Below are 57671 nucleotides of genomic sequence, written 5' to 3'. Positions count from 1 at the left end.
CCTGCTGGGCGACAAGCGCTTCGGCCGTTCCCACCCCGAACCCGAACGGGCCTCGCGCATCACCACCGCCGCCGTGCAGGACGGCCCGACCGGCGAGTACGAGACGGAGGAGGCCGACCACGCCCGGATGCGCCGCCTGCTCACGCCCGCGTTCTCCGCCAAGCGGATGCGGATGCTGGCCGACCACATGGACGGGCTGGTGCAGGGCTACCTGGACCGGCTGGTCGCCGAGCACGACGCGTCGCCCGACGGTGTCGTCGACCTGCACTCCGGGCTCGCCTACCCGTTGCCGGTCGCGATGATCTGCCTGCTGCTCGGGGTGCCGGAGTCGGACCACGAGCTCTTCGGCAGGCTGTCCGAGCGGATGGCCAACACGACCATCGGCGAGGAGGCGCACCAGGCCCGCGAGGAGTTCTTCCGCTACATGATCGGTCTCGTCGAGACCAAGCGCCCTCAGCTCGGCGAGGACGTGATCTCCGACCTGATCCGCGCCCAGAGCGAGGACGCCTCCTACGACTACGCCGAGATGGTCCGGCTCTGCGTCGGCCTGCTGTTCGCGGGCCACGAGACCACCGTCAACCGCATCGGTCTCGGCCTGCTGTTCCTGCTCACCGAGCGGTCGCGCTGGGAGGCGCTGGTCGCCGATCCGGACGGCCGCGTCGACGCGGTGGTCGAGGAGATCATGCGGCTCGGCGCGCCCGGCGACCTCGGCCTGCTGCGCTACGCCCGCGAGGACGTGTCCATCGCGGGCGTGGACATCCGGCGCGGGGACGCGCTGGTCCTGTCGATCAACGCCGCCAACCGCGACGCGGAGGTGTACTCCGACCCCGAGGCGTTCAACCCGGACCGTCCGGAAAGGACACACCTCGGTTTCGGCCACGGCGCGCACTTCTGCATCGGCGCCTCCCTGGCCCGCACCGAGCTGCGGGTCGTCTTCGCGGCACTGGCCCACCGCCTGCCGGGACTGCGGCTGGCGAAGGACCTCGACCAGCTGCGGGTGCGCACCACGCTCACCGGCGGTGTCGCCGAGCTGCCCGTGACGTGGAGGTCGCGGTGAGGGTCGAGGTGGATCTGGAGAAGTGCGTCGGCGCCGGGCAGTGCGTGCTCGCCGCGGACGACGTGTTCGACCAGCGGGAGGAAGACGGCCTGGTGGACCTGCTCGACGCAAGCCCACCCGAGGCCCGCTCCGCTGACGTGAGGCACGCGGCGGCGGTGTGCCCGGCGGCCGCCATCCTCGTGCGGGACTGAAGGGCGAGGGCGCGCCGCGCGCGGTTCAGTCGACGAAGTACGAGTCGTGCTTCTCGCGGAACGCGGTGAGGTCGTCCTTCGAGACGCTGCTGAGCTTCTCGAAGTACTCCTCACGCGGCGCGCCCGGCGTGAACAGCAGCAACATCTCGGCCGGGGCGTCGGCGTCGTTGCGGAAGGCGTGCAGGCCGCCCTGCGGCACGTACACGAAGTCGCCCGGCTTCGTGTCGATCCACTGGTCGCCGTTGTAGATGCGCACGCTGCCGTCGAGGATGTAGAACGACTCCGAGATCGTGCGGTGGAAGTGCGTGGTCGGCCCACCCGCCTTCGGCTTCATGATGACCCGGTACAGCCCGAACTCGCCGCGCGTGGTCTCGGTGGTCGCGAGGTAGTGGATGCCGTTGTCGGGCTGACCGGTGTCGACGGGGGTGCTCGCCGGGCGGAACGTCGCGCTGACCTCGCCGGTCTCGCCGAAGTACACCTTCTCGGGGTAGGACACTGTTGATCCTTTCTCGGGTTCCTGTGCAGTAGACACAATCGCCCGCGCGGATGTGACAGCTTCGGTTCTTCCCGGGCGGTGACGTACACCGACGGCGTCATCTGACGGGCGCGACGACTCGGCGCCCGCACCTAGCGTCGCGCCACGTGAGACTGACAAAGCTGTTGGCGACAACCCTGCTCCTGACCGGCTTGGCACCACTCGCGCCGGCGTCGGCGAGCAGCCCCTCCTGCGCCGCGGTGCCGGTGACCGCCCCGGCCGGCGCGAAGATCGAGTCCGTGGACGCGGTGCGCCGTCCGGGCGGAACAGTCACGTTCCCGCAAACCCCTTTCTCGGCGCCACCACCGATCCACGACGTGCCCGCGTACTGCGAGCTCACCGTCACGCTCACCCACCAGGACGACCACGTGAAGGTCGTGGTCGCGCTCCCGGAGACCGGCTGGTCCGGCCGTCTGCAGGGCGTGGGCGGCAGCGCGTACGCCGCCGGTGACACCGGTGCCCCGTTCGTGCAGGCCGTGAAGGACGGCTACACCGCCGTCACCACCGATGCCGGTGTGCTGACGGGCCTCGACACCAGCTGGGCGTTGACGTCGGCCGGCCAGGTCAACAAGACGCTGCTCACCAACTTCGCGACGCGTTCGGTGCACGAGTCGTCGGTGATCGCCAAGGAGGTGGTGCGCGAGCACTACCGGCGTCCGGTGTCGTACGCGTACTGGAACGGCTGCTCGACGGGCGGCCGCCAGGGCTACTCCGAGGCGCAGAACTTCCCGGACGACTACGACGGCATCCTCGCCAACGCCCCGGCCGTGAACTGGACCCAGTTCGCCGTGGCGACCCTGTGGCCGCAGATCGTGCAGAACCAGGACGGCCACGTCGTCAGCAACTGCGTGCTGGCCGCGTTCCAGAAGGCCGCCGTGGAGGCCTGCGACGCGTCCGACGGCGTGCGGAACCAGATCGTCGACCGCCCCGACCGCTGTGGCTACGACCCGCGGCGCCTCGTCGGCAAGGTCGTCGTCTGCGACGGCGAGGAAGTCACCGTCACCACCGCCGATGCCGACATCATGCGCAAGATCTGGAACGGACCGACCGACGAGCGCGGCAAGCCGTTGTGGCCGGGTCTGCCGAAGGGTGCCGACCCGATCTGGCTCGCGGGCACGCTGCCCGGCTTCCCCGGCCCCGGTTTCCCGGTCGCCGCGGCGTGGGTGCAGAGCTTCCTGCTGAAGCAGCCCGGTTTCGACACCTCGAAGCTCACCTACCAGCAGTACCGCGACCTGTTCCGGCAGTCGGTCCGCGAGTACGACGACGTCATCGGCACCTCGAACCCCGACCTCTCGGCGTTCCGCCGCTCCGGTGGCAGGCTGATCACGTTCGTCGGCAGCAACGACCAGCTCATCCCGCCCGGCGGCACGCTGAAGTACCGCGAGGACGTGGAGCGGCGGATGGGCTACGTGAACAACTTCTACCGCCTGTTCCTCGCGCCCGGCGTCGACCACTGCTCCGGCGGCAACGGTGCCGCGCCCGTCAACCCGCTCGGCGCCCTCGTCGACTGGGTCGAGCGCGGCAAGGCTCCCGCCGTGCTGGCCGGCGCGTCGGCCGACGCCACCCGCGACCTGTGCCCGCTGCCGCAGTACTCGCGGTATCGGGGCGGCGACCCGAAACTGGCGTCGAGTTACCGCTGCGCCTGAGTGAGCTTCTCGTTCAGCCACTTGCGTGCCACCGACCACGCGTGTCCGTCCGGCTCGATCACGTGGAAGTGGTCGGCGCCGGGCGACGCGACGAACTCCGCGTTCGCGTGCTTTCGCGCGTAGGTCCGGCTGAACTCCACCGGGACCACCTCGTCCGCCGTGCCGTGGATCGCGAGCACCGGCACGGCGGCGTCGGCCATCTCCACCGGTGAGGTCATCGCGTACAGCTCGGGGTTCTCCGCCGCGGAGGCCCCGAGGAGCAGGCGGACCATGCCGTGGCCCACACCGGCCGCCACGACCGGCCACATCTCCGGCGCGGACGGCTCAGGAGCGCCCCGCGGCGGCTCGGCGCTCGTGTCGGCCAGCTCCGTGCCCATCTCCGCGGTGTCGGCCGCGACCAGGTCGAGTGCTCCGGCGAGCGACACCACGCCCGCGAGCCGCACGGCCGAGTGCTCCCGGTGCGCGGCCCACGTCGCCAGGTGACCGCCCGCCGAGTGGCCGACCACCGCCACGCGTGAGGTGTCCAGCTTGGGATGCAGGTCCGCGACGAGGTCGATGGCCGCGGCGATGTCCTCGAACGTGCCCGGCCAGCCCGCGCCGGGCTCACCGACCCGGCGATACTCGACGCACCACACCGCGAAGCCGTCGCCGACGAGGTCGTCGACGAGGGGCTGGACGGCGGTGGCGTCCCACATCGCGGCCCACCAGCCGCCGTGGATCACCACGACGACCGGGAAGGGCCCGTCGCCCTCGGGCAACGTCAGCTCGCCGAACTGGGAGGGTTCGGTGCCATAGGTGCGGATCACGGCTCGACCACGCCTTCCTCAGCGCTGACGAGCGAGTCGATCGCGTCGAAGAAGGCCTTGATGCCGGGCAGGTTCGCGCCCTTCACCCGCGAAGCCGCGTAGTCCTCCGACGAACGCCACTCGACGATGTCGAGCCACTCGTCGTTCGCCAGCCGCACGAGCCGGGCGCCGAGAAATCCCTCGCGGTCGGCCTCGAAGTCGGCGATCATGGCCGGCCGGGCGGCCAGCAGCTCGCCGGCCTTCTCCGGCAGCACGCGGAAGCGGGTCAGTTCCACTGAAGTAGTCACCAGTTCATGATAGTCAAAATTAGTGACTAAGTGGAGTGATCCAGGACTCAGGTCAGCTGCAACGACGTCGGGTAGAGCCAGCTGCCGGGCGTACCCTCGGCGGGGTTGGTGTAGAAGTCGCGCACGGCAGTGACGTACTCCTGCACGCTGATGGCCCCGTCGCCGTCCGTGTCGAGATGTGCGAACGCCAGCCCGCACTCCTCCTCACTGAGCCCGCGCGCCTTCAGCAACACCCCGAACTCGCCCGCGTCGACCCGCCCGTCACCGTTGGTGTCCGCGATGTCCAGCAACGACTGCACGACCTCGAGGAAGTCCGCGTCGAACGGCCCGTCCTCCACGAACGCCGAGAGCATCGCGTCCCGGTACTCCTCGGGCCCGATCCGCCCGTCGCGGTCGGCGTCGCAGTGCTCGACCAGCAACTCCCAGAACCGGTCGTACGCGTCGACGAGCTCCCGGCCGCGCTCGGACGACGCCGGCTCCCCGAACGCCCGCAGCAGCCGATCGGCCAGCGCGTAGATGTCGGCCAGCTCGATGACGCCGTTGCGGTTGACGTCGTAGTGGGCGAACGTCGAGTCGATCCTGTGCTGCAGCACCTGCTTCATGCCCGGCACTGTGGAGACGGGGTGCGGGTCGACGCAAACCAGGTCGCCCAGCCAGGTGACGTTGTTCAACCGCTTGCGCGGCCTCCAGGACCGTCCCGGTATAGTTATACCGGTACCAGCCTACGGAGGATCACGTTGATCGAACTCAAGTCGCCGGCCGAGATCGAGCGCATGCACGTCACCGGTCGCTTCGTCGGAAAGCTGCTCGACGAGCTGTCGACGGTGGCCGCGGTCGGCGTGAACCTGCTCGACCTCGAGCACCACGCGCGCCGGATGATCGAGGAGCGCGGCGCCGAGTCGTGTTACTGGGACTACTCGCCCTCGTTCGGGCGCGGGCCGTTCCGCAACGTCATCTGCCTGTCGGTCAACGACGCGGTGTTGCACGGGCTGCCGAAGAGCTACGTGTTGCAGGACGGGGATCTGCTGACGATGGACATCGCCGTCAGCATCGACGGGTGGGTGGCCGACTCCGCCGTGTCGATCATCGTCGGCACGCCGCGCGAGGAGGATCTCCACCTCATCCGCGCCACCGAGGTGGCGTTGGAGGCCGCGATCGAGGCCGCGCGGCCCGGCAACCGCATGGGCGACATCGAGGCGGCGATCGGAGAGGTCGCCGCGGAGTTCGGGTACACGCCCAACCTCGAGTTCGGCGGGCACGGGATCGGGCGGACCATGCACGAGGCGCCGCACGTGTCGAACAACGGGCGGCGCGGGCACGGCATGAAGTTGCGGCCAGGGCTGACGATCGCCATCGAGCCGTGGCTGGCCGCTACGACCGATCGGATCATCTTCGACGATGACGGGTGGACGCTCCGGTCCGCCGACGGGTCGCGCACGGCGCATTCCGAGCACACCGTGGCGATCACCGAGGACGGGCCGTTGGTGCTCACGCGCCGTCCGAACGAAGCGGCAAAAGGCAAAGTGGCGAATTCGATCGGGCTCGGGTAACCATGCAGTGGGCTGAGGAGAGGGACGGAGGAGCGACAACACAGGAGTCTGGATGACCACAGGGGGCAGGGCAGAGCTGGGCGTCGACCTGGACGAGCTGCGGCTGCTGGTCGGCTTGTCCTATCGCGAGCTGGCGCGGCGCACCGGGTGTGCCCGCAGCACGTTGCACGACGCGTTGACCGGCCGCCGCTTTCCCAAGCTCGACACCGTTCTGGCGATCGCGCAGGCGTGCGGTGGCGATCCGATGGGCTGGCGGCAACGGTGGGTGGCTGCCTGCAAACGCGCTCAGGCGCCACGCACGGTGCCGCGGAACCGATCTGATGGGCTGGCGGCAGCGGTGGTTGACTGCCTGCAAACGCGCTCAGGCGCCACGCACGGTGCCGCGGAACCGATCTGATGGGCTGGCGGCAGCGGCGGGTGGCTGCCTGCAAACGCGCTCAGGCGCCACGCACGGTGCCGCGGAACCGATCTGATGGGCTGGCGGCAGCGGTGGGTGGCCGCGTGCAAAGGTGCTCAGGCGCCGCGCACGGTGCCGACGATGTCGCGGCAGTCGATGAGTCCGAGCTGACGGGAGTCCTGCGACCGCGGGTTGTCGCCCTCCACGGCCACGAAACCGGGCGGCACGTGTGAGGTGCCGGGCAACGCGGGGGCGAGCCAGTCCGGCACGGCGTCGCCGGCGACGGCCGCCACGCGTTTGATCCGGTGCGGCAGCTCGGGGTCTGGCACCCGGAACACGATCACCTCGCGGCGGCGCGGGCCCCTGCGCAGGAGCCTGCGCGCCACGAGTTTCTGGCCGTCGTGCAGCGTCGGCGACATGCTGTTGCCGCGCACCGTCACCCTGACCCACATCAGCCGACCCTCGCATCCTGGTATCCGTCCGCCTGCAGGCGGAACAGCCGGGCGTATTCGCCGTCCGCGTCCATCAGCTCGTCGTGGCTGCCCTGCTCGGCGATCTGGCCGCCCACCAACGTGACGATGAGGTCGGCACCGCGCAGCGCCGACATCCGGTGCGAGATCAGCAACCTGGTGCGTCCCTCCGCGTGCCGCCGCAGGGTGTCGTGGACGCGGTGCTCGCCCTCGGCGTCCAGGCCGGACGTGGGCTCGTCGAGGATCATCAGCTCGGCGTCATCACGCATCAGGCAACGCGCCAGCGCGACCCGTTGCCACTGCCCGCCGGACAACGTGACGCCCGTGCGTTCCTCGTCCGCGTGCGTCCTGGACAGCACCGTGTCGTAGCCGTCCGGCAACGCTTCGAGCGTGTCCGCGATCTTCGCGATCTCGGCGGCCGCGACGATTCGCGCGCGGTCGCCGAGATCACGCACCTGCCCGATGCCGATGTTCTCCGCCGCGGTCAGGTCGTAGGCCATGAACTCCTGGAACACCACGCCGATCCGCTTGCGCAGCTCCTCGACGTCCAGCTCGCGGAGGTCGGTTCCGCCCCACGTGATCGTGCCCCGCTGCGGGTCGTAGAAGCGGCACAACAACTTCACGAGCGTGCTCTTGCCCGCGCCGTTCACGCCGGCCAGGCCGACGGCCGCACCCGCGGGGATCGTCAGGTTCACGCCGCGCAGCACCCACGGGCCGTCGTCGGAGTAGCGGAACCAGACGTCCCGCAGCTCGATGGTCGCCTCGGCGGGTGTCCTGGTTCCGGCAGGCAGGTCGTCACGGGTGCCGACGACGTCGAGGTAGTGCCCGAAGAGCCTGACCGCGCGCCCGGCCTCGCCGAGCTGCAGCACCACTCCGGACAGTCCGTTCTGCACGCCCCGACCGCGCCGAGGAACAGCACGAGATCACCGACGGACGAGCGGCCGGACACCACGTTCACCGCCACCACGACGGTTCCCGCCCCGGCGACGAGGGCTCCGAGCAGTGCCAGGGCGCTCTGCACCAGGGTTCCCCGCCGTGCCGCCGCCAGGCGCGCGCCCGACACCGTCGCCAGCGAGCCGACCATCCTGGTGTGCAACAACTCCCCGAGCCCGAACAGACGGATCTCCTTGGCCGCCCGCACGTCCGTGAGCAGCGCGCGGTAGAAGAGGCGCCTGCGGTCGGTCGCCACCCATGCTTCTTCCGTCGCCGCCTCACGCCGTGCGGTGGCGAGCCTCGCGAACACCGCCGTCACCACGGAGGCGAGCAGCAGCAACGTCATCGGCGGCCACACCACCAGCAACGCCCCGGTGAAGCTCACCAGCAGCACGACCGATCTGACGAGCTCCTGCGTGAACTGCGAGATCGTGCCCGGTGCCTCCTGCGCCGCCTGCTCGGCGAGCCGCAACCGGTCGTGGAACGCGGGATCCTCGATGTGCCGCAACCCCGGCAGCGTGGCGATCCGCTGGAACAGCCTGCTTTCCACGGTCAGCGTGACACGTTGATGCACGACCTCGCCGAGGTGCCCGCCGACGTACAGCACCGCGATCGCGAGCCCGCCGACGAGAGCCGACGCGACCGCGAGGAACGCCGCCCTGCCGGCGCTCGCCGTGCCCGAGGTGAGCTCGTCGACCAGCAGCATCGTCAGCCAGGCACCGGTCGCCGGTGCAGCGCCGGCGACAACCGTGAGCACCAGCGTGATCGTGGCGACGAGCGGGGTGGCCCGGAAGGGCAGGGCGAGCGCGGCCAGGGCGTTGCGGATCATGCCACCGGAGCCGGAACACCGGCGAAGTCGCTCAGCTTGATGCCGGATGCAGTCACCACCCCGCCGTGCGTGTGCAGCAGGGTCGGGTACGCCATGACGCCGAACGCCGACAGCACGGGGTCGTCCGCGCCGATCACCGCGACCCGTCCCAGCGCGCTGACCTTCTCCACGAGCCGGGCCGTGGCCTCCGGATCGGTCGGATCACCGTCCACAACGGACACGAACCGCGCGGCGGGCCGGTCGGCCAGCAGCGCGTCGGTGAGCGAACGGCACGGCCCGCAACCGACCGAGAAGAACCCGACCTGCACCGGCCCGTCGAGGTCGGCCTCGGTGAACGGCATCCCGTCGGTGTCGGTGACCGAGAACGACGGGATCACCGTGCCGGGCTGAGGCAGGTTCTGGTTGCGCGGCGGCCCCGACCGCTCCTGCAGTTCGCGAACCCTCGCCACCAGCCCGAACGTGAACAGCACGTGCACCGCGACCACGACGGCGAGCAGGACGACGGCGATCGTGAGCAGGGTCATCGGTTCCTCCCAGGATGCTGGTGGCGTCACGAACGCGCCCACGAGCGCAACAGCGATCAACGCCCCGTTGCGCGCGAGGTGCTTGGGTCCGAGCACGTCGCCACCCGCTCCAAAACACTTGCAGCGCACGGACTTGCTGCCGCGGATGGCGAGAACGATCCCGCCGCAGAACGCCGCCAGCAGCGCGACGGCGAGTGCGTAGCCGAGGCTCGTTCCGGGAATCGCCAGCAGCACAACGGAAAGCGCCTCACCGGCGAGGACGGCGAAAGCGAGCGGCCGTGCCGGCAGCCACGGCGCAAGGGCCGCGATCGAGTCGCGGAACTCGGCGAACCCCTGGCGGGTGCGGACTTTGCCGGCGACCGCCGCGAGGAAGACAGCGGCGAGCACCACACGAGCGAACAGGTCGAGCACTTCCGGCCTCCCCCAACAGGTACGGGGCACCGGCGGGAAGGTCCCGCCGGTGCCCTCGGCACGTCAGCGGCAGCTGCTGCTGACGGACGAGCAGATGCCGTTGCAGTTGAAGCGGTAGCCCCTCTTGCAACACTGCCCGTGCTCCGGCACGCAGGCACCGGCATCGACCTTCGGCAGCACCAGTCCGACGAGCTTCTCACCGGCCAGCTGTGCGAAACGCTTCATGGTCCGCTCCTCCCAGTTGATCAACGTGGACGCCGCACACGCTGGCTGGCCGCGGACAGGAACGGAAGCCGAGTCGGACGTTCTCGGACACCCTCGGACTCGCGCTGACCCGTTCGGCGGATCACCGTGCCGCCCTGTCGGATCAGCCAGGCACGGCAGAAGGCCCGGAAGCCGCGCGGCTTCCGGGCCTTCTCTTCCGCGTTCAGCGGCTGTACTCGGGTTCCTTGCGCGAGTGGAAACCCCTGCGGTACCAGACGAGCGGGTCCGGCGACCCGTCACCCAGCCGCACGTCCAGCAGCTTGCCGATGAGCAGGTCGTGGTCGCCGGCCAGGACGACGTCGGCCATCTCGCACCGCATCGCCACGACCGCGCTGGGCAGCAGCGGCAACGCGGTGCCGGGCCAGCTGACGAGACCGGTGTCCGCGAACCGGTCCACGCCGCTGGTGGCGAAGGTCCTCGCCACCTCACCGTCCTGCGCACCCAGCACGTTGATCACGAACTCCGGTGCCGAGGTGAGTGCCCGGTGGCAGCTCGAGGTGTGGCCGATGCCGACCAGCACCAGCGGCGGCTTCAGCGACACCGAGGTCAGCGAGCTCGCGGTGAACCCCCACCGGCGGCCGGTGCCGTCGGTCGTGGTCACCACCGCGATCGGTGCCGCCACCAGCGACATCGCCTCGCGGAACAGCTGTTCGTCGACTGGCATGACCCCTCCTGCGGTTACTTGGCGGGCGCGGCGGCCTGGGCGGCCTCGCGCGCCTGGGCCTGGAAGCCCGAGCGGTTCTCGGCGACCCAGCGCTGCGAGGCGCGGGGGCCGTCGAGGGCGCCGTTGAACTCCGGCACCACGTAGCGGGCCAGCAGCTCGAAGCTGCGCTTGATGTCCTCGCGGGAGGCCCAGTCGTGCGTGTTGACCAGCAACGTGCCGAAGCCGCCGCTCTCGTCGAGCTTGCGCTGGATGGCCTCGACGGCCTCCTCGGGCGAGCCGATGATCACCGAACCGGTCTCCAGCGCGGCGTCGGCCTCCTGACCCGCGGGCAGGGTGGCCGGGGCGCCGAACGTGTCGCGCACGTACTCCTGGTACCACCGGCTCATGCCCGGCCGCACCTGGTCGAGCGCCTCCTTGCGGCTCTCGGCGATGTGCACGCAGACCGTGACGCGCCAGTCCTTGCGGTCGACGGTCTGGCCGTGCTTGGCGGCCTCGTCCTCCGCCGCCTGCCACAGCGCGGCGAGCGGCGGGTCCTGCATGCCGGGGCGACCGGCGAACGTCAGCGCCTGCAGGCCGTACTTGCCGGCGAGGCGCATGCCGCGCTCGGAACCGGCGCTCGCCACGACCATGTCGAGCGGCTGGTTCGGGTACGGGCGCAGCTGCAGCGACGCGTCGCGCAGCTCGAACCAGTCGGTCTTGCGGGTGACCGGGTCGCTGCCCTGGATCAGGCCGACGAGCGCGTCGAGCGACTCGGCCATCATGCGGCGCTGGTCGCTCGGCGCGATGCCCATCATCGACGCGTCGGCGGGCGAGACACCCGCGCCCATGCCGAACATCGCGCGGCCGCGGCTCTGGTGGTGCAGCTGCACGATGCGGCCGGCGGCGGTCAGCGGGTGGTGGTAGGGCAGGCTGACGACGCCGGTGCCCAGCTTGATCTGGCGGGTGCGCTCGGCGGCCGCGGCGAGGAACAACTCTGGCGAGCTGATCAGCGACCAGCCGCCGGAGTGGTGCTCACCGACCCACGCCTCGTCGATGCCGAGCACGTCCAGCCACTCGATGAGCTCCATGTTGCGCCAGAAGGTGGCCGACGGGTTCTCCCCCAGGCCGTGGAACGGTGCCATGAACGCGCCGAACTTGAGTGTCATCGAACTCTTCCGTCCTTTGTAGAGTGATTCAGGCCCGGCCGATGGCGTCGGCCAGCGCGGTGACACCGGGTCGCTTCACCACGGAGTAGTGATCACCGGCGATGTCGATCTGCTCCACGCCACCGCACAGCGCGAGCCACTTCTGCGTTGTCTCCACGGTCGCGCCGTCCTCTGCCCGCACGAGCAGCACCGGGCTCTGCACCTGGCGCGGCGCGTGCGTTGCCAGGGCACGGCAGTTGCGGGTGAACCGCTCGACGATCGCTTCCAGCGTCGCCAGGTCGATGTCGGGCGAGAGCACACCGGCCGCGACCGCCCCGGCGTGCAGCACCGCGAGCGGCGACTCGACGCGGAAGACGTCGGCCGAGGGCTTCCAGTCCGAGCCGACGAGACCGGACAGGTCGCTCGCGAACCAGGCCAGCAGTGCCGCCTCGTCGAACTCGGCGGCCGCCGGGCCGGGCGGCTCCAGCAGGTCCACCGCGGCGACGAGTTCGACGGCGCGACCGGCCTCTTCCAGCTGGGCGGCCATTTCCAGCGCGATCACGCCGCCCATCGACCAGCCACCGATCCGGATCGGGCCGTCGGCGGGGAGCGCCTCGACGTAGCGGGCGGCCAGCGCCGGGATCGAGTCCGGTGCGTCGTCCGGGACCTGCAGGCCGTAGAACGGCTGGTCCTCACCCAGCTGTGCGGCGAGATCGGCGTAGCAGAGCACGTCACCGCCGACCGGGTGCACGAAGAACAACGGCGTGCGCGTGCCGTCCGTGCGGATCGGCACCAGCGCCGACCGGCCGACGTTGCCGTTCTGCCGCAGCACGTCGGCGAGCCGCTCGATCGTCGAATTGTCGAACAGCGTCGCGAGCGGCAGCGCGATCCCCGTCGTGGACCGGATTCGCGCCATCAGCCGCACCGCCAGCAGCGAGTCGCCGCCGAGGACGAAGAAGTCCGACGTGACCGTGATCTTGCTGTCGGCGAAGAAGTCCTCCCAGATGCCCGCGAGCAGCCGTTCGATCTCGTCGCGCGGTGCGGCACCCTCACCGGAGGCGCCCAGGCTCTCCGGTGCGGGCAGGGCCGTCCGGTCGACCTTGCCGTTGGCGGTCAACGGCAGCTCGTCGAGCACCAGGACGTGTTGCGGCACCAGGTACTCCGGCAGCTCCGCACGCAGGACCGACCGCAGCTCGTCACCGTTCAGCTCGTGACCCGGCTCGGCGACGGCATAGCCGACCAGCCGCTTCGGGCCCTGCCGGTCACCGATCGCGGCGACGACGGACGCGCGGACCCCGGTGCACCGCGCCAGTGCGACCTCGATCTCGCCGAGCTCGACGCGGTAGCCGTTGACCTTGACCTGGAAGTCCTCGCGGCCGAGGAACTCGATGGTGCCGTCGGGCAGGTACCGGCCGAGGTCACCGGTGCGGTACAGGCGTTCCCCGGTCTGCGGGTGCCGCACGAACGACGCCGCGGTCTTCTCCGGGTCGCCGAGGTACTCGCGGGCGAGCCCGGCACCGGCGATGTGCAGATGGCCGGGAACCCAGACGGGGCAGGGACGCATCGCGTCGTCGAGCACGTGGAACCGCTGGTTCCGCATCGGCTTGCCGTACGGGATGCTCGGCGCCGACAGGTCCACCTCGCCGATCGGGTGCAGGATCGACCAGATCGATGCTTCGGTGGCACCGCCGAGGCTGTAGAGGTCGGCGTCCGGCAGCAGCTTGCGGATGCGGTCCGGCAGCGGCACCGGGATCCAGTCGCCACTCATCATGACGACGCGGATCGGGAGCGTGGTGCCGGGTTCGGTCGCCTCGACGAACATCTCCATCAGCGCGGGCACGGTGTTCCACACGGTGACGTTGTGCTCTGCCACCAGCTCGGCCCAGTGCCGCGGTTCGCGGGCCAGGCCTGCGTCGGGCATGACGATCGCGCCGCCCGCCGTGAGCAGGCCGAAGACGTCGTAGACGGACAGGTCGAAGTTCAACGCGGACAACGCGAGCACGCGGTCGTCAGCGGTGATGCCGAACCTGTCGTTGACGTCGTGGATCGTGTTCAGCGCGCCGCGGTGCTCGATCGCCACGCCCTTCGGCACACCGGTCGATCCGGACGTGTAGATGACGTAGGCGAGGTCGTCGGGCGAACGATCCACGGGCACGACCGGTGCGGCGTCCTGGGCAGCGACCGCAGCACCGTCCACAGTGAACACGTCGACCGGCCACGTGACGCGGTCGAGGACGCGTTCCTGGGTCAGCGCCACGGTGATGCCCGCGTTGTCGCACAACAGCTTCAGGCGCTCCGCGGGAACGTGTGCGTCGATCGGGACGTACACGCAACCCGCCTTGAGCACACCGAGCACGCCCGCGACCTGCTCCCAGCCGGTCTCCATCACGACCGCGACGAGTGATCCCGGCGCGATCCCGGCCAGCTGACGCGCCACCTGGTTGGACACGCCGTCGAGCTCGGCGTAGGTGAGGGTGCGGCGCCCGGAGATCAGGGCGACGCGATCACCATCGGACGCGGCACGGGCCAGGAAACCCTCGTGCAGCAGGCCGTCCGGCAGGAAGCCGTCCGTCGCGTTGGCCTCCTCGCGGGCGGCGAGCTCGGACGCCGGCACCACCATCGGCGCCTGCCGCTCCCATGCCTGCTCGTCGTCGCACAGCTCGCGCAGCACGCCCTCGTAAGCGGCGAACATCGTGTCGATCATCCCCTCGGGGAAGATCTCGTCGACGACGTCCCAGTTGACGACCAGCGCGCCCTCGTCCTCGACGACCTGGTGGTCCAGCCACACCTGCGGGGTCCGGATGGAGCTGGAGACCTCGCGGCCGCCCTCGCCCATCGTGGTCAGGTGCTCGACGAACCCGGTCGCCGCGGCCGCTTCCTCCTGCGAGGCGAAGTTGACCGTGCTGGCGAAGACGATCGGCATCGTCGTCCGCGCCGCCGCGCCGCGCACCCGGCTGAACTCGCGCAGCACCTGCACGCCGCTGACGTGGCTGTGCTCGAGGTCGGTCCACAGCTGGTTCTGCAGCCGCACGGCCCGGTCGGCGAACGGCACCTCGACGGCGCTGTCGACCTCCAGCAGCGTGGTGGCGCTGAAGTTGCCGACGACCTCGGCGACCTTCTCGTGCAACGGCAGGCGGTTGAAGAACAGCACGTTGAGCGTGAACTTGCTCGACCGGCTCCACGCCGCGATGATCTGCGAGTACGCGGTGCCCAGGGCGGCGGACGGCGTGACACCGGCAGCCGCGGCCGAGCGCTTGAACCTCGTCCACGCGTCCGCGTCGATCGTCAGGGTGCGGTGCGAGAACACCGACCGCGCGATCGTCGCCGGGTTCACCGCGACCGGCAGGTCGGGTGCGGACGGCAGGGTCTTCACCCGCTCGCGCCAGAATTCCAGCGACTTCGTGTGCAGCTCGCCGCCCTCCATCGAGCGCATCGCCAGCACGTAGTCGCGGTAGCTCAGCTCGATCGCGGGCAGGTTGGCGCGCTCGCCGCGGTAGACCATCGCCCACTCCTGGAACACCGTCGAGGTGCTCCAGGCGTCCATGATCATCGCGTCGAGTCCGATGTGGAGCCTCGTGCGCTTGTCGTCGAGGATCGAGGCGCGGATGTCGAACAACGGCCAGACACCGGCGTCGAACACCTGGTCGCGCATCTCCACGTGCACTTCCTGGAGCACGCGTTCCTGGTCGTCGTGGCCGCGCAGGTCGAGCGAGCGGATCTCGTACGCCGGCACCTCGGGCAGCACGCGCTGGTAGCCGTCCGGGGTGACGATCGCGCGCAGCATGTCGTGCCGCGCGATGATCTCGTTCCACGCGCTGGTCAGCTTGCCGAGGTCGACGCCGTCCAGCTCCACCTCGATGAAGAAGTACGTCGACACCTGGCCGAGCGGGAACGCGTCCGAGCGGCCGACGAGGTAGGCCTGCTGCAGGTCGGTCAGCGGGAACGGCTCGTAGCGCCCGTCCGGGTCCGGCACGACCTCGGGCAGCTTGCCGCCACCGGTGCCTTCCTCCAGCGACGACATCACGAACTCGGTGAGCGCCAGCACACCGCCGGACTCCATGAACGCCACCAGCGGCAGCGTCACGCCGAGCCGGGCGGACAGCGCGTCCTTGACTTCGAGAGCCATCAGCGAGTCGAGGCCGAGGTTCTGCAACGGCTCGTGCACGTCGACGTCGGCGGACCGGGCACCGAGAGCCTTCGCCACGGCGCCGGTCACCAGTTCCAGCACCTTCTGCCGGCGCTCGGCCGGGTCGGTGGGCAGGTCGACGAGACCGCCCGACGGCTGCGACGGCGCCGACACGGTCCGGGTCGGCGCGGACGTGCGCAGCACCAGGTCGCGGTCGGCGCGCTTGAGGCACACGCCGGTCGAGTCGACGACCGGGTTGCCGTCGGAGTCCTCCAGCCGCACGTCGGCGAACAGCGTCGAGGACGAGCCGGGCACCGAGGAGACCTTGGCGTGGCAGAACAACGGCCCGTCGACCTGGACGTCGTGGAAGACCAGCTGGTCGATGCCGACGATCGCGAAGACGGCGTCCTCGGGGGTGTCGTCGGGCAGCGCCGAGAACACGACCTGGAACATCGCGTCCGTGAGGCCGGGGTGCAGCAGGTAGCCGGTCTCCCCGTCGACCGGCGGCCGCATGCGGGCGATCGCCTCGCTGTCGGCGCGCCAGACGTGCTCGACCCACCGCGCGGAGTCGCCGAGCGTGAGGTCGCGGCCCGCCATGTTCTGGTAGAACTCGGCACCGGTCAGCTCGCGGGGGAACCGCGCCACGTCGGTGCGCGCCGTGCCGATCCGGGGCGTGATCGTGGTGTCGCAGTGCACCTTGCCCTGCGTGTGGGCCCGCCAGTCGCCGTCGATCTGCTTGGCGTAGTAGCGGAAGAACTTCGTGTCACCGTCGTGGTCGGTGAAGTGCAGCTGCGCCGTCGTGCCGGTGGCCGGGTCGATGACGAGGCTCTGCAGCACCAGGCCGTCCTCGACGACGAACACGCCCTCGTGGCCGAGCTCGCGCATGCCGCGGAAGACCGACTCGAGGTAGACGCCGATGTTGATGATCGTCAGGTCGCCCATCACGCAGTCACCGAGACACGGGTGGCGCGTGACGCTCAGCTCGGACTCGAACTGGACGACGTCGAGCGGCGACTCGATCCGGTTGCCCAGCAACGTCTTCGCGCTGCGGGCCGGACGGGACACGGCGGCACTCGGCTCGAACCAGTGGTGCCGGCGCTGGAACGGGTACAGCGGCAGCTCGGCGCGGCCACCCGGCGCGACACCGGACCAGTCGAGCTCGTAGCCCCGCACGTACAGCGCGGCGGCCGAGTCGAGCAGGACCTTGCGGTCGTCGTGGTGCTGCCGCAACGACGGCAGGAAGACCAGTTCTTCGTCTGCGGGTGCGAACCTCTTGGCCATGCCGAGCAACGTCGGCGCGGGGCCGATCTCGACGAACCGGCGGTAGCCCTGGTCGAACAGCGTGGTCATGCCGTCCAGGAACCGCACGGGCTGCCGGACGTGCTCCCGCCAGTACGACGCGGAGAAGCTCTCCACCCGCTCGCCGGTCACGTTGGAGATCACCGGGATGCGCGGCTGCTGGAAGGAGATCGACGCGGCCTCCCGCTCGAACTCGTCGAGCATCGGCTCGACGAGCGGCGAGTGGAACGCCCGCGACACCGTCATCTTCTTGGACTTCACGCCCTGCGCGGTCAGCGCGGCGAGGAACCGGTCGAGCTCCGCCTCCGCGCCGGACACGACTATGCTCTGCGGCCCGTTGATCGCGGCGATCGCGAGGTCCGCGAACGGCTCCAGCGCGCGTTCGACGACCGAGACCTCCGCGAACACCGCCGCCATCGTTCCCGGCCCGCACAGCTCGTGCATCAACTGTCCACGACGGACGGTCAGGCGCAGCGCGTCCGCCAGACCCATCGCACCGGCGACGCAGGCGGCGACCAGCTCGCCGACGCTGTGCCCGACGACGGCGGCGGGCTTGACGCCCCAGGACTTCCACAGCTCGGCCAGCGCGTACTCGACGGCGAACATCACCGGCTGCGTGTACTGGGTCTCGTGGACCAGCCCGATGTCCTGCGGCTTAGGGTTGATCAGGCTGTGCAGTGTGCGGCCGAGCAGTGGTTCGGCGATCTCGTCGCACCGGTCGAACGCGGCGCGGAAGACCGGCTCGTCCGCGTACAGCGCACGGCCCATGCCGGGGTACTGCGCGCCCTGACCGGTGAACAGGAACACCACGTCCGGTGCCGCGCCGGGCAGCACGTGCCCCTGCCGCACCGATGCCGGGAGCTCGGCGGACTCGGCCGTCTCCACGAGCAGGTCGCGCATCTCGGCCGGCGTCGAGGCGACCGCGGTGAGGCGGTAGCCGAAGTGCGAGCGGCCAGCACCGGCGGTGGCGCAGATGTCCTGCAGCTCGTCCTCGGCGGCGGCTTCCAGGCGGTCCGCGTACCGGGCAGCGAGGTCGGCCAGAGCCGCGGGCGACTTGGCGGACAACGCGAGCAGCGACGCCTTGGTGGCCTCGGTCTTCGGCTCACGGGTCCTGCGCGGTGCCTCCTCCAGCACCACGTGCACGTTCGTGCCGCTGGCACCGAACGAGCTGATGCCCGCGAAACGGGGCTGCTCGCCGCGCGGCCACGGCGTGACCTCGGTGGGCACCCGCAGCGGCAGCTCCTCGATGCCGATCTCCGGGTTGATCTCCTTGAGGTGCAGGTGCGGCGGGATCTCCTCGTGCCGCAACGACTGCACGACCTTGATCAGGCCGGCGACACCCGCGGCGGGCTCCAGGTGGCCGATGTTGGTCTTGACCGAGCCGACCGGGACGAGGTCGTCCGCGGACCGCTTGCCCAGCACGGCGCCCAGGGCGCGCAGCTCGATCGGGTCGCCCAGCGGCGTGCCCGTGCCGTGCGCCTCGACGTAGCCGATCTGGTCGGCCTCGACCCCGGCGTTGCGCAGCGCCTCGCGGATGACGTTCTGCTGCGCCACCGGGTTCGGCACGGTGATGCCGCTGCTGCGGCCGTCCTGGTTGACCGCGGAGCCGCGGATGACGGCGAGCACGTTGTCCCCGGCGGCCAGCGCGTCGGACAGGCGCTTGAGCACCACGACACCGCAGCCCTCACCGCGCACGTAGCCGTTGGCGGAGGCGTCGAACGTCTTGCAGTAGCCGTCCGGCGCGAGCATCTTCGCCTTGGACAGCACGACGTACGACTCGGGCGACAGCAGGATGTTGACGCCACCGGCGAGCGCGGCGTCGCACTCGCCGGAGCGCAGGCTCTGGCTCGCGAGGTGCACGCCGACCAGCGACGACGAGCACGCGGTGTCGACGGAGATGCTCGGGCCGGTGAGGCCCAGCCAGTACGACAGCCTGCCCGCGGCGAACGGGGCCGCGCGGCTCGTGACGAGGTAGGTGTCGAGGTCGGCGGGGTCGATCTGCTGCAGCTGCGCCTGGTTGTAGTCGTGGTTGGTGACACCGAGGAAGACGCCGACGTTGCTGTCGCCCTTCTCGGTGCTGATGCCCGCGTTCTCCAGCGCCTCCCAGCCGACCTCCAGCAGCAGGCGCTGCTGCGGGTCGAGCGTGTTGGCCTCGCGCGGGGAGATGCCGAAGAACGGCGCGTCGAACTGGTCGATGTCGTCGAGGAAGCCGCCCTTGCGGACGTAGGTCTTGCCGGGCGCTTCCTGCGAGGCGTCGTAGAAGTGGTCGACGTCCCACCGCGACTCGGGCACGTCGACGATGCCGTCCCCGCCGGAGCGGAGGAACTGCCAGAACTCCTCGGGATCGCTGGCGCCGCCCGGCATGCGACAGGCCATGCCGACGATGGCGATGGCGTCGTCGTCGGGCTTGCGCACGGCGTCGAGCTCTGCGCGGAGCCGGCGGATCTCCAGCACGCTCTTCGCGAGCAGCTGGCGTGCGTCGGCGGGCTCGGTCATCGGGTGCTCCCTGTGGTGTTGCCGAGTTCGTCGGCGAGGACGGCGAGGAGCTCGTCCTCGGTGAGGTCGTCGATTTCCGAAGTTTCTTGCGGGGTTTCGGCGTCGCCGAGCTTCGTGAGGAGGTACTTGCTCAGCTGCACGACGCTCGGGTGCTCGAACATCACCGCGGCGGGCAGCTTCACCTCCAGCGCGGTCTCCAGCCGCTGCCGGACCTTGCGCGCGATCAGCGAGTCCATGCCCATCTGGAAGAACCCGGTGTTCGGGTCGATCCTGCTGCTGGTCATCTCCAGGAACCCGGCGACGGTGTCGAGCACGAACCCGAACAGGTCCTCCTCGGTCCTGACCTGCGGCTCCGCGGTGCGTTGCGCGACGATCTCGATGGCCTCTTCTGCTGCCGCACCGGTCAGTTGGGGTGCGGTGGGCGCGCTGCTGGTGAACCAGTAGCGCTCCTTCTGCCACGCGTAGGGAGGCAGCGCGACGACGGAAGCGTCTGCTGTGGACAGTGAGACGTCGAAGCCGTGGGCGTGCAGCGAGCCGAGGCTCTCCAGCGAGGCGAGGTCCTCCGGCTCGTCGCGGCGCATCGACGGCAGCGCGAGGCCCGTGACCCCGGCCTGCTCGAACGCCTCCTCGACGGAGTTCAGCACGACCGGGTGCGGGCCGAGCTCCAGGAACACGCCGTGCTTGTCGTCGACTAGCCGGCGGATGGTGTCCCAGAACAGCACGGGCTGGCGCAGGTTGCGGAACCAGTGGCCGGCGTCGAGCTCCTCGCCGTTGACCGGGCCACCGGTGACGGTCGAGAAGATCGGGATGTGCGCGGCGGCGGGCCTGATGTCCGCGAGGCCCGCGAGCAGTTCGTCGCGCAGGGTGTCCATCTGCGGGCTGTGGCCGGCGACGTCCGACTTCATCGGGCGGCAGAAGACGTTGCGCGCCTTGAGCTCCTCGGCGAGCGAGTCGAGCGTGGCCGGGTCGCCGGAGATCACCGTGGACGCCGGGCTGTTGCTGACGGCGACCGAGACGAGACCCTGGTGGTCGGCGACGAGCGCGGTGGCTTCCTCGATCGGCAGCGCCACGACGAGCATCGCGCCCTTGCCGCTCAGCTTGCGCAGCAACGTGCTGCGCAGGCTCACGATCTTCGCCGCGTCGTCGAGGCTGAGGGCGCCCGCGATGTGCGCGGCGGCGACCTCGCCGAGGCTGTGGCCGACGACCGCGTCCGGTTCGATGCCCAGCGCACGCCAGCGTGCGGCGAGGCCGACCGTGACGGCGAAGAGCGCGGGCTGCACGAGGTCGATGCGGTCGGCGAGCTCGGCCGCGTCGACGCGGAGGATCTCGTCGAGGACGGAACGGCCGTCCTGGTGGGGCTTCAGCGCCTCGTCGACCTCCAGCACCGCGGTGCGGAAGGCCTCGCAGCGGGTCATCAGCTCGTGGCCCATGCCCGGTCGTTGCGCGCCCTGGCCGGGGCAGACGAACACGATGCCGCCCTCGACGGGTGCCGTGGTGCTGCCGGTGGCGATGCCAGGCCCGCCCTCGCCGTCGAGCCACGACGTCAGCCGGTCCGCCGCTGCGGCCGCGTCCTGCGCCACGACGACCAGGCGGTGCTCGTGCTGGGTCCGGCGGTGGGTCGCGGTGTGGGCGATGTCCTTGAGCGATCCCGGCTCGGAGGCGAGGAAGTCGCGGTAGGCGGTGACCATCGGTGCGAGCGCTTCCGCGCTGCGTGCCGTGATCGGCAGGATCCGCAGGTCGCCGGTGTCCTCAGTGGACTCCGTTCGCGGCGGCGGGCCCAGCACGACGTGGGCGTTGGTGCCGCCCGCGCCGAACGCGCTCACCGCACCGTGGCGGACCTCGTCGGGCACGTCCCACGCTTGCAGCTCACCGGGGATGAAGAGCCTGGTGCTGTCGATCTCGATGTGGGGGTTCAGCGAGTTCATCCGGTGCGGCGCGATCTGGCCGTGGTGGATGCTCAGCACGACCTTGAGCAGGCCGGTGATGCCGGCGGCCGCCTCCAGGTGGCCGACGTTGGTCTTGATCGAGCCGAGCGCGCAGGCGTTGTCGGCCTGTTTGCCGTAGACCGATGTCAGCGCCTCGACCTCGATCGGGTCGCCGAGTGCCGTGCCGGTGCCGTGGGCTTCCAGCAGCGTGACCTGCTCGGGCGCGACGCCGCCGTTGCGCAGCGCCTGCTCGAAGACCCTGCGCTGCGCCAGGCCGTTCGGCGCGGTCATGCCGTTGGTCAGGCCGTCCTGGTTGGTGGCCGTGCCCTTGATGACCGCCCAGATCCGGTCACCGGCCGCGACGGCGTCGGACAGCCGCTTCAGCACGACCACGGCCACGCCCTCACCGCGGGTGTAGCCGTCGGCGGCGGCGTCGAACGTCTTGCACCTGCCGTCCGGCGCGAGCGGAAGCCCCTTGGCGTGGGCCATGGTCGTCATCGGCGAGAGGATCATGTTCGTGCCGCCGACGACGGCCATCTCGCTCTCCCTGGCGCGCAGCGACTGCACGGCCAGGTGCACCGCGACCAGCGACGACGAGCAGGCCGTGTCGACGACGAGGCTCGGCCCGCGGAAGTCGAACAGGTAGGACAACCTGTTGGGGATGATGCTGTTGGAGCCACCGCCGGTCGTGTACATGTGCAGCGACTCGGGCGCGGCGAGCTGCATCTGGAAGTAGTCGGTGTTGTTCGCGCCGACGAACACGCCGGTGTCACTGCCGAGCAACGACTCGCGCGTCTGCCCGGCGTCCTCCAGCGCCTCCCACGCGACCTCCAGGAAGAGCCGCTGCTGCGGGTCCATCCTGGCCGCTTCCTTCGGTGAGATGCCGAAGAAGTACGGGTCGAAGCCCACGACGTCGTCCACGAAGGCGCCCTGCCGGAACGTCATCCGCCCGACGGTCTCCGGGTCCGGGTCGTAGAACGCATCGGCGTCCCAGCGCTCCGGCGGCACCTCGGTGATCGTGTCGACGGCGTCCTTGACGAGCTGCCACAGCTCCTCCGGCGAGTTCGCCCCGCCGGGCAGCCGGCAGCCGATGCCGACGATCGCGATGGGCTCGCGCTTGGCCGACTCCAGCGCGTCGACCTTGTCCCGCAACCGGCGGATCGCCTGCAGCGTCGCCTTCGTGTTGTCCCCCATCAGAAGTTCTCCATCCGCTGCAGCAGCTCAGCGAGCTCTCGTTCGACCAGGTCATCGGACTCGTGGGCCGGCACGTCGAGCACGATCTCCTCGACAGGTGCGGCTTCGTTCTCCGGTGTCAGACCCGCGAGGTCCGCGAGGAAGCGGGCCAGGTCGTGCACCGTGGGGTAGTTCCAGATCAACGTCGCCGACAGCCGCACGCCGAACGCGGCCTCCAGGCGGTTGCGCAGTTCCATGGACATCACCGAGTCGATGCCGAACCCGCGCAACGGCTGGTCGCGCCCGATCCGTTCGGCGGGCAGGCCGACCACGCCGGACACGGTCGTGGCGATCAGGGTCTCGACCGCCTCGATGCGGTCGGCCGGGGCCAGCGCCTTGATGTCCGCGAGCGGTTCCTGCGCCGGGGTGACGCCGGAACCGTTGTCCACCAACGCCATCCGCAGTCCGGTCGCTTCGACGACGAGATTTCCCTCCGGGTCGAGCACCAGCACGTCGCCGAGGAAGACGTCGCCTTCCTTCCGCACCGTGGCGTGCACGCGTCCCTCGCCCAGGTGTCGCTTGTGGACGGAGATGCGGGCCAGGCTCGTGCTCACCAGGGCCGAGTTGTCCTCGCCGAGCGCGGCCAGGACCGGCGGGATGGCGACCTGGAGCGCGGAGTCGAGGTACGACGGGTGCACCAGGTGGCCGGGGTCTTCGGCGGCGGTGGGCAGCTCGATCACGGCGGTCGCCTCGGTCGCGGAGAACTCGACCTGGACGACGCCCTGATAGGCGGGGCCGTAGCGGACGTCGCGCTCGGCGAGCACCCGGTAGAACTCCTCGCCCTTCAGGGTTTCGAAGGTCCCGGCGAGCACCGCGGTGTCCGGGGCGGGCGCCTCTTCGCGTGGCGCCAGGCTCGCGTGGGCCAGCTCCAGCGGCCCGCCTTCCGTGACCGCGAAGAACCGGGCGGTCAGGTCCTCGGTGACCACCAGCTGCATCCGGTGCCGCACCCCGTCCCTGACGACGAGCGGCTCGGCGAACACCATGCCGGTGATGTCGAAGTCCTCACCGGGCCGGATGTCGGCGGCCGCCGCGAGCAGCACGTCCACGTACAGCGCGCCGGGCACGATCGCGACCCCGCCGACCCGGTGGTCGCGGACGGCGGCCGTGTCCGAGTCGATCTCCCACTGCCAGAACCGGGTTCCTGGCTCCAGCGGCGAGTCCAGCCGTTCGCCGAGCAGCGGGTGCTCCCCCGCCACGCGGGTCCGCTTGGTCCGCCTGGTCTCGCTGGGGTGCCAGAAGCTCTCGCGCTGCCACGGGTAGGTCGGCAGCTTGACCCGCCGGGCAGGCCTGATCGCCGGGCTGCCCTGGATCGGCAGGCCGAGCACGTGCAGCCGCGCGAGGGTGCGCAGCATCGACGGCCGTTCGGGTTCGTTGCGCCGCAACGAGGGCAGGGCCGTGGTGCCGGGGACGTTCTGCTCGACCGCGGGCAGCAGGATCGGGTGCGGCGTCATCTCCACGAACGCCTTCACGCCGTCCTGGGCGAGAGCGCTGATCTGGCCGGAGAACAGCACAGGTGCGCGCAGGTTGTCGACCCAGTAGTCCGCGTCCATCGTGGTGCCGTCGAGCACCTCGCCGCGGACCGTCGAGTAGACCGGCACGGTGGCCTTCCGCGGCCTGACCGCGGCCACGGCGGCGTACAGGTCGTCGCGCAGCGGGTCCATCTGCGGGCTGTGCGATGCCACGTCCACCTTGACCCATCGGCAGAACACCTCGTCCGCCTCGAGCTTCGCCTTGATCAGCTCCAGTGCGGCGGGGTCACCGGACAGCACGGTCGAGCGCGGGCTGTTGTTGACGCCGACGGAGACCTTGTCCTCGTGCCCGGCGATGACCTCGGCCGCCTCGTCGAGGGTGAGCTCGGCCGCGAGCATCGCGCCCTGGCCGGCCACGCGGCGCAGCAACGAACTGCGCAGGCAGATGATCCTGGCCGCGTCCTCGATCGTCAGCACACCGGCGACGTGCGCGGCGGCGATCTCGCCCATGCTGTGGCCGACGACGGCGTCCGGTTCGACGCCCCACGACCGCCACAGCGCGGCCAGCGCGACCTCGACGGCGAACAGCATCGGCTGCACGACGTCGATCCGGTGCAGCTGCGAGGTGTCCTCGTCCGCCTCCAGCTCGGCGATGACCGACCAGTCGGCGAACTGGCTGACGGCCGCGTCGCACTCCTCCAGCGCCGCACGGAAAACCGGCTCGGTCGCGAGAAGTTCGCGTCCCATGCCGATCCACTGCGAACCCTGGCCCGGGAAGACGAACGCGATCTTCGGTGGAGCTTCGGCCGCGCCCGTGACGACACCGACGTGGGTCTCGCCACGTCCGTGTGCCGCAAGCGCTTCCGCGAGGTCCGCGCTGGTGTCCGCGACCACGGCGAGCCGGTGCGGCAACGCCATCCGTGCCGACGCGGCGGCCGCGACCTCGCGCACCGGCAGGTCCGCGGCGGCGACGTTGGCCGCGTGCTCCCGCAGCGCCTCTGGCGTCTTCGCGGACAGCACCACGAGGTGGCTGTCCTGGTCGTCAGGAGTCTCGGTGGTGGTCTGCTCCGAGCCCTCCAGGACGATGTGGACGTTCGTGCCGCCCCACCCGAACGCGCTGACCGCGGCGAACGGAGCCCGCTCGGCCGGCCACGCCTCAAGCGCGGTGGGCACCCGCAGTCCGAGACCGGCGAAGTCGATCTCCGGGTTGGGGTTCGCGAAGTGCAGGTTCGGCGGCACCTCGCGGTGGCGCAGCACCAGCACTGCCTTGATGAAGCCCGCGACACCCGCCGCGGCCTCCAGGTGACCGATGTTGGTCTTCACCGAGCCGATCACGAGTGCGTCGTCGCGCTGCCCGCCGACCACGGCACCCAGCGCGTTCGCCTCGATCGGGTCGCCCAGCGACGTTCCGGTGCCGTGCGTTTCGACGTAGTGGACGTCGCGCGGGTCGACGCCCGAGCGGCGGTAGGCCTCGCGCAGCACGTCCTCCTGCGCGGTGACGCTCGGCGCGGTGAGACCGTTGCTGAGACCGTCGTTGTTCGACGCGGAACCGCGGATGGTGCACCAGATGTCGTCGCCGTCGGCGATCGCCCGCGACAACGGCTTGAGCACCACGACACCGCAGCCCTCACCGCGGCCGAAGCCGTCGGCGCTGCCGTCGAACGCCTTGCAGCGCCCGTCCGGCGACAGGCCGCCGAACTGGGTGAGCGCCACCATGGTCGCCGGGTTGAGGATCAGGCTCGACCCGCCCGCGATCGCCGCGGTCGACTCGCCGGACCACAGGCTCTGGCAGGCGAGGTGGATCGCGAGCAGCGACGACGAGCAGGCGCTGTCGACCATCAGGCTCGGCCCGCGCAGGCCGAGTGCGTAGGACAGGCGGTTCGCGACCATGTTGAGCGCCCTGCCCGTAGCCGAGTGCAGCGAGAACTGGTCGACGTCCGGGGCCAGTGCCGCGTAGTCCTGCCAGATCGCGCTGGCGAACACACCGGTCCTGCTGCCGGCGAGGTTCGCGCCCGCGAGGCCCGCGTCCTCCAGCGCCTCCCAGGCGACTTCGAGGAACAACCGCTGCTGCGGGTCCATCTCCTGCGCTTCCCGCGGGGAGATGCCGAAGAACAGCGGGTCGAACTCGTCCACCGGACGGTCGAGGAAGCCGCCCTCGACGGGCACGGTCCTGCCGGGTGCGGTGCCCGCGAACTCGGCAGGGTCCCAGCGCTGCGGCGGAACCGGGCGCACGGCGTCGCGGCCGGAGCGGAGCAGGTCCCAGAAACCGTCGGTGTCGTCGGCGCCGGGGAACCGGCAGGCCACGCCGACGACCGCGATGGGCTCGCGTTCGCTGGTGACGACCGGCTTCGGCTTCTGTGGGACCGGCGCGTTTTCCGGCACGAGCTTCGCGCGCAGGCCGCGGGCCAGCTGTTCCGGCGTCGGGTGGTCGAACAGCAGCGTCGACGGCAGCTTCAGCCCGGTCGCCGCGACCAGGCGGTTGCGCATCTCCACGGCGGTCAGCGAGTCGAACCCGTGGTCCTTGAACGCCTGCGTGACGTTGAACCCGGACGCGTCGGCGTGCCCGAGCACGACAGCGGCGTTGGCGCACACCAGCTCCAGCAGCACCCGGTGCTGCTCGGCCGCGGTCAGCCCGGAGAGCCGTTCCGCGAGCGGCAACTCGCGTTCGGTGCGTGCCGTGCGGGCCTTCACGAGTGACCGCAGCACCGCGGGCACCACGCCCGTGCCGGACCTGTCGATCCGCGCGGGAACCGTGACCGCGGCGGCACCGAGGAAGTCGCGGTCGAACAGCGCGAGACCGTCCTCAGTGGACATGGGCAGCACGCCGGACCGGCCGAGCCTGCCGAGGTCTTCCGACGTCAGATGCCCGGACATGCCGCTGGATTCGGCCCAGTAGCCCCACGCCATGCTGGTGGCGGGCAGGCCGAGGGCGTGCCGGTGCTCGGCCAGGGCGTCGAGGAACGCGTTGGCGGCGGCGTAGTTCGCCTGCCCGCCGGTGCCGATCGTGCCGGCGGCTGACGAGAACAGCGCGAACTCGGCGAGGTCGAGGTGGGCGGTGAGCTCGTGCAGGTGCCACGCGGCGTCGGCCTTGGGCGCCAACACGTTTCGCACCTGTTCGGGTGTCATGCTCTCGACGGTCGCGTCGTCGAGCACACCGGCGGCGTGCACCACAGCGGTCAGCGGATGCTCGGCCGGGATGTTCGCGAGCACCGCCCGCAGCGCCTCGGCGTCGGAAGCGTCGCACCGCGCGACGGTCACGGACGCGTCGAGGTCGCCCAGGTCGACAGCCGAACCGCTGCGGCTCACCAGGAGCAGGTGCCGGACGCCGTGCCGCTGCACGAGCCGCCGGGCAACGTGGGCGCCGAGCGTGCCCGTGCCGCCGGTGATCAGCACCGTGCCCTCGGGGTCGAGCTTGCGGGGCAGCGTCAGCACGACCTTGCCGACGTGCCGGGCCTGGCTGAGGTGGCGCAACGCGGCACGCGCCTCGCGCACCTCCCACGCCGTCACCGGCAGCGGCGTCAGCACACCCTGTCCGAACAACGGCTCCAGCGCGTCGAACATCCGCCGGATGCGGCCGGGTTCGAGCACCAGCAGGTCGAACGCCTGGTACCGGACGTCGGGGCGGACCTCGTCGCGGATGTCGTTCTTGCCCATCTCCACGAACCGGCCGCCGTTGCGCAGCAGCCCGATCGAGGCGTCGACGAACTCGCGGGTCAGCGAGTTCAGCACCACGTCGACCTGACGGAACTCCTCGGCGAACGCGAGATCACGCGACGACGCGATGTGGTCGTCGGCCACGCCGAGAGAGCGCAGCACGTCGTGCTTGGCGGGGCTGGCCGTGGCGAACACCTCGGCGCCGAGGTGGCGCGCGAGCTGCAACGCCGCCATGCCAACGCCACCCGTGGCGGCGTGCAGCAGCAACGACTCACCGCGCCGCAGCTCCGCCAGTTCCACCAACGCGTGGTAGGCGGTGAGGAAGACGACCGGCGTGCCGGCGGCCTGCGCCCACGTCCACTCGCCGGGCACGTGGGCGAGCAACCGGTGGTCGGTCACCGCGACCGGTCCGGTGCCGCGCGGGAAGAGGCCCATCACGCGGTCGCCGGCGGCGAACTCCGTGACGTCAGAACCGGTTTCCAGCACGACGCCCGCGCTCTCGGTGCCGAGCAGGCCGTCACCGGGGTACATGTCGAGCGTGATCAGGGCGTCGCGGAAGTTCATGCCGACCGCGCGCACCTCGACCCGCACCTCGTCCGGTGCGAGTTCGGTCTCGGGAACCTCCCGCAGCACCAGGCCGTCCAGCGAACCGCGCCGCGAGACGTCGAGCATCCAGTTGCCGTCGGGTGCGTCCAACAGGTCCGGCTCGTCGCCGAGCCTGGGCACCAGCAGGCGTCCGTCGCGCAGCGCGAGTTGCGGCTCACCGGAGGCGAGGACCGCGTGCAGCGGCACCGGAGCGGCGTCCGCCGGGTCGAGGTCCACCAGCACGAACCGGTCGGGGTGCTCGGACTGGGCGCTGCGGATCAGGCCCCACACCGAGGCCGCGGCCAGGTCGCGCACGTCCTCGGAACCCCGTGCGGCGACCGCACCACGCGTCGCGATGACCACGACCCGGTCGTCCGCGAGCGAGTCCTGCACCAGCCGCAGCGTTTCGACGACCGCCCGATGCGTGTCATCGATGCCGCTGATCTCGTGGACCACGGCGTCGGCCGTCGAAGCGGTTCCTTCTGGCGCGCTGACCCACCGCACCCGCAACGGCTTCTGCACGTCCGCCCTGAGCGCGGGCGGCCGGAGCACCAGCGACTCGGCGCTGATCACGAGCTTGCCGTCCGCGTCGGTCGCGACCAGCGCGGCCCCGTCGCCGGACGGCGTCAGTCGCACCCGCAGCGAGGTGGCCTTGCCGGACGCGATCCGCACACCGCTCCAGCTGAACGGCAGCCTCAGCCCCTTGTCCGCGGTCAGCGGCAGGGCGTGCAGAGCGGCGTCGAGCAGCGCGGGGTGCAGGCGGAACCCGTCCACCCCGTCGCCGGACAGCTCCACCTCGGCGTACAGGTCGTCACCGTCGCGCCACAACGCCCGCAGGCCCTGGAACAACGGCCCGTACCGGTAGCCGAGCCGGTTCAGCGAGTCGTAGGAGACCTCGACCGCCGTGCCCGCGGGAGGCCAGGCGATGTCGACCGGCTCGGCCTCGCCCTCGGACACCGATCCGGACGCGTGCAGCGTCCACGGCGCATCCGAGGCGGTTCGCGCATAGATCGCGATCGAGCGGTCACCGCCGAGCACGACCTGAAGCTCCACCGAACCCTCGGCGGGCAGCGCTAGCGGCGCCTGGAGGATCAGCTCGTCCACGACGTCACAGCCCGCGGACGCACCGGCGTGGGCGGCCATCTCCAGGAAAGCAGTGCCGGGCAGCAGAACCACGTCCATCGCGGCGTGATCCGCCAGCCACGCGTCGTCGTCGAGGGACACCTGTCCGCTCCACACGACACCGCCGTCGGCGAGATCGACCTTGCCGCGCAGGAACCTGTGCTCCCCGGTCGGCGCGCCACCGGTGGTCGGCGCGATCCAGTAACGCTGCCGCTGGAACGCGTACGTCGGCAGCTCGACCCGGTGTGCGGCCGGGAAGACCTCGTCCCACCTCACCGGCACACCGGCAGCGTTGACCTCGGCGACCGACATCAGGAACCGGGCCAGGCCACCCTCGCCCCGGCGCAGCGACCCGACCGCGGCGACAGCGACGTCCGCCGCCTCCGCGGAGTCCTGCACGCCGACCGAGAGCACGGGGTGCGGGCTCGCCTCGACGAACACCCGGTGCCCGTCGGCGAACAGCGATCCGAGCGCGCCGAGGAAGTCGACGGGCTGCCGGGCGTTGGTGAACCAGTACTCGGCGGTCAGCTCGCGCGTGTCGACCAGGCCACCGGACACCGTGGAGTAGAAGGGAATGCGCGCGGCCGCCGGCTCCAGCGTCCCGATCAGCTCGAGCAGGCGCTCGCGCAGCGGCTCGACCTGGGCGCAGTGCGAGGCAACGGTCGACGGCACGACGCGCGCCCGGATCCCGTCCGCCTCGCACCGAGCCACGAACTCTTCGAGCGCGGCCAGTGCACCCGCGACCGTGCAGGCCGTCGGGCCGTTCACACCGGCCAGCGACAGACCGTCGATCAGCCGCGTCCGCACCTCGTCCGCGGGCAGCGCGACGGAGGCGACGGCGCCGTTGCCGACGAGCTCGTCCGCGAAGAGCTTGCTGCGCAAGACAACGAGCCGTGCCGCATCACGCAACGAGAGTGCGCCGGCGATGTGCGCGGCGGCGATCTCGCCCTGCGAGTGCCCCACGACGGCGGAAGGCTCGACGCCGAACCGCTGCCACAGTCGCGCCAGCGACACCATCACGGTGAACAGGACCGGCTGCAGCACCTCGATGCGCTCCAGCTCGGCCGAGTCGTTCAGCACGTCGGCCACCCTGAAGTCCACAAAGGACTCGACGGCGGCCGAGCACTCCGCGAACGCCTCGGCGAAGACCGGTGAGGCGTTCAGCAGCTCGGCGGCCATCCCCGCCCACTGCGAACCCTGACCGGGGAAGACGAAGACGACACCGCCCTCGATCTCGGCGACACCGCGCACCACGTTCGGCGCGGGCTCGCCGTCGGCGATCTCCCGCACGCCTTCCAGCAGGTCGTCGCCCTCCCCGATCACGAACGCCCGGTGCGGGAAAGCGGCACGGGTGGTCGCGAGCGAGTAACCGATGTCGTCGTCACGCAGTTCCGGGTGCTCGGCGAGGTGGGCCAGCAGCTGCTCGGCCTGCGCCCGCAACGCCGCGGGAGTCTTGCCGGACAACGCCCACACGAGCGGCTGTTCCGGCACGTCCGCGCGGGTGGTCACCAGCTCGGCAGGAGCCTCTTCGAGCACGAGGTGCGCGTTGGTGCCGCTGATGCCGAACGACGACACGGCAGCGCGCTTCGGGCCGTCAGCAGCGGGCCACAGCTCGGTGGAGGTCGCGAGCTTCACCGCGCCGGAGGTCCAGTCGACGCGGGACGTCGGGCTGGTGACGTGCAGGGTGCGCGGCACGATCCCGTTGCGCAGGGCCAACACCATCTTGATCACGCCGGCCACACCGGCGGCTGCCTGGGTGTGGCCAACGGACGACTTCAGCGAGCCGAGCACCACCGGCTGATCGCGGTCCTGGCCGTAGGTCGCGAGGATCGCGTTGGCCTCGATGGGGTCGCCGAGCTTGGTGCCGGTGCCGTGCGCTTCCACGACCTGCACGTCGGAGGGCCGGAGACCCGCGCTGGCCAGTGCCTGCCGGATGACCTTGCGCTGCGCCGAACCGTTCGGCGCGGTCAGGCCGTTGGAGGCGCCGTCGGAGTTGACCGCGGACCCGCGCACGACGGCGAGCACCTGGTGGCCGAGCCGGCGGGCGGTGGAGAGTCGTTCCACCAGCACGACACCGGCACCTTCGGCCCAGCCGGTGCCGTCGGCGTCGTCGGAGAACGCCTTGCAGCGGCCGTCGGGCGACAACGCGCCCTGCTTGCTGAGCTCCACGAACATGCCGGGTGCCGGCATGACGGTCGCGCCGCCCGCCAGCGCCTGCTCGCACTCGCCGAGCCGCACGGCCTGGCAGGCGAGGTGCAACGCGAAGAGCGAAGCCGAGCACGCCGTGTCGACGGTGACAGCGGGCCCTTCGAGGCCGAGGGAGTAGGCGATGCGGCCTGACGCGACGCTCGGCGTGGTGCCGGTGAGGAGGTAGCCCTCGGCGCCCGCGATGCCCTCGGTCAGGCGCGGCCCGTACTCCTGGCTGATCAGGCCGGTGAACACACCGGTGCGGCTGCCGCGCAGCACGGCGGGGTCGATTCCCGCGTGCTCCAGGCACTCCCACGAGGTTTCGAGCAGCAGGCGCTGCTGCGGGTCCATCGCGGCCGCCTCGCGCGGGCTGATGCCGAAGAACGCCGGGTCGAACTGCGCCGCGTCGTGCAGGAACCCGCCCTGCCGCACGTAGGAGGTGCCCGCGCGGGTGCCGTCGGGGTCGTAGAGGTCCTCGACCCGCCAGCCGCGGTCGGCCGGGAAGTCGGAGATCGCGTCGCCCTCGTCCATCAGCAGCCGCCAGAGGTCCTCCGGCGAACGGATGTCGCCGGGCAGGCGGCAGGCCATGCCGACGATGACGACGGGGTCCTCGGTGTCCACGACGGGCGCGGACTCCACGGCGTCCTGAGTGGACTCCCCTGCCAGCTCGGTGAGGTGCCGGGCGAGCAGCTCGGGCGTCGGGTGGTCGAACACGACGCTGGTCGCGGGCGCGAGACCGGTCGCGGCGGCGAGCCGGTTGCGCAGCTGGCTCGACATCGGCGAGTCGAACCCGAGTTCCTTGAACGCCTTGCTCGCCTGGCCGGGCCCGAGCGCCGCGCGTCCGGAGACCGCGGCGGTGTGCGCGCAGACCAGTTCCAGCATCGAACGCCGTTCGCGCTGGTCCACGACCGGCGCCTCGGTTCGGGCGAACGAGGGGGCCTCGGCCTCGGTGCTCGTGGAGGTCTCGATCCAGTGGCTCGTGCGCTGGAAGGCGTAGGTCGGCAGGTCGGCACCGGGTCCGCCGTCGAACGCGGCGCTCCAGTCGACCTCGACACCGCGCACCGCGGCCTCGGCGACCGACGTGACGAACCGGGCGAGCCCGCCGTCGTCCCGGCGCGTCGACCCGACTGCCACGACATCGGCACCCGCGTGCTCGGCGATCTCTCCCACGGCCGCAGCGAGAACGGGATGCGCGCTCGCCTCGACGAACGCCTGGTGACCGTCGGTGAGCAGCGACGTGACGGCGGCGACGAAGTCGACGGGTTCCCGCGCGTTGCGGAACCAGTAGTGCGCGTCGAGCTGCTCGCCGTCGAGCAGCGTGCCGGTCACGGTGGAGTAGAAGGGGATCTCGCCCGGCTGCGGCGTCACCGGCGCCAGGAGGTCCAGCAGCTGCTCGCGCAGCGGTTCGACCTGGGCGCAGTGCGACGCGACGGTCGAGGCGATCACCCTCGCGCGATGGCCGTCCGCGACGCAGCCGTCCACAAAGGACTGCAATGCGCCGACGGGCCCGGCGACCGTGACCGAGCGCGGCCCGTTGATCCCGGCGATGCTGAGTTCGTCGGACAGCCGCGCGCGAACCTCGTCGAGCGGCAGCGCCACGGAGGCGACGGCGCCATTGCCGGCCAGCTCCTCGGCGAACAGCCTGCTGCGCAGCACGACGATCCGTGCGGCGTCCTCCAGCGTCAGCACGCCCGCGATGTGCGCGGCGGCGATCTCGCCCTGGGAGTGGCCGACCACGGCGGACGGCACGACGCCGTAGGACTCCCACAGCGCGGCCAGCGAGACCATGACCGCGAACAGCACCGGCTGCAGGATCTCGATGCGGGCCAACGCCTCGGCGTCGTCCAGGACGTCGATCACCGAGAAGCCGGCGTACTCGCGGATCGCGGCGTCGCACTCCCGCATCCGTTCCGCGAAGACCGGCGAGGCGTCCAGCAGCTCGACGGCCATGCCCACCCACTGCGAACCCTGGCCGGGGAACACGAACGCGACCCGCTCGCACGAACCGCTGCCCTCGACGATGCCCGCGGACGCGCCGCCCTCCGCCAGCACGCGCAGCTCGTCCACGTTGCCGTTCACGACGACCGCGCGGTGCTCGAACCTCGTGCGGCGGGTGGCCAGTGACCGGCCGACCGCGGCGGGGGAAAGATCGGGGTTCCGTTCGAGGTGCTCGATCAGACGGGCGGCTTGATCACGCACGGCCTGCGGCTCACGACCGGAAATCAGCCAGGGCGTGACGGCGGGGTCCGCGGGAGCGTCCTGAACGGGCGTTTCCCAGTCCGACAGCACGACGTGGCAGTTCGTGCCGCCCACACCGAACGCGCTGACCCCGGCGATGAAGTCCTTGCCGGGCAACGGGCTCAGGGCGGTGTTCACGCGGATGCCCAGCGAGTCCAGCCGAATTGCCGGGTTCGGCGTGACGTGGTTGAGGCTCGGCGGCAACTGCCGGTGGCTGATCGCCAGCACGGCCTTGACCAGCCCGGCGACACCGGCCGCACCCTCCAGGTGCCCGATGTTCGTCTTGACCGAACCCACCAGCACCGGCTCCGCGCGCCCGGCGCCGATCACGGCACCGATCGCCCCGGCCTCGACCGGGTCGCCGAGGCGGGTGCCCGTGCCGTGCAGCTCGACGAAGCACGTGTCGGACGGCGAGGTCCCCGCCCGCTCGTGCGCCAGCCGGATCACGGCCTCCTGAGCGGCCTGCTCGGGCGCGGTGAGCCCGTCACCACCACCGTCGTTGTTGACGGCACTGCCGCGGATCACAGCGAGAACGCGGTCGCCGTCGGCAACCGCGTCCGTCAACCGCTTCAGCACCACGACGGCGCCGCCCTCGCCGCGCACGTACCCGTTGGCGCGCGCGTCGAACGTGAAACACTCCCCGTCCGGCGACAGCCCGCCGAACCGGTCGGCGACGACCTTGCTCGCGGGCGCCAGGTTCAGCTGCACACCGGCGGCCAGCGCGATGCCGGACTCCCCCGCACGCAGGCTCTCGCAGGCGAGGTGCACGGCCACCAGGGAAGACGACTGTCCAGTGTCGACGGTCATGCTCGGCCCGCGCAGGCCGAGGAAGTACGAGACGCGGTTCGCGATGATGCCGCGCTGCAGACCCGTCAGGCTGTGCTGGGTCACCGAGTCGCTCGACCGCACGAGAGTCGCGTAGTCGTCCGCGATCGACCCGGCGAACACCCCGGTCCGCGTACCGCGCAGCTCGGCGGGAAGAACTCCCGCGTCCTCCAGCGCTTCCCAGCTGAGCTCGAGCACGAGCCGCTGCTGCGGGTCCATCGCCGCCGCCTCGCGCGGGGAGATGCCGAAGAAGTCGTGGTCGAAGAGGTCGATCCCGGTCAGGTAGCCACCGCGGCCCAGACCGGGACGGCCGGGTGCCTCGTCGACGAGTGCCGAACGGCCGTCGGCCAGCAGATGCCACAACGAGCGCGCGTCGGGCGCGCCGGGCAGCCGGCACGACAGGCCGATGACGGCGATCGCGTCGTTTCCAGACATGTACGTCCCTTTCAGCCGACGAGCCGCAGCGGGGCCGTCTCGGCGATGCCCGCGAAGAGGTCGTTCTCCGGAAGTTCGGTGTGCACCCGAGTGCGGGCGAGGTGGAAGTCCTCGGTCGGCCACGCGGCGCGCTGCACGTCGGCCGGGAAGACGAACCAGAAGCCGCGCGGGTCGATCTGGCTTCGATGGGCGCGCAGCGCGCGCTCCTTGGTGGCGAAGTGCTCGCCGCACGGGACGCGGGTGGTGATCGGCAACGTGGGCCACGGGTCGTGCGCGAGAAGCATTTCGACCTCGGCGGCCCACGACTGCGGCCGGTCCTGCGCGGCGTCGAGCAGCGCGGCCAGGCGTGCCGGGTGCAGGCCGACGTGGAAGTAGAGCTTGCTGGGCGCCCACGCGGGACCGTGCGAGGGGAAGCGGTCCGGGTCGCCGGCCGCGTCGAACGCCTCGACCGCGGCACGGTGGCACATCACGTGATCCGGGTGCGGGTACCCACCCGTGCTGTCGTAGGCCAGCACGACGTGCGGCCGGAACTCGCGCATCAGCCGGACCAGCGGCGCCGTCACGACGTCGAGCGGCTGGCGGGCGAAGCACCCCGGCGCCTGCTCACCCAGCCCGGAGTCGGCGAACCCGAGCAGCTGGTGCCGCACGCCGAGCAGCTCGCACGCCCGCGCCAGCTCGGCCCGGCGCGTCGAACCCATGTCGGGGCAGTCCGGCATCTCCGGGTTGAGCACGTCGCCCTGTTCGCCGCCCGTGCAGGTCACCACGAGCACCTGCGCGCCGTCCGCGGCGTACTTGGCCATGGTGGCCGCGCCCTTGCTCGACTCGTCGTCGGGATGGGCGTGCACGGCCATCAGCCGAAAGCTGTTGTCGCAGTCCTTGGTGCGCAAGAGTCACTCCCCCATGAATCCGTGCTCGATTCATGGACATCCTGACCTCGCGACGCCGATCTCCGGCACCCCTAGAGTGCCCCTGGAATGCGACCGGCCAAGACCCTTAAAGGGTCAATTCACCACGCGGGACGCAATGGCGGAAGGTCCGCTCCGGCGAATTCCCGGATGAGCTGTGACAATCCCGTCCGCAGCTGCAGGAGGTTTTCCTCGCCGAGCCGTGCGGACAGCTCCGCTTCCAGCTTGTAGAGCACCTGCCCGGCGACGGCCATGTGTTCGTCGGCCTTGCTCGTCAGCACGACGAGCCGGCGGCGCCCGCCGTCGGGATGGTCGACGCGGCGGAGATAACCGCGTTGTTCCAGATCCGCGACCATCTGCCCGGCTGCCTGTTTCGTGACCCCCAGACGTTCGGCGAGCTCGGTGCTCGTGGCGCCGCGGCCGCGCAGCGCCTGGAACACGGCTCCGTGGGCGGGCCGCAGGTCAGCGTAGCCCTCGGCGTCGAGGCGCCGCACGAACTCGGCCACCACGAGCTGGAAGGCCATGCCGAGAACGAAGGTCAGCTCGGTGCGCGCTAGGGGGTCGTCGGGGTGCACCTGACAATCTTGACACAAGTTGTGGCAAGTCGCTTTACTCACTTCGTGGTGAGACGCTCCGGAGCGTTGAACTTTCGTCACACAACGTGATCCACGTGGATGGCTCGAGAACGGCATGTGTGATCACATGAGCATCCCGCCCGACACCCCTCATCCTGGCTACGCTCGCGCTCGGCAGATCTTCGGATTCGGCACAGCAGTCGGGGGGCAACGCCGAATGCCCTGGGCGAAGAAGGACGCAAGCCGCCGCGTCCGCACGCATTGGGGGGAATTACTTCACGATGAACCTCGTCGAGCGCGAAGACTTACTGGGTGAATTAGAGAACGCTTTCACAAGATCGCTGATGAGCGACGGCCGCACGGTGCTCATCAGCGGCCCTCCTGGAACGGGCAAAACGGCCCTGCTGCGGACCGCGGGCGCGATGGTGGGCACGTCGGACACCTCGCTGCTGCGCGCCACCGCCTCGCGCGGTGAGCAGAACGTCGCGTTCGGCGTGCTCAGCCAGCTGTTCAGCGGGATCGAGCTGTGCGGGGAACGCACCCAGCTGCTGCACCAGCTGCTGGAGATCGGCGCTCTGAGCGCGGAGATGAGTGACGCGCAGGAGAGCGCGCCCGTCCCGCGCCAGGTGCTGCACGGGGTGCTGGCCATGGTGCGCCACCTCGCCGGGTGCAGCCCGGTCGTGATCCAGATCGACGACGTCAACCACGCCGACGCGGCGTCGCTGTGCTTCCTGCTCTACCTCGCCCGCAGGCTGAGCTCGTTGCGCGTGCTGCTGATCCTCACCGAGTCGGCCGAGGTGTCCGCCGGCTACGCCGGATTCCGCGCCGAGATCGCCAAGACCGCCGACCTCCTGCACCTCGTCACCAGGACGCTCTCCCCCGCGGGGGTCGCCGAACTCGCGGGCACGCGCCTGGGCCGCCAGGCCGCTGCCGCCGAAGACCTGTTCCGCCGCACGGGCGGAAACCCCTTGCTGCTGGAAGCCCTGCTGCACGACGGCGACGGCTTCCGGCACGCCGTGATCTCCTGCGTCACCCGCTGCGGTCCGGTGGCCACGAGCATCTCCCGCGCGCTGGCCGTGGTGGACGAGGCGGTGCCCGCCGACAAGCTCGCCGACCTGCTCGACATCCCCGCCGCCAAGGCGACGGCGGCGCTCACCACGCTGACCGACGCGGGTTTGCTGCACGACGGCCGGTTCCGCCACGACGAGGTGCGGTCCGCGGTGATCGACGGCATGCAGACCGACGAGCGCAAGTCGTTGCACGTGGCCGTCGCCCGGCTGCTCGACACCACGAACGCGTCGGCGTCGAACGTCGCACGGCACCTGCTCGAAGGCGAGTCCACCGCGGTCCCGCGCGCGGCGGCCCAGCTCCAGGAGGCGGCAGCGCAGGCGTTGCGGGACAACGACCTCAAGCTCGCGATCCGCTTCCTGCAGCTCGCCCTGCGCGCCGAACCGGACGACGACAACCGCACGGTGATCATCAGCGCGCTCGCGCTGGCGAAGTGGCACGTCGACCCCGGTTCGGTGCACCAGTACCTGCCGCACCTCGTCGAGTCCGTGCGCGCGGGCCGGATCGAGGGCCCGGACGCGTTGAGCCCCATCGGTTATCTGCTCTGGCACGGACGGCTCGACGAGGCCAGGGACGCGCTGGGCACGCTCGGCGGCGACGACGAGCTCGACGCGCTGCGCTGGCTGTTGTCGTGCACCTATCCCGAGATGACCGGGGACTCCCCCGTCCCTGCCTCGATCGCGTTCGTCGCCAAGCACCGCAAGGACACCAAGGCGCTCGACCGGATCGAGCAGGTGCTGGACACCGTTGCGCAGCGCGACATCGCGAGCCCGGTCGCCGCTTCCGCCGTCGCCACGCTCATCTACGCCGACCGGCTCGACAGCGCGGAACGCTGGTGCGACAAGCTGGTGCGGCAGGCCCAGGAGCACAGGCGCCCCACCATGCACGCGATGTTCGCCGCCGGCCAGGCGATGATCTCCGTGCGGCGCGGTGACCCGGTGGCCGCTCGGCGCCGTGCGCACGCCGCGTTGTCGCTCGTGCCGCCGAAGAGCTGGGGTGTCGCGGTGGGCGTGCCGCTCGCCGCGATGATCCAGGCCACCGTCGCGCTGGGCAGGATCGAGGAAGCGGCGACGTACCTCGCGGTTCCCGTGCCGGACAGCATGTTCCGCACCACCTACGGGCTGCACTACCTGTGCGCCAGGGGGCAGTACCGGCTCGCGACCGGCCACGCGGCCGACGCGCTCGCCGACTTCCGGCGCTGCGGTGAGCTGATGGCCGCGTGGCAGCTCGACGTCCCGGCGCTCGTGCCGTGGCGGATCGGGATCGCCCAGGCGCATCTCGTTCTCGGCGACCACGCCGCCGCCGACAGCGTGCTGCGCGCGGAGGTCGAACCGTCCCGGCCCGAACCGGCCAGCCCTCGTGACAGGGGTGTCGCGCTGCGGTTGCTGGCCGTGCGGGCGACCGGCCGGCGTCGGCTCGACCTGCTGCGCGAGTCGGTGCGCGTGCTGCAGGGGTGCGGCGACCGCGTGGATCTCGCGCACACCCTGGCCGCGCTCAGCAAGGCACACCAGGAGGAGGGCGATCTGCGCGAGGCCCAGCTGCTCGCCCACCGCGCCCACCGGCAGGTGCAGCTGTGCGGCGTGGAGCCGGAACTCCTGGGGCTGCCGGCCGATCTCGTTCCCGCCGAGCCCGCACGCCGCCGCGTCGCGGAAAACCCCGCTCCGCGGACCGCGCCGCTCGACTGCCTCACCGACGCCGAACAGCGGGTCGCGCTGCTCGTGGCGGAGGGCCACACCAACCGCAAGATCGCCACGAAGCTGTACCTCACGGTGAGCACGGTCGAGCAGCACCTGACGCGGATCTACCGCAAGCTCGACGTGCGCAGCCGCAGGGACCTCGCCGCCGCGATCCAGGCCGGTGCGATGACCAAGGCAGCGGCGTCGTGACCGGCTCACCGGCCCGTGTCGAGCCAGTCCAGCGCCGCGTCCCGCACGGCGCGGGCCAGCTCTGGCCGGTCGTCACCCGGCAGGTCCTGGGCGAGCTCGTGTCCGTCGAGCGCCATCAGGTAGGAGAGGAAGCGGTAGGAGGGCCGGTACTTCTCCAGGTCCTCCGGCCGGATTTCCGGTGCCGTGCCGGGAACAACGGGCACGAGCGCATCGCGCTGGTAGATCGACTCGAACCGCACGATGCGCCAGCCGTCCGGCGTGCGGCGCGCTCTGGTGAGCAGGCGCGCGTACGCCGTGTTGTCCACCTCGACGCCACCGACGCGGCGACGCAGCTCGACCGCCATGTCGGTCTCGGCGATGGCGCGATCTCCGTTGCACCGCACCAAAGACGGCCACAGGCGGTGCCGTCCCGTCAGCCCGCTCGCGGCGATCTTGCGCGAACCGGCGACGAACTCGGCACCGCTGCCGTGGAACCAGCTGATGTGCACGACGGAATCGGGGGCGAATGAGGATGCCATCTCCTCCCAGCGGCCGTGGTCGCGCGCATCCCGTTCGCGCCGCACGAGTCCGGCCACTGCCAGCTGATCGAGAAGCGGGCCGGCGGAATCCCGCCGGCCCGCGTCAAGGGGGTCCGTCACCAGGTCACCGGCAACGAGTAGATGCCGTACAGCAGGCCGTCGCTGCGGAACCTCAGCGACTCGAGCGGCGCGGCGAGCTTGAGGCCGGGAGCCTTGCGCAGCAACGTGGTGAACACGATCTCGAGCTCCAGGCGGGCGAGGTTCTGCCCGAGGCACTGGTGGATGCCGTAGCCGAACGCCACGTGCTGGCGCGGGTGGCGGCGCACGTCCAGCGTGTCCGCGTCGGGGAACACCGAGCTGTCGCGGTTCGCCGCGGCGCCCAGTGCGATCAGGCCCTCACCGGCGGGGATCACCGTGCCGGCGATCTCGATGTCCTCGGTCGCGGTCCGGAACGTCGCCATGTCCGCGATGCTGAGGTAACGCAGCAGCTCGTCCACGGCGCCGGGGATCAGCGAGGGGTCGTTCTGCAGCAACGCGAGCTGCTCGGGGTGTTCCAGCAGCGCGAGGGTGCCGAGGCCGATCATGCTCGTCGTGGTCTCGTGCCCGGCATTGAGCAGGATCTGCGCGGTGCTGATGACGCGCTCGCGGTCGTACTCACCGGTCTCCTGGTAGCGCACGACGAGCCTGCTCAGCAGGTCCTCACCGGGTGCTTCCTCCTTGGAGGCCACGAGTTCGCCGAGGAACGCCCGCAGCTCCATGATCGCGGCGCCGACCATCGGCGGCGTGCTGTCGCCGTGCACGATGACTTCGCTGATGCGGTGGAAGTCGTGGTGCCGCTCGTACGGAACGCCGAGCAGCTCGCAGATCACCAGCGACGGCACGGGCCGCGCCAGCGCGTCGACCAGATCGGCGGGGCCGTCGCCGGCGAGCATCTTGTCGATGTGCTCGTCCACGATCTCCTGGATGCGCGGACGCATGCCCTGGACGCGCTTGACGGTGAACTCGGCGGTGACCATCCGGCGGTGCTCGGTGTGCTCCGGCGGGTCCATCGCGACGAGCGGCCGCGACGACGGGTTCATCATCGCCGGCGGCACGGGGATCAGCCGCGGGCAGCCTGGCAGCTGACGGTCGGAGCTCACGCGCGGGTCGGCGAGGATCTGCCGCACGTGCTCGTGGCTGGTGACCAGCCACGCGGTCGAGCCGTTGCGCAGCGTCGCCTGCGACACGGGCTCCTTCTCCCGCAGCTCGCCGTACTGCGGCGGCGGGTCGAACGGGCACTTCCCGCGCTCCATCGGGAACGTGGGCAGTTCGGTCTGTTCGGACATCGCGAGGTCCCCCGGTTCGTGGCGGTGGAAGAGAAAGGGGCCGCCGGCGCGTTCACCGGCGACCCCTCGGGACTACTGGGCCCAGGGAAGGTTCTGGCGGGCGTCGTTGCCGGGCGCACCGGCCTGGCCGGTCGGCAGCATGGCGACGATCGCCTGGCCGGGACCGCTGACGACGCGGAACTGCCGGGGCTCGTCGGCAGCCAGCACGACGGTCTGACCCGCCGTGGCCTTCACGGTCTCGCCCTCGACGGTGAACTCCCAGGTGCCTTCGGTGATCGTCCAGACCTGGTCGGCGGTGATCACGTGCAGCGGCGAGTCGATGTCGGCGGCCATCTCGACGCGCCACGTGCTGATCTGGTTGCTGCCCTGGCTCGGGGCGGCGAGACCCGCCATGAGCCCGGCCGGCGTCCGGGTCGTCCGCTCTTCGGTCTCGCTGATAAGACGCATTTCAACTCCGTGTGTCAGGCAGGTTTACTCGATCGAGTAAACACGCTTGACTCGCCTGTGTCAACCCGCTTTACTAACCATCGAAACGACCCAGAGGAAGTGCCACGCGCATGGTCATAGTCAGCGAAAGCCCAGCCCGTACCCACACCACCCCGATCGCCACCATGTTCGGGCTCGCGGCGCCGAGCCAGGGCAGCTCGCACTTGAGCACGTGGCGCATCCGGATGGAGTCCCCGCAGTCCCCTCCCCCGCACTCGATAGACCGCGACCAGGTGTGGATGCCCACGTCAGGCGCGTTCTCCTTCACCGTGGACGGCGAGACCAGCGTCGTCCGCCCCGGTCAGGCGCTGCTCGTGCCCGCCGGTTCGACCCGCCACTTCCACGCCGTGGAGGACGGCACCGAAGCGCTCGTCTGCATGTGCCCGGGAGGCCGGGCGACCATGCTCTCCACCGGGGTCGTCTACGACCTGCCGTGGACCGAATGAACGACCCGACCACGCCGAACAGCCGAGGAAAAGGCTATGACGAACACTGAACTCAGCCCTGGGCGGCGCAAGGCCGTCCTCATTCTCCTGGCACTGACTGGTCTGGTCGTCGTAATGGACCTGACCATTCTGAACGTCGCACTGGACACCATTCAGCGCGACCTGAACGCGTCCACCGCGGGCCTGCAGTGGGCGCTCGACTCCTACCTGATCTCGTTCGCCGCGTTCATCTTCACGAGCGGTGTCTGCGCCGACCGGTTCGGCCGCAAGAAGACCCTGCTCGCGGGCATCGTGATCTTCGGCGTCTCGTCGCTGTTCGCCGCCTACTCGGGCTCGATCGGCGAGCTGATCGTCTGGCGTGCCGTGATGGGCGTCGGTGCCGCGGTCGTGCCGACCGTGACGCTGGCGATCCTGATCAACGCCTTCCCGCCGGCCGAGCGTCCCAAGGCGATCGGCGCGTGGGCGGGTGCCGCCGGCATCGCCATCGCCGTCGGTCCGCTCGCGGGTGGCCTGCTGCTGCAGTCGTTCTGGTGGGGTTCGGTCTTCCTGATCAACGTGCCGCTGGTGATCATCGGCGTCGCGCTGATCGCGTGGCTGGTGCCGGAGTCCCGCAACCCCGCGAACACCAAGTTCGACCCGGTCGGCGTGGTGCTGTCGATCCTCGCCGTGGGCGCGCTGGTGTACGGCATCGTGACCGGTGGCGAGCGCAACGACTGGCTCGCGCTGCCCGTGATCGGCTCGCTCGTCGCGGGTGTCGTGCTCATCGCGCTGCTCGTCGTCGTGGAGCGGCGGATCGAGTCGCCGGCGCTGGACGTGAAGCTGCTCAAGGAGACCAAGTTCTCCGCGGGCACGATGGCGATCTCGCTGGCGTTCTTCGCGATGATCGGCGCGCTGTTCATCACCTCGCTGTACTTCCAGGCGGTGCACGGGTTCTCGCCGCGCACGGCGGGTCTGCTCATGCTGCCCATGGGTGTCGGCACGGTGGTCATGTCCACGCGCAGCCCGAAGCTCGCCGTGAAGTTCGGGCCTCGTGCGGTCGTCATCGGCGGTTCGCTCGCCATGGCCGTGGCGTTCGCGGCGTTCAGCCTGGTCGGTGCGGACACGAACATCTGGGTGCTGGGTCTCGCCCAGCTCGTCTACGGCCTGGGCTGGGGCTGCATCACCGCTCCGGCGACGGCGGCGCTGATGTCCGTCGTCCCGCCGGTGAAGGCGGGTGCGGGCCAGGCGGTGTCCGGCACGGTGCGGCAGGTCGCGGGCGCGCTCGGCGTCGCGGTCGTCGGCAGTGTGCTCGGTGTCGTCTACCGGACGACGATCGGGTCCTCTGTGGACGTTCTGCCGGAGGCGTCCCGTGATGCCGCAGCGGGTTCGCTCGGTGGCACGCTGCGTGCGATCGCTTCCGCCGGTGGCGACTCCGCCGCGTTCGCGGGGCTGCGGACCGAGGCGATCAACGCCTACCTGTCCGGCATGCAGGTGACCATGATCCTGTGCGCGATGTTCTCGCTCGGCGCCGCGTTCGTGGCGCTGCGGTGGCTGCCCGGCAAGCCCGTGGCCGCTCCCGTGGCCGCGGCTGCTCCGGCAGCGGCACCTGCCCGTTCGTGAGTGCGTGAACCGAGGGCCGCCGATCGTGGATCGGCGGCCCTCTGTCGTTCTCGTGCTTCTCACCAGCGCACCAGCGCGAGGCCCATCGCCATGCCACCGCCGAACGCGGTCAGCAGGACGTCGTCGCCGCGCTGGATTTCCGTGCGGGCGGCGGCGAGCGTGACGGGAATGGACGCGGCGCCCGTGTTGCCGAACTCGGCAACGGTTTCGTGCATTCGCACGTTGGGCAGACCGAGTTCCGTCACCAGTTCGCGGAGCATGACCTGGTTCGCCTGGTGCGGAATGAAGTGCCTGACGGCCCCCGCGTTCACCGGAAGATGTCCGATGAAATCCTGAACCGCAGGCGGAACCTCCTGTTTCACGAATTCCCGGACCGCCCTGCCGTTCATCTGGAAGTAGTGCTCGCCGGCGAGCAGCGACTCCTTCGACGGCGGGATGCGGCTGCCGCCCGCGGGCACCCGGATGAGGTCGCGGTGGGCGCCGAAGCTCGCGAGCCGCACGCCGTGGATCGAGCCGGTGGCGGACGGTCCGAGCACGACCGCGCCCGCGCCGTCGCCGAACAGCACCGCGGTGCGCCGGTCCGCCGGGTCGATGATGCGCGAGTACACGTCGACGCCGACGACGAGCGCGAACCCGCCCTGGTCGACCATGCGCCGGGCCACGTCGAGCGCGAAGACGAAACCGCTGCACACGGCGTTGACGTCGAACGCGGACGCCTTGTGGGCACCGATCAGGTGCTGCAGGACGCAGGCCGTCGGCGGCTGGGGCGAGTCGGGCGTCGACGTCGCGACGACGATCACCGAGACGTCGGCCGCCGTGATGCCGGCGTCGGCGAGCGCCTCCTCGCAGGCGAGTGCGGCGAGGTCCGACGCGGCCTGGCTCTCGTCGGCGAACCGCCGGCTGCGGATGCCGGTGCGCTCCTCGATCCAGCTCGCCGTCACCCCGGCGGCCGCGGCCACCTCTTCGTTGGGCACCACGCGCGGCGGCAGGTAGCTGCCACACCCGATGATGCCGACCGGATTCCGGAAATCGCCCTCCGCCCAGGCGGCGAGAGCGCAGCCACAATGGCAGGATTCGTCGGCGACCATCACAGGTCCTCCTGACCGTACGCGGATATATGTCCGCAGGAAGGCTATGCGCTTCGATTTCCGCTGGACACCCCTGTACAACCACCCCCTTAAGGGTTTCCGCCGCTGTTAGGGGTCCTCTGCGAATTGTTCGCTCGTTAACATTGATTCGTGCAGCAGATTGTCGACGCAATCCTCTCCGATGACGCGAGCCGCGAGGACTTCGCCGCGCTCGCCGTCCCCGACCACTACCGCGGCTGCCTCGTGCGCGAGGACGAGGTCTCGATGTTCGAGGGCATGGCGAGCCGCGACAAGGACCCCTCGAAGTCGCTGCACGTGCAGGACGTGCCGACGCCGCAGCTCGGTCCCGGCGAGGCCCTGGTGGCCGTCGCCGCGAGCGCGATCAACTTCAACACGGTCTGGACCGCGCTGTTCGAGCCGGTGTCGACCTTCCAGTTCCTCAAGCGCTACGGCCGCACCAGCGAGTGGGCGGCCCGGCACGACCAGCCCTACCACGTGGTGGGCTCGGACCTCGCGGGCGTGGTGCTGCGCACCGGCCCCGGCGTGACCCGGTGGCAGCCGGGCGACAAGGTCGTCGCGCACTGCCTCTCGGTGGAGCTGGAGTCGCCCGACGGCCACGACGACACGATGCTCGACTCCGAGCAGCGGATCTGGGGCTACGAAACGAACTTCGGCGGCCTCGGCCAGCTCGCGGTCGTCAAGGCCAACCAGCTGATGCCGAAGCCGCGCCACCTCACGTGGGAGGAGGCGGCCTGCTCCGGCCTGGTGAACTCCACGGCGTACCGGCAGCTGGTGTCGCGCAACGGCGCCGGCATGAAGCAGGGCGACGTGGTCCTGATCTGGGGCGCCGGCGGCGGCCTCGGCTCCTACGCGACCCAGCTCGCGCTGAACGGCGGCGCGATCCCGGTCTGCGTGGTCTCGAACGCCGAGAAGGCGAGGATCGTGCAGGACATGGGCGCCTCGCTGGTGATCAACCGCGCCGAGGAGAACTACGAGTTCTGGCAGGGCGACCGCCAGAACCCCGCGGAGTGGAAGCGCTTCGGCGCCCGCATCCGCGACCTGACCGGCGGCGAGGACCCGGACATCGTCCTGGAACACCCCGGCCGCACGACGTTCGGCGCCTCGGTCTTCGTCACGCGCCGCGGCGGCACGATCGTCACCTGCGCGTCGACCTCGGGCTACCAGCACGAGTACGACAACCGCTACCTGTGGATGAACCTCAAGCGCATCATCGGCACCCACTTCGCCAACTACCGCGAGGCCTGGGAGGCGAACCGCCTGATCTGCAAGGGTCTCGTGCACCCGACACTGTCCACAACGGTCGGTCTGAACGAGGCGGGCGCGGCCACCGCCGCCGTCCACCGCAACGAGCACACCGGCAAGGTCGGCGTGCTGTGCCTGGCACCCGACGCCGGACTGGGCGTCGAGGACCACGAGACCCGCGCCCGTCTGCTGCCCGCGATCACCCGTTTCGCGGAGCAGGCGAGCTGACACCGCACCCAGGGGGAAGCACCATGGACGAACGGCGAACAGTCATCGGCGTGCTCGGCACCAGCACGTGGGTGCCGGACGCGTTGCGCGACACCGGCCACGACGTGGTCCAGTCCGAGGACCTCGACGCACTCGTGCGCGCCGACATCGTCATCGACACCACACCCGATGTCGCACCCGAGAAAGCCGCGCTGCTGCAACGCCTCGACGCCGTCTGTCCACTGGAGACACTGCTGGTCCCCGTGGTCTTCACGTCGTCGGTGGAGCAGCTGGCCGCGCTGTCCGGCCGTCCGTCCCACGTCGTCGGCCTGCGCGTGCCGCTACCACCGCCCGCCGGTGGCGGGGCGGAGCTGCTGCTCACGCCCATGACGTCGGCCGCGTCCGCCTCACGTGCCGCCCGGTTGCTGGACTCGCTGGGCCTCACTCCCCTCTCGCTCGGTGCCGGCGTTGCTTCGGCCGCCCGTGAGCTGGTCTTCGGCTACCTCAACCGAGCCGCCGCGCTGGCGGAGGAGGGCTACGCGAGCCGTTCGGACATCGACACGGCGATGCGCCTCGGCTGCGGCCTGCCGGCCGGACCGCTGGAACTGCTGGACCGCATCGGACTCGACGTCGCCCAGGACGTGCTGGTCGACCTGATGGACCGCACCGGCGACAAGTCGTTCCACCCCACCGGTTTGCTGCGCGAGCTGGCCGAAGCCGGACGCGGCTTCCGCGAGGACCCGGCAGAGTCCTTCGGTCAGCGCGATTCCACCGACGCCGCAGTACGCCGGGTGGGCGTGGTCGGGGCGGGCACCATGGCGTGCGGAATCGCCGAAGTGGCCGCGTCCGCGGGCATCGACACCGTGCTGGTGGCGCGTGACGCCGCAAAGGCCTCCCGCGCACTGGACACCGTGCAGGCTTCACTGACGAAGTCGGTGCGGCGCGGCCGGATCAGCGCGGAGACCAAGCAGGCGGCGCTCGACCGGCTCTCGACCGTCGACGACGTGTCAGCCCTGAGCTCCTGCGACCTCGTGATCGAAGCGGTAGCGGAGAACACCGCGGTGAAACGCGCGGTCTTCGGCTCACTCGACCGCGTGTGCAAACCCGGCGCGGTGCTGGCGACGACCACGTCCAGCCTGCCGGTGTCGATGTGCGCCGAGGCCACCTCCCGGCCGGAGTCCGTCGTAGGACTGCACTTCTTCAACCCGGCACCGGCGATGAAGCTGGTGGAACTCGCGTTCACAGACGCCACCGGCTCGCACGCGGCTCGCGTGGCCCGGGCGTTCTGCGCGCAGACCGGCAAGACGTCCGTCGACTGTCACGATCGCGCCGGGTTCATCGTCAACTTCCTGCTGTTCCCCTATCTCAGCCGGGCGATCGGACTGCTCGAGCGGGGTGTGAGTGTTGCGGAGCTCGACGCGGCCGTTGAGGCCGGCTTCGGTTACCCGATGGGGCCGTTCAAGCTGCTCGACACCATCGGGCTGGATGTGTCGCTGGCCATTCAGCGGCGGTTGTACGACACGTTCGGGACTGCCGAGCACGAGCCTTCGCCGGTGTTGGAGGCGATGGTGGCGGCTGGGTGGTTGGGGCGGAAGAACGGGCGTGGGTTCACGGTGGCGCCCTAGTTTGGCTCTCCCGGCGGCGCCTAACCGTGCCCTGGCGCCGCTGGGAGGTTTTTTGTGGTGTGTGGCGGTTCCAGCGGAGGGGTCACCTGGCTTGCGTGATGTCACCTTGCGTGGGCGGTTGCGTGGGCGCTTTGACGAGCCGGGTCATTTCATCGCCGCTTCGCGACGATTGCGATTGGGGCTTGACTTCGGGGCCCTTGCGAGGCGCAGATCGGCCTTCAAAAGCCGGGCATGTAAAGCGCCCGGCCGATCCGAACACGGTAGCACCTCGCACCCAAAGTCAAGCCCCAATCGCGAGCGTGCGTGGTTGCGTTTTGGCGGTCGGGTTCCGGAAATTACCGCTTGAACAGCGTGGCATCAGGTGCTGTCCGGCTCGGCTTCGCCTTCGCAGTTTCGGGGAGGCACCTCGGCTTCGCCGCTGGTAATGCGTGGCGGCGGGGGCTTTGCGGTTTGTGTCGTATAGCCGCAGTGGGCTCGGTGCTTGTCTTCGGGTGATCGCTCTTGTCGCTGTCGCGGCTTCCGACTGTGTCTGGCCGGGTTGTGGGCATGGCTGTGCCACGGCCGTGGTGGTGCTGCACGGCCGTGGCGGTCGAGGTGGTGGTGAGGTGGGCCGCTCGCGTTCCCCTGGTCGGGGTCAGGCGGCGGTGTGGAGCTGGTTGCGTCTGGGTCTGCGTTGAGGGTCGAGCCACGCCGGTGGATAGAAGACCGGCACTCCCTGCTCGATCGTGACTTCCCAGCCGCTGCGATGGATCAGCGTGTGGTGGTGGCGGCACAGCAGCACACCGTTGTCGATGCGGGTGTCACCGCCATCGGCCCAGTGGTGAACATGGTGGGCATCGCAATGCTTCGGCGGACGACTGCAGCCGGGGAACGCACAGCCGTGATCACGCGCGACCAGGGCGCGGCGGATGCTGGCGGTGAACAGCCGCGACCGGCGGCCCACATCGAGCGGCTGCGACCGGCTGCCCAGAACGATCGGGATGATCCCGGCACTGCACGCGAGCTGGCGGACCTGGTCGGCCGGGATGCGCTCGCCGCTGTCCAGCGTCGCCGCTCCGGCCTGCGCAGCCAGGTCCTCGTAGGCCATCGTCAAAGTCAGGGTGACCGGTTCGCCGCCGTGTTCGGGCAGCTGGTCCGCCCGCAGGGTCAGGTCGATCAGTTCGGCCAGGGCGTCGCCCTGGCGCTCGTCACGCGAGCGCGGGTCCGGACCCTCGGCGGTGCTCGGGCGGGGCTTGGCCAGCGGATCCAGCAGGGTCGCGAACTTCGCGCCGGTGACCGCGTCCATCGTCGCCGCGAGCTTCCAGTCCCCGGTCTTGCTCTGGCGCAGGGTGAGCCGGTTGCCCGCGGGCTCGGGTTCGGGGTCGCGCGGTTCGGGGTCGTTCTGGAACAGCGCGTAGGTCAGCGTCGTGCCGCGAGCGCGCACCTCGGCGGGCGCGTGCTCGTGGGCGTAGTCCACCACCTGCGCCTCGACCTGTGCGGCCAGGTGTGGTTCGGCCTCGGCGGGCAGGGTCTTCATCACCTCGGCGACCGCCGCGACGTGCTCGATCGACAACGTGCCCTCGGCCGCCGCCGCGGCGGTCACCGCCAGTCGTGCGGCGACTTCACTGCCGGTCGGGGTGATCTCGCTGCTGAGCAGGACGGCCTGCTCGACCCAGCGCCGGGCGGTCGTCGGATCCCAGCGGAGGGCGTGCCGCAGCACCTGCGGCAGAGTTTTGTAGCCGAGTTCGGCGGCCGCTCCGCGCCGGTTCAGCTCGGCGATTTCCTGCATCACCGCATATTCGCGGTCCCGGATTTCCGTCACCTTGCCGACGATGCTGCGCAGCAGCTCGCCGGTCGAGAGGAGGGGAAGTCGGGGGTCGCTCACGTGTTCGACTCTACCGCAAGATCACGACAATATTACGGGCGAAAATGAACACCATCGAGTGAACCGGGTTCCGCGCCACCGATTCAAAACCGGCAAGCGGTAATTTCCGGGACCCGACCGCACAAAAGCGACCACGCACGCTCGCGATTGGGGCTTGACTTTGGGTGCGAGGCGCTACCGTGCTCGGATCGGAGTCAAGCCCCAATCGCAATCGTCGCGAAGCGGCGATGACGCAACCAAAGCTCGGTAAAGCACCTACGCGACCTGGAACGCGACCCGACCCGCGCACAGCCCTCCCGATCGACGTCTCCTCGCCCACCGCTCGAAGCCCGCTCGAAGAAGGCGGCCCCGCCCGCTCCCCCGCCGTTACGTTGGTCGCAACTGTGGCCGAGGGGGAGCGGATGAGGCGTCAGGTGATCGAGGCAGTCGAGCCGCTGGAGTTCCACCGTCCTGCTCTGCGATCCCTGCCCGGCGCCGAGGAGCCGCACGCCGACGTGGCCAAGGTGTTGGTGGCCGGGCCGGATGTGCTGGCGCGGCGCGGCATCGCGGCGGTGCTCGGTACGCATCTCGACATCGCGGTGGTCGGCGACTGTGAGCCCGGCGCGGCGGTGCGGCGGGCGATCAGCAGGTATTGGCCCGATGTGTTGTTGTTGCACGGGGTGCGAGAGGGCGATGCGGAGCTTGAGGCAACCCTCGTGGCGGTGCGGCATGCGCGGTGCACCACGCGGGTGCTCACGGTCGGAGCCGGGCAGGCGCCGCGGTTCGACGACGGGGTGTGCGGGGCGTTGCCGCTGTCGGCCACGCCGGAGCAGCTCGTGGCGGCGGTGCGGATGGCGGCTGCTGGGTACGTAATGATCAGCGGGGCGTTGCACGGGGATGAGGTGCCGGCTGCTGTCCGGGACGGGTTGACGCGGCGCGAGTGCGAGGTGCTGGCACTGATCGCGCGTGGGTTGAGCAACGCGGAGATCGCGTTGGCGCTCACGTTGTCGGAGCACACGGTCAAGTCGCACGTGCAGAACCTGTTGGGGAAGTTGAAGTTGCGGAACAGGGTGCACGCGGTGATCTACGCGTTCGAGGCCGGCCTGGGCAGCCGGCCCCTCACGCCGCTCGTCTGACGTCGGAGACCAGGGCCGCCAGGCGGTCCAGGCCCTCCGGGATCTGCGCGGGAGTCACGGACGAGCAGGACAGGCGAAGTTGGTTGTGGCCTCCTGCGCCGCCGTAGAAGTGGTGCATCGGGGTCCACAGCACGCCGTGTCGTGATGCGGAGTGGGCCAGCAGGGCGTCGTCCACGTGGAAGTCCACCGAGAGCACCACGAAGAAGCCGCCGGACGGCACGGTCCAGGTCGCGGACGGGAAGCGCGTGGCCAGGCCGTTCAGGAGCAACGTCATGTTGCGGCGGTAGATGGCGGCCTCGCGGACGTTGGCCGAGACCAGGCTGCAGCCGTGTTCCAGGAGTTTGCCGCCCACCACGGCCTGGGCGATCGGCGAGGTGTTCACCGTCAGCATGCTCTTGAGCTTGGCCAGCTCGAAGGAAAGCAGGCCCGTGCCCACCGGCTGATCGGCCACCACGTAACCGACGCGGGCGCCGGGGACCGCGGTTTTCGCGAACGAGCCCAGGTAGATGACCCGCGACGACGAATCCAGCGCCTTCAACGTCGGCGGGCGGGTGGTGAAGCCGCGTTGGAAGAGGCCGTACGGATTGTCTTCCAGCAGAAGGAAGTCCTCGGAGGCGGCCAGGGACAGCAGACGGTGGCGGGTCTCCAGGTCGAGGCTCACGCCGGACGGGTTCGCGAACTCCGGGATCAGGTAGAGCGCGCGCGGGCGGAGGCCTGCCGCCCGCGCGCTGCGCAGCTGTGTCACCAGGTCGTCGAGGTCGACGCCGGACGGACCGGACCGCACCGGGAGGACCGGCATGTCCAGCAGCCGGGCCGCGCCGACCACGCCCACGTAGGTCGGCGCCACCGCCAGCACCACGTCGGACGGGGTGGCGCGGAGCGCGCGCAGGACGAGGAACATCGCCTCCTGGCAGCCGACCGTCACGACGATCGACTCCGGGGAGGCGGTGATGCCCTCGTCCACGAGGAGGTTGCGGGCCACCAGGTCGTTGATCACGCCCTGGGTGCGGCCGTACTGCATCAGCTCGCGGTTCACCTGCGCGTCGGTGTAGCCCTTGTCCTGCAACAGATACGTGCGGTACGCGTCGAGGTACCGCGTCAGGTCGTCGTAGCAGAAGTGTTCCTCGGTCGGCCTGCCCGCCGCGAAGGAGATCGCGGCGGGGTGGCGTTCGGCTATCTCGTTGAGGAGGTTCATCGACGTCAGCGCGGGGTCCGCCAACGCGGGGAAGAGGTTCACAGCTGTTCCTGGGCGGTGATACGTTCCATCTCGACGGCCTGGTAGAGCGCCTGGACGTTGCCGCTGCCGAACGTCTGGGCGTGCAGGCGCTCGATCACCTCGAAGAACAACGTGCGGCGCGGGTGGGTGGAGCGGGTGAAGATCTGGAACAGGTGGCCGTCGTGGTCGGCGTCGACCAGGATGCCGAGCGGTTCCAGGTCGTCGGCCGTGTGGCGGACGAGCTCCAGACGGTCGGACAGCATGCGGTAGTACGTCTTGGGCGGGTCGAGGAACCGCACGCCGCGGCGGTTCAGGTCGCTGACGGCGCGCACGATGTTCTTCGACGTGAAGGCGATGTGCTGGACGCCGGCGCCGCCGTGGTCCTTCAGGAAGTCGTCGATCTGGCCCGGCTTGGCGGTCGTGTCGGGCTCGATCAGCGTGAACGTCACGGTGCCCGAGGCGCTCTGCACGGCCTTGGAGTTCATCGCCTGGTCGCCCACGGCGATGCGCTCCTCGAAGATCGCCGAGAAGCCGAGCACCGACTCGTAGAACTCGACGGCCGGGGCGAGGTCGCCCGCCTCCAGGCACACCGCGAAGTGGTCCAGGGCCAGCAGTCCGTCCTCGCGCGGGGCGGGCGTGGGCAGCGTGCCGAAGCCGGGGATGAAACCCTCGGGGGCCTGCAGGAAGGTGTGCACGACGTCGCCGAACGCGCCGATCACCGCGGACACCACGCCGGCGGATTCCTTCGGCACCACAACGGGATGGGCTCCGGCGGACACCGCGGAGGTGAACGCGCCGCGCGCGTCGGACGTGCGCAGGACGATGTTCGCGACGCCGTCGCCGTGGCGCGCGACGTAGAGGCTCGCCGGGTGGTCGTCGTCGTGGGGCTGGGTCAGCACGAAGACGATCTCGCCCTGGCCGACCGCGGTGGACGTGTGGCTCGGCGTGGTGACGCTGCCGAGCACCTCGAAGCCGTAGCCGTCGACCAGCTCGGCCAGCGGCACCGCGATGTCGGCCACGTAGAACTCGACGTGGCCCATTGTCAGGTCGTTGTACAGCATCGGAATTCCCCCTGAGAATCCTTCAGACAGCCGTGATGACGGAGAAGTACGAGTTCGGGATCGCGCGAACCGACCGCAGCGCGTAGCCGGAAGCCTCGAGCAGCGAGGAGAACTCCGGGAGCGTGCGCTCCTTGCCCCCGGTGAGCACCATCATCCCGACGTCGCTCCACTTGCTGGGGTGCCACTCGTCGCCGTCCGGCACGATCATTTCCACGATGTGCAGCCGGCCGCCGGGTTCCAGAGCTTCCTTGCTGTGGCGCAGGATCTGCGTGCACTGCTCGTCGGTCCAGTCGTGCAGGACGCTGCACATCAGGTGCGTGTCGGCGCCGGGTGCGACCTTCTCGAAGAAGTCGCCGCGCTCACACCTCAAACGAGCAGGAACACCAGCGTCCTCGACGACGTCGACGGTGGCGGGACGGTCGAACAGCACGCCGCTGAGGTGCTGGGCGTGCGCCAGCACCGTTCCGATCAGGTAGCCGTCACCGCCGCCGATGTCCATGACGACCGAGCTCTCCGACCAGTCGACACAGCTCGCGAACTCCGGGTACGAGCGGCTCGCGCGTTCCCGCATGCGGCGCAGGAACATCCGGTTCGCCTCGGGGTCGTCGTCCTTGTGCGAGAAGAACTCCCCGCGGTGCACCTGGTCGAACGACGAGCGACCGGAGCGGATCGTGTCGGTGGCCTTGATCCACGCGAGCTGCGAATCGATGTTCACCAGCGACGCCCACGACGTGGTCAGCCGCTGCCCGCGCTCGGTGAGCTCGAACGACCCACCGGACTCGCTGACCACACCGACGCTCGCGAGTGCGCGCAGCAACCGGTACACCGCGTCGGTGTCAGCGTCCACAACGGACGCGAGCGAGGACGCCGAGGCCGGCAGGTGGTCGGCGATCCTCAGCTCGGCCGCGATCCTCAGCACGTGCGGCAGCACCGCCACGCAGCTGTCGTCGACGAGCGTGAAGTAGTCGTCGACCACCGTCGTGTCAGCCACGGGTGGCCTCCACCAGGCTCTTCGGGCGCAGGTCGGTCCAGTTCTCCTCGACGTGGGCGAGGCAGGCCTGCCTGCTGTCCTCGCCGAACGCGACGCGCCACCCGGCGGGCACCTCGGCGAACGCGGGCCACAGCGAGTGCTGGCCCTCGTCGTTGACCAGCACGAGGAAGCGGTGGTCGTCGTTCTCGAACGGGTTCGTCATGATCAGTGCCTTTCGTTGAGCACGCGGGCCACCTCGGCCAGCGCGTCGGGTCGCGTCATGCCGCCGTGGTCGGCGTCGACTAAGTGGTCATCAATGCGTCCGGTGACGTACGGCTGCCACGCCGAAGCAGTCGGCGAGGACTCCGTGCGGCCCTGTGCCGCGGTGAAGACGAGCAGGTCGCCGTCGAAGAGCGCGGGCTCGAAGCGCTGCATCAGGGTGCTGTTGTTGAGGAACACCTCGAGCATCGCGTCGATGTGCTGCTCGCCCAGGTTCGCGAGGGCGCTGCCTTCGGAACGCAGCACCTCGCGCACGGTCTCCCTGGTCAGCGGGCGGTCGCCAGCCGAGGCGTTCACGGCGTTGAGCAGCAGCCGCAGGATGTCCTGCTCGCCGAGCTCGTGGCCCTCCTCCCAGGTCGACGGAAACGCGTCGAGCACCGCGAGCAGCGCGACCTCGTCCCCCTGCTCGCGCAGCCTGGTCGCCACCGCCTGCGCGACCATGCCGCCGAACGACCAGCCGAGCAGGTGGTACGGGCCCTGCGGCTGCGCCTTGCGGAGCTGTTCGGCGTAGTCCGCCGCCATCTCCTCGATCGTGGCCGGCAACGGGTCGGGGCCGCCGAGTCCCCGCGCCTGCAACGCGTACAGCGGCCGGTCGTCGAGGTGGCGCAGCAGTCCGGAGTAGATCCAGCCGATGCCACCGGCGGGGTGGACGCAGAACAGCGGATGCCCGTCACCGCTGGTGCGCAACGGAAGCAGCACGTCCAGCGAGTCGTGCTCGGTGCCGACCTCCAGCCGTTGCGCCAAAGCCGCGACGGTTGGCGCCTCGAACAGGTCGCGGATGCCGACGGTCACGCCGAGCACGGCGGTGATCCGCGCGGCCAGCCGGGCGACGAGCAGCGAGTGCCCGCCCAGGTCGAAGAAGCTGTCGCTCCTGCCGACCCTGGCCAGGCCGAGCACCTCGGCGAACAGGCCCGCCAGCACCTCCTCCTGCGGGGTGAGCGGCGCGTCGGCGGTGTCGGAGGCCGCCCAGTCCGGTGCGGGCAGCGCGGCCCTGTCGAGCTTTCCGTTGGGGGTCAACGGCAACCGGTCGAGCACGAGCAGCGCCGACGGGATCATGTAGTCGGGCAGCGTGCGGGCGAGGTCCTGGCGCAGGCCGGCGAGATCCACCTGCTCCGCCACCAGGTACCCGACGAGCCGGTCGTCGACGCGGACCACGGCGGCACGGGTGACGTCCGGGTGCGCGGCGATCGCCGTCTCGACCTCGCCCAGCTCCACCCGGAACCCGCGGACCTTGACCTGGTCGTCGGCACGGCCGGCGAACTCCAGCGTGCCGTCCGCCCGCCACCGCGCCACGTCACCGGTGCGGTACATGCGGGATCCGGCCGGGCCGAACGGGTCGGCGACGAACCGTTCCGACGTCAGCGCGGAACGGCCGAGGTAGCCGCGGGCCAGTCCGGCACCCGCGAGGTACAGCTCCCCCGCGACCCCGGTGGGCACCGGTGACAGGCGCTCGTCCAGCACGTAGGCGCGAACGCCCTGCAACGGATGTCCAATGGGGACGGTCGGCGGAACGGCCTGCGAAGCGGTCAACGTCAGGTGCGTGACACCCAGCGTCGTCTCGGTCGGGCCGTAAAGGTGTTGCACGACCGTGCACGGGCAGACGTCGAGCACCCTCTTGATCGCGGTCGCGGACACCACGTCGCCACCGGTCCACACCTCGCGGACGCCGGCGAAGCAGTCCGGCGCGAGGTCGGCCAGCAGCCCGAAGAGGCCCGCGGTCAGCATCACGCAGGTGACACCGGTGATCGCCTGCCGCAACGCGACCACGTCGAGATCACCGGGCGGTGCCACGACGATCTGCGCGCCGGTCAGCAGCGGCACCCACAGCTCGTAGGTCGAGATGTCGAACGCGTGCGGCGAGTGCATCAGCACCCGCTCCCCCGGCCCTGAGCGCCAGCACGGGTCGAACGCGAGGCTGAGCACGTCGCGGTGGGTGATCCCAATGCCCTTGGGCGCACCGGTCGACCCCGAGGTGTACATGACGTACGCGAGCTGTTCGGAGTGACCGCGCACGCCCGGATCCGCCGTCGGCGACAACAGCTGCGCGACCGAGACCTCGACACAACCGAGGTCGGTCTCGCGGTCGGTGATCAGCAGCTGAGCACCGGTCTCGCGCAGCACGAGCCGCATGCGCTCGGCCGGGAAACCGTGGTGCAGCGGCACGTACGCGCCACCTGCCTTGACGATCGCGAGCGTGGCGATCACGACCTCGGGCGAGCGTTCGAGCAGCACACCGACCGCGTCCTCCGGCTGCACGCCCAGCTCGATCAGCTTGTTGGCCAGGCGGTTCGCCCGCTCGTCCAGCTCACAGTAGGTGATCTCGACGCCGCCAGCCGACATCGCGATCGCGTCGGGTGTGCGGGCGACCTGCTCGGCGAACCGTTCCGCGATGGTGCCGTCGATCACCGGTTCGGCGTCGAAGACCAGCACGCGCTCGGACTCGGTGCGCACGTCGATCTCGCCGATCGGAGCGTCCGGAGTGGACACCGCGGCCCGCAGCACCGTGATCAGACGCTCGGTCAGCGCCTCGACCGTGCCGCGATCGAACAGGTCGGTGCGGTACTCGATCACCGCGTCGACACCCGACGAACGCTCGGTGAGGTTGACCGTGAGGTCGAACTTCGCCACCCCGATGCCGAACGGCTCGACCCGTGCTTCCAGCCCCGGCAGCCCGACGGCCGCCTCCGGGGTGTTCTGCAGCGCCAGCAGCACCTGGAACAACGGCTGCCGCGACAGCGACCGCTCGGGGTTCAGTGCCTCGACCAGCCGCTCGAACGGCAGGTCCTGGTGGGCGTACGCGGCCAGGTTGGCCGTCCGCACCCGGTCGAGCAGCTCCCGGAACGTGGGGTTGCCGGACGTGTCGGTCCGCAGCACCAGTGTGTTCACGAAGAAC

General features: G+C 70.6%; 37 protein-coding genes (2 of these 37 running past the window's edge). 11 read left to right on the top strand and 26 right to left on the bottom strand.

Features of this window, described 5'->3' with window-relative positions; all coding sequences use genetic code 11:
* Positions 1–1057: the 3' portion of a cytochrome P450 gene (locus tag IEZ09_RS13025; protein WP_189253909.1), read on the top strand. 164 nt of this gene lie to the left of the window's left edge; 1057 of the gene's 1221 nt are visible here — the last part of the coding sequence; its start codon lies beyond the left edge, outside the window; it ends in the stop codon at positions 1055–1057.
* Positions 1054–1248, top strand: a complete 195-nt coding sequence (locus IEZ09_RS13020; protein ID WP_189253908.1) for a ferredoxin — start codon at positions 1054–1056, stop codon at positions 1246–1248. Before IEZ09_RS13025 ends, IEZ09_RS13020 begins: the two co-directional genes overlap by 4 nt.
* 25 nt (positions 1249–1273) lie before the next feature.
* Here the strand turns inward: IEZ09_RS13020 and IEZ09_RS13015 are convergent, their stop codons facing one another.
* Entirely contained in the window at positions 1274–1744 is a 471-nt protein-coding gene (locus IEZ09_RS13015; RefSeq protein WP_189253907.1) for a cupin domain-containing protein, read from the bottom strand.
* Between the two features lie 146 nt (positions 1745–1890).
* On the opposite strand from IEZ09_RS13015, the gene IEZ09_RS13010 reads away from it, so the two are divergent.
* Positions 1891–3429, top strand: coding sequence for a tannase/feruloyl esterase family alpha/beta hydrolase (locus tag IEZ09_RS13010; protein ID WP_189253906.1), 1539 nt, complete (start codon positions 1891–1893; stop codon positions 3427–3429).
* Here the strand turns inward: IEZ09_RS13010 and IEZ09_RS13005 are convergent.
* The 3 genes from IEZ09_RS13005 to IEZ09_RS12995 are packed head-to-tail and all read right to left on the bottom strand — an operon-like array spanning position 3414 to position 5124.
* A complete protein-coding gene (locus IEZ09_RS13005; RefSeq protein WP_189253905.1) occupies positions 3414–4235 on the bottom strand; it encodes an alpha/beta hydrolase family protein in 822 nt (273 codons plus the stop codon). The genes IEZ09_RS13010 and IEZ09_RS13005 overlap by 16 nt on opposite strands.
* On the bottom strand, positions 4232–4522 hold the full coding sequence (locus IEZ09_RS13000) for an antibiotic biosynthesis monooxygenase (RefSeq protein ID WP_189253904.1): 291 nt from the start codon (positions 4520–4522) through the stop codon (positions 4232–4234). The genes IEZ09_RS13005 and IEZ09_RS13000 overlap by 4 nt, the downstream gene beginning before the upstream one ends.
* Before the next feature lie 47 nt (positions 4523–4569).
* Complete coding sequence (locus tag IEZ09_RS12995) at positions 4570–5124, bottom strand: EF-hand domain-containing protein (protein WP_189253903.1); 555 nt, start codon at positions 5122–5124, stop codon at positions 4570–4572.
* A gap of 135 nt (positions 5125–5259) precedes the next feature.
* Here IEZ09_RS12995 and map point away from each other — a divergent pair, with 135 nt between their 5' ends.
* Together map and IEZ09_RS12985 are read left to right on the top strand one after the other, a co-directional pair.
* Positions 5260–6072, top strand: a complete 813-nt coding sequence (map, locus tag IEZ09_RS12990) for a type I methionyl aminopeptidase (RefSeq protein ID WP_189253902.1) — start codon at positions 5260–5262, stop codon at positions 6070–6072.
* Positions 6073–6124: 52 nt separating this feature from the next.
* The gene (locus tag IEZ09_RS12985; RefSeq protein WP_189253901.1) at positions 6125–6469 is read left to right on the top strand and encodes a helix-turn-helix domain-containing protein; all 345 of its coding nucleotides are present in this window, start codon (positions 6125–6127) and stop codon (positions 6467–6469) included.
* 116 nt (positions 6470–6585) lie between these two features.
* Here the strand turns inward: IEZ09_RS12985 and IEZ09_RS12980 are convergent, their stop codons facing one another.
* The 12 genes from IEZ09_RS12980 to IEZ09_RS12930 form a co-directional block, all read right to left on the bottom strand.
* Positions 6586–6921 carry a S26 family signal peptidase gene (locus tag IEZ09_RS12980; protein ID WP_189253900.1) on the bottom strand — a complete coding sequence of 112 codons (336 nt, stop codon included), beginning with the start codon at positions 6919–6921 and terminating at the stop codon, positions 6586–6588.
* Positions 6921–7634 (bottom strand): ABC transporter ATP-binding protein, encoded by a 714-nt coding sequence (locus IEZ09_RS46370; RefSeq protein ID WP_229812500.1) that lies wholly within the window; start codon positions 7632–7634, stop codon positions 6921–6923. Before IEZ09_RS46370 ends, IEZ09_RS12980 begins: the two co-directional genes overlap by 1 nt.
* Positions 7631–8701 (bottom strand): ABC transporter ATP-binding protein, encoded by a 1071-nt coding sequence (locus IEZ09_RS46365; protein WP_229812499.1) that lies wholly within the window; start codon positions 8699–8701, stop codon positions 7631–7633. Before IEZ09_RS46365 ends, IEZ09_RS46370 begins: the two co-directional genes overlap by 4 nt.
* Positions 8698–9636, bottom strand: coding sequence for a TlpA family protein disulfide reductase (locus tag IEZ09_RS12970; RefSeq protein ID WP_189253899.1), 939 nt, complete (start codon positions 9634–9636; stop codon positions 8698–8700). Before IEZ09_RS12970 ends, IEZ09_RS46365 begins: the two co-directional genes overlap by 4 nt.
* A gap of 63 nt (positions 9637–9699) precedes the next feature.
* Complete coding sequence (locus IEZ09_RS12965; protein ID WP_170155060.1) at positions 9700–9861, bottom strand: hypothetical protein; 162 nt, start codon at positions 9859–9861, stop codon at positions 9700–9702.
* 202 nt (positions 9862–10063) lie between these two features.
* Entirely contained in the window at positions 10064–10564 is a 501-nt protein-coding gene (locus tag IEZ09_RS12960) for a flavin reductase family protein (protein WP_189253898.1), read from the bottom strand.
* Positions 10565–10578: 14 nt separating this feature from the next.
* Complete coding sequence (locus IEZ09_RS12955; RefSeq protein WP_189253897.1) at positions 10579–11709, bottom strand: LLM class flavin-dependent oxidoreductase; 1131 nt, start codon at positions 11707–11709, stop codon at positions 10579–10581.
* Positions 11710–11737: 28 nt separating this feature from the next.
* Complete coding sequence (locus IEZ09_RS12950; protein WP_189253896.1) at positions 11738–19609, bottom strand: hybrid non-ribosomal peptide synthetase/type I polyketide synthase; 7872 nt, start codon at positions 19607–19609, stop codon at positions 11738–11740.
* A complete protein-coding gene (locus IEZ09_RS12945; RefSeq protein ID WP_189253895.1) occupies positions 19606–22728 on the bottom strand; it encodes a type I polyketide synthase in 3123 nt (1040 codons plus the stop codon). Before IEZ09_RS12945 ends, IEZ09_RS12950 begins: the two co-directional genes overlap by 4 nt.
* Complete coding sequence (locus IEZ09_RS12940) at positions 22728–35282, bottom strand: type I polyketide synthase (RefSeq protein ID WP_189253894.1); 12555 nt, start codon at positions 35280–35282, stop codon at positions 22728–22730. Before IEZ09_RS12940 ends, IEZ09_RS12945 begins: the two co-directional genes overlap by 1 nt.
* An 11-nt stretch (positions 35283–35293) precedes the next feature.
* Entirely contained in the window at positions 35294–36169 is an 876-nt protein-coding gene (gene mca / locus IEZ09_RS12935; protein ID WP_308202391.1) for a mycothiol conjugate amidase Mca, read from the bottom strand.
* A 119-nt stretch (positions 36170–36288) separates the two neighbouring features.
* The gene (locus IEZ09_RS12930; RefSeq protein ID WP_229812498.1) at positions 36289–36762 is read right to left on the bottom strand and encodes a MarR family winged helix-turn-helix transcriptional regulator; all 474 of its coding nucleotides are present in this window, start codon (positions 36760–36762) and stop codon (positions 36289–36291) included.
* A gap of 281 nt (positions 36763–37043) precedes the next feature.
* Here IEZ09_RS12930 and IEZ09_RS12925 point away from each other — a divergent pair, with 281 nt between their 5' ends.
* Positions 37044–39716: an AAA family ATPase gene (locus tag IEZ09_RS12925; protein WP_189253893.1), complete on the top strand. Its 2673-nt coding sequence runs from the start codon at positions 37044–37046 to the stop codon at positions 39714–39716.
* 5 nt (positions 39717–39721) lie between these two features.
* On the opposite strand, the gene IEZ09_RS12920 is transcribed toward IEZ09_RS12925, so the two are convergent.
* From IEZ09_RS12920 to IEZ09_RS12910, 3 genes are all read right to left on the bottom strand, one after another.
* Positions 39722–40354, bottom strand: coding sequence for a nuclear transport factor 2 family protein (locus IEZ09_RS12920; protein WP_189253892.1), 633 nt, complete (start codon positions 40352–40354; stop codon positions 39722–39724).
* On the bottom strand, positions 40351–41559 hold the full coding sequence (locus IEZ09_RS12915) for a cytochrome P450 (protein ID WP_229812496.1): 1209 nt from the start codon (positions 41557–41559) through the stop codon (positions 40351–40353). The genes IEZ09_RS12920 and IEZ09_RS12915 overlap by 4 nt, the downstream gene beginning before the upstream one ends.
* A gap of 72 nt (positions 41560–41631) precedes the next feature.
* Positions 41632–42006 (bottom strand): cupin domain-containing protein, encoded by a 375-nt coding sequence (locus IEZ09_RS12910; protein ID WP_189253891.1) that lies wholly within the window; start codon positions 42004–42006, stop codon positions 41632–41634.
* Between the two features lie 110 nt (positions 42007–42116).
* Here IEZ09_RS12910 and IEZ09_RS12905 point away from each other — a divergent pair, with 110 nt between their 5' ends.
* Together IEZ09_RS12905 and IEZ09_RS12900 are read left to right on the top strand one after the other, a co-directional pair.
* Positions 42117–42491 (top strand): cupin domain-containing protein, encoded by a 375-nt coding sequence (locus tag IEZ09_RS12905; RefSeq protein WP_189253890.1) that lies wholly within the window; start codon positions 42117–42119, stop codon positions 42489–42491.
* Between the two features lie 36 nt (positions 42492–42527).
* Positions 42528–44090 carry an MFS transporter gene (locus tag IEZ09_RS12900; RefSeq protein ID WP_189253889.1) on the top strand — a complete coding sequence of 521 codons (1563 nt, stop codon included), beginning with the start codon at positions 42528–42530 and terminating at the stop codon, positions 44088–44090.
* Positions 44091–44149: 59 nt separating this feature from the next.
* Here IEZ09_RS12900 and IEZ09_RS12895 read toward each other — a convergent pair whose 3' ends face one another.
* Entirely contained in the window at positions 44150–45178 is a 1029-nt protein-coding gene (locus IEZ09_RS12895; RefSeq protein WP_189253888.1) for a 3-oxoacyl-ACP synthase III family protein, read from the bottom strand.
* Between the two features lie 150 nt (positions 45179–45328).
* Between IEZ09_RS12895 and ccrA the strand changes: the two genes are divergently transcribed.
* On the top strand, positions 45329–46669 hold the full coding sequence (ccrA, locus tag IEZ09_RS12890) for a crotonyl-CoA carboxylase/reductase (RefSeq protein ID WP_189253887.1): 1341 nt from the start codon (positions 45329–45331) through the stop codon (positions 46667–46669).
* 23 nt (positions 46670–46692) lie between these two features.
* A complete protein-coding gene (locus IEZ09_RS12885) occupies positions 46693–48273 on the top strand; it encodes a 3-hydroxyacyl-CoA dehydrogenase family protein (protein ID WP_189253886.1) in 1581 nt (526 codons plus the stop codon).
* Positions 48274–48907: 634 nt separating this feature from the next.
* Here the strand turns inward: IEZ09_RS12885 and IEZ09_RS12880 are convergent.
* Positions 48908–50137 (bottom strand): HNH endonuclease signature motif containing protein, encoded by a 1230-nt coding sequence (locus IEZ09_RS12880; RefSeq protein WP_189253885.1) that lies wholly within the window; start codon positions 50135–50137, stop codon positions 48908–48910.
* Between the two features lie 401 nt (positions 50138–50538).
* Between IEZ09_RS12880 and IEZ09_RS12875 the strand changes: the two genes are divergently transcribed.
* Complete coding sequence (locus tag IEZ09_RS12875; protein WP_189253884.1) at positions 50539–51252, top strand: response regulator transcription factor; 714 nt, start codon at positions 50539–50541, stop codon at positions 51250–51252.
* Here IEZ09_RS12875 and IEZ09_RS12870 read toward each other — a convergent pair.
* The 5 genes in view from IEZ09_RS12870 to IEZ09_RS12850 are tightly spaced (at most 22 nt apart) and all read right to left on the bottom strand, a layout consistent with a single transcriptional unit that may run on beyond the window.
* Positions 51236–52489, bottom strand: coding sequence for an aminotransferase-like domain-containing protein (locus tag IEZ09_RS12870; RefSeq protein ID WP_308202392.1), 1254 nt, complete (start codon positions 52487–52489; stop codon positions 51236–51238). The two genes, IEZ09_RS12875 and IEZ09_RS12870, sit on opposite strands and share 17 nt — an antisense overlap.
* Positions 52486–53529, bottom strand: a complete 1044-nt coding sequence (hppD, locus tag IEZ09_RS12865; RefSeq protein ID WP_189253883.1) for a 4-hydroxyphenylpyruvate dioxygenase — start codon at positions 53527–53529, stop codon at positions 52486–52488. The genes IEZ09_RS12870 and hppD overlap by 4 nt, the downstream gene beginning before the upstream one ends.
* A gap of 22 nt (positions 53530–53551) precedes the next feature.
* The gene (locus tag IEZ09_RS12860; protein ID WP_189253882.1) at positions 53552–54520 is read right to left on the bottom strand and encodes a methyltransferase; all 969 of its coding nucleotides are present in this window, start codon (positions 54518–54520) and stop codon (positions 53552–53554) included.
* Positions 54513–54722 carry an MbtH family protein gene (locus IEZ09_RS12855; protein WP_301325128.1) on the bottom strand — a complete coding sequence of 70 codons (210 nt, stop codon included), beginning with the start codon at positions 54720–54722 and terminating at the stop codon, positions 54513–54515. Before IEZ09_RS12855 ends, IEZ09_RS12860 begins: the two co-directional genes overlap by 8 nt.
* Positions 54723–54724: 2 nt before the next feature.
* A protein-coding gene (locus tag IEZ09_RS12850) for a non-ribosomal peptide synthetase (protein WP_189253881.1) crosses the window boundary here: on the bottom strand, positions 54725–57671 show its 3' end. 11006 nt of this gene lie beyond the right edge of the window; 2947 of the gene's 13953 nt are visible here — the last part of the coding sequence; its start codon lies beyond the right edge, outside the window; its stop codon occupies positions 54725–54727.

The sequence above is a fragment of the Lentzea flava genome (assembly GCF_014648475.1).
GTDB lineage: Bacteria > Actinomycetota > Actinomycetes > Mycobacteriales > Pseudonocardiaceae > Lentzea > Lentzea flava.
The sequence above is the reverse complement of the archived record's forward strand: the minus strand, read 5'-3'. Positions and strand labels throughout refer to the sequence as shown.

Excerpts from the sequence above, each read along its gene's own strand:
- IEZ09_RS12985 (WP_189253901.1), top strand. The coding sequence starts at position 6,125 with ATGACCACAGGGGGCAGGGCAGAGCTGGGCGTCGACCTGGACGAGCTG.
- IEZ09_RS12895 (WP_189253888.1), bottom strand. The coding sequence starts at position 45,178 with ATGGTCGCCGACGAATCCTGCCATTGTGGCTGCGCTCTCGCCGCCTGG.
- hppD (WP_189253883.1), bottom strand. The coding sequence starts at position 53,529 with ATGCTGTACAACGACCTGACAATGGGCCACGTCGAGTTCTACGTGGCC.
- IEZ09_RS12960 (WP_189253898.1), bottom strand. The coding sequence starts at position 10,564 with ATGCCAGTCGACGAACAGCTGTTCCGCGAGGCGATGTCGCTGGTGGCG.
- IEZ09_RS12940 (WP_189253894.1), bottom strand. The coding sequence starts at position 35,282 with ATGTCTGGAAACGACGCGATCGCCGTCATCGGCCTGTCGTGCCGGCTG.
- IEZ09_RS12915 (WP_229812496.1), bottom strand. The coding sequence starts at position 41,559 with ATGTCCGAACAGACCGAACTGCCCACGTTCCCGATGGAGCGCGGGAAG.
- IEZ09_RS12910 (WP_189253891.1), bottom strand. The coding sequence starts at position 42,006 with ATGCGTCTTATCAGCGAGACCGAAGAGCGGACGACCCGGACGCCGGCC.
- IEZ09_RS12885 (WP_189253886.1), top strand. The coding sequence starts at position 46,693 with ATGGACGAACGGCGAACAGTCATCGGCGTGCTCGGCACCAGCACGTGG.
- IEZ09_RS46365 (WP_229812499.1), bottom strand. The coding sequence starts at position 8,701 with ATGATCCGCAACGCCCTGGCCGCGCTCGCCCTGCCCTTCCGGGCCACC.
- IEZ09_RS12925 (WP_189253893.1), top strand. The coding sequence starts at position 37,044 with ATGAACCTCGTCGAGCGCGAAGACTTACTGGGTGAATTAGAGAACGCT.
- IEZ09_RS12875 (WP_189253884.1), top strand. The coding sequence starts at position 50,539 with ATGAGGCGTCAGGTGATCGAGGCAGTCGAGCCGCTGGAGTTCCACCGT.
- IEZ09_RS12995 (WP_189253903.1), bottom strand. The coding sequence starts at position 5,124 with ATGAAGCAGGTGCTGCAGCACAGGATCGACTCGACGTTCGCCCACTAC.
- IEZ09_RS12980 (WP_189253900.1), bottom strand. The coding sequence starts at position 6,921 with ATGTGGGTCAGGGTGACGGTGCGCGGCAACAGCATGTCGCCGACGCTG.
- IEZ09_RS12950 (WP_189253896.1), bottom strand. The coding sequence starts at position 19,609 with ATGACCGAGCCCGCCGACGCACGCCAGCTGCTCGCGAAGAGCGTGCTG.
- IEZ09_RS12965 (WP_170155060.1), bottom strand. The coding sequence starts at position 9,861 with ATGAAGCGTTTCGCACAGCTGGCCGGTGAGAAGCTCGTCGGACTGGTG.
- IEZ09_RS12900 (WP_189253889.1), top strand. The coding sequence starts at position 42,528 with ATGACGAACACTGAACTCAGCCCTGGGCGGCGCAAGGCCGTCCTCATT.
- IEZ09_RS12905 (WP_189253890.1), top strand. The coding sequence starts at position 42,117 with ATGGTCATAGTCAGCGAAAGCCCAGCCCGTACCCACACCACCCCGATC.
- IEZ09_RS12945 (WP_189253895.1), bottom strand. The coding sequence starts at position 22,728 with ATGGGGGACAACACGAAGGCGACGCTGCAGGCGATCCGCCGGTTGCGG.
- IEZ09_RS12955 (WP_189253897.1), bottom strand. The coding sequence starts at position 11,709 with ATGACACTCAAGTTCGGCGCGTTCATGGCACCGTTCCACGGCCTGGGG.
- IEZ09_RS12855 (WP_301325128.1), bottom strand. The coding sequence starts at position 54,722 with ATGACGAACCCGTTCGAGAACGACGACCACCGCTTCCTCGTGCTGGTC.